The following is a 57,671-nucleotide window of genomic DNA, read 5'->3' as shown; positions in this document are numbered from 1 at the left end:
TTGATCTGCTGATGGAAACGCCTGACGCGCTGCCGCACGATTTCGCGCCGGACGTTGCGACAGCCCGGGCCATCATCGCCGACGCCATCGCCTCTGGCCGCGCCTGGCTGAACCCGGTCGAGACCCAGCAACTGTTGCGCGCCTATGAGATCCCGGTCGTGCCGGCGACCTTCGTGGCCAACCCGGCGGATGTCGTGGCCGCCGCCCGGCCGCTGCTGGCCCAGGGCGACCAGGTGGTGGTGAAGATCGTCTCGCCCGAGGTGCCGCACCGCACCCGGATTGGCGGCGTGCGCCTGGACCTGCGCAGCGAGGCCGCCGTGCAGGCGGCGGTTGACGAGTTGCTGGAGATCACCAGGGGGCGCCAGCTCAGCGGCTTTGTCGTGCAGCCGATGGTCGATGAGCGCGACTCGCGCGCCCTGATCGTTGGCATCACCGATGATCCGCAGTTTGGCCCGGTCATGGTGTTCGGGCGCGGCGGATCAGCCGTGTCGGTCATCAACGACATCTCGTTGGCGCTGCCGCCGCTTGATCTGAAGTTGGCTGAGGTGATGGTCGCCCGCACCCGCGTCTCCCTGCGTCTCAAGGGCTATCGTGACACCGAGCCGGCGGATGAGCACGCCATTCGCCTCACCCTGGTGAAGCTGTCCCAGATCGCCGTGGACCTGCCGGAGGTGCGTGAGCTGGAAATCAATCCGCTGCTCTCCGACAGTCAGGGCGTGGCGGCGCTCAACGCCCGGGTGCGGGTGGCCCCGGCCCCGGCGGGCGAGCGCCACGGCTCCGGGCATCCGCGCCTTTCCGTGCGGCCTTATCCCCGGTCGTGGGAGCGCGCCATCACCGGCCGCGGCGGTCGGACCTACTTCGTGCGCCCGGTGCGGCCTGAAGACGAGCAGATGTTCATCGACTTCATGAGCCAGGCCTCCGAGGACGATCTGCGCCTGCGCTTCTTCGCGCCGGTGCGCGATTTCAACCACGCCTTCGTCGCCCGGCTGGTGCAGGTGGACTACGCCCGCGCCATCGCCTTCGTGGCCATTGAGGCGGCGACGGGGCGGATGGTCGGGGTGGTGCGCCTGCACGCCGATTCCAATCACGAGAAGGGCGAATACGCCATCATGGTCAGTTCCGGGCTCAAGGGCACGGGGCTGGGCATGGAACTGATGCGGCTGATCATCGAATGGGCGCGGGCGGACGGCATCCGCATCGTCGAAGGCCAGGTGCTGCGCGACAACCAGGCGATGCTGGGCGTCTGCCGCAAGCTCGGTTTCTCGATCCGCGCCGACCGGGACGACCCATCCGTCATGATCGCCACGCTGCCGCTGGAGCAGGGGGCGGGCGCCTGAAGGCGCGGCCGCGCCGGAGCACGACCCGCCACGCCGAAGCGGCGGGTTGCTCCATGGTTTGGATTTGATGCGTTTCTGGCCAGGCGGGCCGCCTGGCCGGAAAACGCCGCAGGGGACGGGGCGCGGCGTGACCGGGCTCCGCTCCCGGCGCGCATGACGACGACAAGAGGAGAACCCCATGACCGATCGCACCGCGGCCGGAGCCGGAGATACGCCGCCCCCGGCGTCCGGAAATGCCTCTCCCCTGGGCTGGCGCCTGCCGGCCGAAGCAGATCTGGGGTTGCGACGCATCGCGGCGGGGCAGCTGGGCGCCGCCCTGCTGCCCAATGGCGCGCTCTATGACCTGGTGCACGAGGCGCCGCAGGGCCGCATCATGATTAACCAGATCGCCGGCTCGGGCGTTGCCTGGGGCATGGGCCGGATCGTGCTGCGGGCCGGCGGTGGGGCGCCGGTGGACCTGCTGGGGCCGGGCTTCGACGGGACCTTCGCGGCGGACGGCGACTGCGCCGTCTGGGAGGGGCAGGCTGGCGGCGGCGTCAACAGCGCCGCCCTGGCCTGGCGCGTGACGCTGAAGCTGCATGCCGACGCCCTGTGGACCTGGCGCATCGACCTGCGCAACGCGGCGGATGCGGCGCAGGAGGTCGACGTGATCCTGATCCAGGATCTGGGGCTCGGCGACCGGGGCTTCCTCATGAACAACGAGGCCTATGCGTCGCAATATATCGACCACACGGTGATCGACGACGCGGCGCGCGGCCCGGTGGCTTTCAGCCGCCAGGCGCTGGACCAGGGCGGCCGCCGGCCGTGGGTCGCCCATGGCGGCCTGCAGCGCATCGCCGGTTTCGCCACCGACGCCGCCGATATTTTCGGGCCAGGCTTCCGGGGAGCCGGCGCGCTGGCCGGGGACGACCTGCCGTCGCGCCGGTTGCAGCGGGAGGTCGCCTGCATTGGCCTGCAATCCGGGCGTCTCGGCCTTGCGCCGGGGGCGACGCAAAGCGTGGGGTTCTTCGGGCTGTTCCAGGCGGATCATCCGCAGGCCTCCGGGCCGGATGATCTGGCCGTCGTCAACGCCGCCCTGAGCAAACTGGCGCCTGACGCCGATGCGGCCACTTCCCTGGAGCCGGTACCCGTGCGCCGCTCGGTTCTGCAGGCGGCGCCGGCGCTGACCGGCGGCCGGCTCGACGTCACCGCCATCGACGCCCTCTATCCGCAGCGGCTGTCCGAGGAAGTCATCGACGGCGCCATCGCCTCGTTCTTCGTTGCCGAGGGCGCGCACAATCGCCATGTGGCGCTGCGCGACAAGGAGCTGGCCATGCAGCGCCGGCATGGGGCGCTGATCCGCAGCGGGACCGGCGTGCTGCCGGCGGACGACATTTTCTGCGCCACCTGCTGGATGCACGGGGTGTTCGGCGCCCAGCTGACACTTGGCAATACCTCGTTCCACAAACTGTTTTCCGTCTCGCGCGATCCGTTCAACATCACGCGCGGCAGCGGTCTGCGCATTCTGGTCGACCAGGGCGAAGGCTGGCGGCTGCTGACCACGCCGTCGCTGTTCGAGAATGGCCCCAATGATTGCCGCTGGATCTATGCGATGGAGGCGGCAGGCAAGGAGGGGCGCGCATCTGGCCGCATCGTTGTGCAGGCTTTCGCCAGCGTGCAGGAGCCGGCGCTGCGCTGGCGGGTGAAGATCGACGGTCCTCCCGCCCGCCTGCTCATCGCCGGGCACTGCGTCATGGGCGAACGCGAGCTTGGCCAGAGCGCCGCCGTTGTGGTCGATGCGCCGGCCGGTCGGGCCATGCTGCGGCCGGACCCCGCCTCCCTGTGGGGCCAGCATTACCCGGAAAGCGTCTATGTCTGGCAGGCCGAACAGCCGGAGCTGGTTCGCCGCATCGGCGGCTCCGGACTGTTGTTCGCCGATGGCGAGGCTGTCCCGGCGGCGGGCGCGGCGGCGGAGCCATGGCTGGTCATCGAGACTGAGCCCACCAACAGCTTCGCCTTCGCCATCACTGGCAGCCTCAGCGATGCGGCCGCCGCCCTGAAGCTGGCGGACGAGGCGGCCGGCTGGGACGCTTTGGCCGAGGCCCAGGCGGTGCGGGCTTACTGGAGCCGGCTGACCCGTGGTCTCGGCGTCGCCGGCGGCGGCCGGGCGGAAGGGCTTTCCCTGGCGCTGCCCTGGCTGGTGCAGAACGCCATCATTCACGTCTCCGCTCCCCATGGGCTGGAGCAGTATACCGGCGGCGCCTGGGGCACGCGCGACGTTTGCCAGGGGCCGATTGAAATGCTGCTGGCCCTGGGCCATGACGCGGCGGCGCGGCGGATCATGCTGGCGGTGTTCGCCGAGCAGTACGCCGGCCGGGGCGACTGGTCGCAATGGTTCATGCTGCCGCCCTATTCATTCATCCGCGATCGCTCCAGCCACGGCGACGTCATCATCTGGCCGCTGAAGATGGTCTGCGATTACATCGAGGCCACCGGCGATGTCGCCTGCCTCGACGCGCAGGTCCCGTGGCGCAATTACGACGACGCCACCGCGTCGGAACGCACGGACAGCCTGACGGCGCACATCGACGTGCTGCTGCAAACAGTGGCGCAGCAGTATCTGCCGGGCACGCACCTGATCCGGCTGGGCGAGGGCGACTGGAACGACTCGCTGCAGCCGGCGGACGCCAGCCTGAAGGAGCGCATGGTCAGCGCCTGGACGGTGGCGCTGCTGTTCCAGCAACTGAACCGTTATGCCGCCATTCTGGAGCGCATTGGCCAGGCCGACCGGGCGGCGCCGCTGCGCGCCGATGCGGCGGCGATGCAGGCGGAAGTCAACGCCTTGCTGATCCGCGACGGCGTCATCGCCGGTTACGGACTGTTTCCGGAAGGGGACGACAATGCCTTGCCGGAACTGCTGCTGCACCCTTCGGACAACCGCACCGGCGTGCGCTATTCCATGCTGCCCATGGTGCGGGCCATCGCCGGCGGCCTGTTCACGCCGGAGCAGGCGGCGCGGCATCTCGATATCATCCGCGATCATCTGGCCGATCCGGACGGCGTGCGCCTGATGGACCGGCCGCTGCCGTATCATGGCGGCGTCGAGACCATTTTCCGCCGGGCGGAATCCGCCGCTTACTTCGGCCGCGAGATCGGCCTGATGTACACCCACAGCCATCTGCAATACGCCCAGGCGCTGGCCGCCCGGCTGGAGCAGGCGCGCGACGACCAGAGCCGGGCCGCCCTGCAGGAGGCGCTGCTGGCGGCGCTGGCGCTGGTCAATCCGGTGGATGTGGGCGCGGTTGTCAGCAACGCCAGCCCACGCCAGCGCAACGCCTATTTCAGCAGCAGCGACGCCGCCTTCGACAACAGGGCCGAGGCCGATGCGGAATGGGGTCGGGTGCGGGCGGGAGCCGTCGCCGCCGATGGCGGATGGCGGGTCTACTCCAGCGGGCCTGGCCTGTTCACCAATCTGGTGGTGCGCGATCTGCTGGGGCTGCGCCGGGATTTCGGCGCCTGGCGCGGCCGCGCCGTCGCCCCGCCAGCGCTGGTCGCCACCCTGGAGCGCGATCCCGAAGGGTGGGGGCCGGTGGTGGGGTGACAGGGGAAGAGGCTGCTTTTTTGGGGGGCTTCTGTTGGGGGACGGAGGAAACGCCAGGCTCCCCCGATTGTCCGGCTCTGGCTGATCGTCGCGGGCCTCCACGCAAAACCACCGCCCCGCTGCTTCGCGGACTGCCCCGTCAGCCCAGGCGCCTGGGCTTCACGCCAGCGGCTTGCGGGTGAAGCCGAGCAACGCGAGGCCGTTTTTGATTTCCGGGCAGCTCATGAACAACTCCCACAACAACCCGCTGCGGTAGTTCTCGATCATGCAGATGATCGGCCCCTGGTCGATGGCGATGTGGGTCGACGAAGCCCAGCCCCGGGCGTCGCTGAACGAGGAGACGAAGCCGAGGTCGGTCCAGATGCGGTCGCCCTTCTCCTCGTAGAAACAGCGCAGCGCCGCCAGCGACTCGTCCGGCGTGTAGGGCATGGAGCTGATGGCGGCGGTGGGGGAGATGACGCCCATGTCCTCGGTTGGCGACAGCGCCCGGTAGCCGGCGTCGGTTTCCGTGGCGGTCAGGCCCCAGCAATTGGGGCCGTAGCCGGCGAAGCCGAGCGGATTGCGCATGCAATAAGCCCGGTTGATCTGGGTGTGGCGGACGTTCTGCGTCCAGTAATCGGCGTATTGATCGGAGAGGCCGCGGGGGTCGAGGCCCATGAAGGTGTAATGGGCGAAGAACAGCGGCCCGCCCCAGTCCGGCCCCAGCGGCAGTTCCAGCCCCTCGTAGGTCCGGCGGTTGTCGAACACCCGCGCCTCGGCGTAACCCCGGTGATAGACGCGCGGGGGCGCCGGATAACGCGGGGCCGAGGCGGCGAGGATGTAGGTGATCAGGCACTCGTTCCAGCCGCGGATTTCATGATCCAGCACCCAGCCCTGATTGGGGCTCCAGTGCCAGAACAGCACGGCCTGGTTGTTCTGGGTGAACCAGCTCCATTCGGTCTCGCCCCACAGGATGTCGGCCCACTGGCGGATTTCCGCCTCCACCGCATCGTCGCGGTGGAAGTACTGGCGCACGCACAGCAGGCCCATCATCAGATAGGAGGTCTCGACCGTGTCGGCGCCGTCGTCCTTGCGGCTGAACGGAATGGTGGCGCCGGTGGCGCCGTTGATCCAGTGGGCGAAGGCGCCGTGGTAGGTGGGGGCGTTGATGAGGAAGCGGACGATTTTCAGCACCCGCTCCGCCGCCTCGGCCCGGGTGACGAAACCACGTTCGACGCCCACCAGGATCGCCATCAGGCCGAAGCCGCTGCCGCCCACGGCCGCCGTGTCGGGGCGGCTGTGGTAGAAGTCGGTGCGCTCATAGGCGAGGCCGCTGACCGGATGGGCGAAATCCCAGAAATAGCGGAAGGTGTTGCGCTGCGTTTCGTCGAGCAGGTCGCTGTCGCTCAGACCGCGCCGCACCGGCGCCATTTGGAAAAGCCCATTGGCCATTTACGCGCTCTCCTGCCTTTTCCTGTCGGTTCTGCGAAAAACGTTTTCCAGGGCGCGGCCCCGTGGCGTTCTGATTGTTGCATGCCTTTGATTTCGCGTGGGTAATCCGCGAAAAGGCTCTGGCCTCAACATGGGCAAACGGCCAGGTCAGGCGTGCCCGGCCTTGCCGGGATCGTGGGCGGCGCAGGCTGGCGCGTCACGGTCCCGCCACTCCAGCCGCACAACCCTGGTGAACATGTCCGGGTTCTCGACTTCCGGCCCCGTGTAGATCAGCCCCACGTCCGACAGCTCCTCCCTGAACATGTCGAGGATCGTCTTGCGCGACTCCGGGTCCAGCTGATGCAATGCTTCATCCATGATGATCCAGCGCGGGTGCTGCAGAACCGCGCGGACCAGCGCGACGCGCTGCTGCTCATCGAGGGGCAGTTCGCGATCCCACGTGCCAGTCCTGTCGAGCTGGTTCTGCAGCTTGCCGAGGCCAACCCGATCCAGCGCCGTGATGATGTCGCCGTCGTTCACCTTGCCGCTGCAGGCGTAAAGAATGGATTCGCGCAACGAACCGACCGGCAGGAACGGCGAGCGGGGCAGGAAAACGATCTCCTCCCGCGGCGGCGTGACGATGTCGCCGGCGCCGCGCGTCCAGAGGCCGGCAATCGCCCGGAACATGGTGCTTTTGCCGACGCCGGTCTCGCCGGTGATCAGCAGCCGCTCGCCGGGGTGAACCGTCACGTCCTCGCTCATGCTGGCAATGTGATTGTTGCAGTGCAACTCCACCTGACGCAGCGACAGCTCCTCCGCGGCGCCGGTTTTGCGATGAATGCGCGGGCGGCTGTCCGCCGGCGGGTGGTCCAGTTCGATCAGCGCCTGGCGGAAGGAGACGACGCGGATCAGCGTGGCCTGCCAGTCAGCGATGACGGCGAAATTGTCGACGAACCAGCGCAGCGCCTGCTGCACCTGGTTGAAGGCGCCCACCGCCATCATCAGGGCGCCGAAACTGAGCTTGCCGCTGAAATAGGCCGGCGCGGCGACGATGATCGGCGCGACCAGCGCGAACCAGCCGTAACCCGAGGTGATCCAGGTGAGCCGCGTCAGCGCCGACACCAGATTGCGCATGGCGGCCAGCACGTTGTTGAGCGGCTGCTCCAGCGTGTTGCGTTCGTGCGCCTCGCCGCCCTCCAGGGTCATGGCGTCGACGTGCTGGTTGGTGCGCACCATGGCGACGCGCAGGTCGGCTTCGCGGGCGTAGCGCTCGCTATTGTAGACGATGAGCTTGCGGCCGAAGATCCAGCTCAGCCACGAGGCCGCGCCGGAATAGAACAGCGCCGCCCAGACCATGTATCCCGGGATGAAGAATTCCTGCCCGTCCCAGGTGAACACGACCGAGCGCGACAGCATCCACAACACGCCGACGAAGCTGAGCAGCAGCAGGGTGGACTGGAACAGGCCAATGGCGAGCTGGGCCGACAGCTCGGTGAGGTGGCGCACGTCCTCGGCCATGCGCTGGTCCGGGTTGACGCCGATATCGCCGGCCCTGCTGATGCGGTAGGCCCGCCCGGGCGTCAGCCACTGGTCCAGCAGATCGCGCGTCGCCTGCTTGCGCAGCACCAGCTTCAGCATTTCCTGAAGCCAGGTCTGCGCCACCACGAGGCACAGCAGGATGCCGGCGATGACGGCGAACTGGGTCAGCTGGCTGAGGAACGCGGTGAAATTGCGCGCTGAGAGCGCGTCGTAGAACGGCTCGTTCCAGGCGTTGAGCCGGATCTGCATGTAGGCGACGCCGCTGACCACGACGACGACGCCAAGGATGAGCAGGCCAAGCTGCTTGCGCTCGGGCGACACCAGCGCCGAGCGCAGGAGCAGCATCACATCCGCGATGAGAACGCGCGTGCTGTCTTCAGGCCGTCCCGCTTCCGCTCCAGCGTGCGGGGCTTCCGGGGTGGCGACTTTCTCGCTGGCCTTCGCCATCCATTGCTCCCACGCCGCCAGGGCATGCTCGGTTTGTCAGAAACCGGGGCGCGGTTCCTGACAGGGCGGAAACGCGCCCGGATTTTGACAGCAGGGAGCCGGTTGCCGCGCTTTGGGCGGGGGCGCCGCCCATTATCACCCAAAGCCAATCTGCCCCAAATAACCTGCCTCAAGGCGGCTGATTCGCCCACAGGATACCCTGCGTCCGTTAACCCGCCCATTATGGCGGAAGCCGGACGGCCGCCTTGTTCTGTACAACTGCCGGCGCGCCATCCGGTTGCGTCGCCCCGCCATTGCCTGGCCAACGGGGGGCGGGCATGCTGTCGGCGTCCACTTGTAATGGAGCCCCGTTAGCGGGGGCCGCCCGATACGGGAGCCGCCATGCCGCACCGCCCCGCCAGCCCATTGGCCGGTCTCACGCCGCAGGACATTCTGGCCCGCATGACCCTGGACGAGAAAATCGGCCAGTTGCACATGGTCAGCGCCGATGCGGTGATCACCGGCCCCTCAGGGCCGCCGGATGGTCTGCGTGATCTGGACCAGGCGCGGATCGGTTCGGTGCTGAACGTCTGGGGGGAGGAAGCGGCGGGCCTGCAGCGCATCGCCGTGGAGCAGACCCGGCTTGGCCTGCCGCTGCTGTTCTGCCTCGACGTGGTGCACGGCTTCCGCACGGTGTTTCCCATTCCGCTGGGCGAGGCGGCGAGCTTCAGCGACCATGTCTGGCGCGACACCGCGGAGGCCGCCGCCCGCGAGGCGGCGGAGGCGGGCGTGGCGCTGACCTTCGCGCCCATGGCTGATGTATCGCGCGATCCGCGCTGGGGCCGCATCTGCGAGGGCGGCGGCGAGGACCCGCTGGTCAACGCCCGCATGGCGCGGGCGAAAATCGCCGGTTTTCAGGGCGACGATCTGCGTGATGAAGCGCGTCTCGCCGCCACGATCAAGCATTTCGCCGCCTATGGCGCCGGCGTCGGCGGGCGCGAATATGATTCCGCCGATGTGTCGGACTACGCCATGACGACGGACTATCTGCCGCCGTTCCGCGCCGCCGTCGATGCCGGCGTGGCGGCGCTGATGCCGGCGTTCCTTGACATTGCCGGGGCGCCCATGACCGCCAACCGCGCCTTGCTGGTGGACCTGCTGCGCAAGGCCTGGGGGTTCGGCGGCGTCACCGTCACGGATTATAACGCCGTGGCCGAGCTGATTGCCCATGGCTCGGCGGAAAACGGCCTGGAGGCGGCGACGCTGGCCTTCAACGCCGGCAATGACGTGGACATGGTCTCCGGGCTTTACCATCGCCACCTCGCCGAAGCGGCGGCGCGCGGGCAGGTGGCGCTGGCCGATATCGACGCGGCGGCGCTGCGGGTGCTGCGGCTGAAGCAGGCGCTGGGACTGTTCGACAACCCCTATCGGTTTTGCCCGCCCGCGACGCCGGCGCAGCTTGCCTCGCGGCGCGCCACGGCGCGGCGGGCGGCGCGGGAGGCCCTGACCCTGCTGCGCGATCCGCAGGGCGCGTTGCCATTGCCGCGCCAGTTGGAGCGTATCGCGGTGATTGGCGCGCTGGCCACATCGGCCGCCGACATGCGCGGCGCCTGGGCCGAAACCGGCGATGTCAGCGCCATCGTCAGCATCGCCGACGGCGTGCGGGCGGCCTGGCCCCAGGCTGAGATCCGCGTCTGCGGCGATGATCCGGCGGAGGCCGCCGCCGCAGCCCGGGCCGCTGGCCTGGCCATTTTGTGCCTTGGCGAAACTGCGGCGATGAGCGGTGAGGCGGCGGCGCGGGCCAATCCGGTTCTGCCGGATGGCCAGCAGGCATTGCTCGAGGCGGTGCTGGCCACCGGCGCGCGGGTGATCGTGTTGCTGTCCTGTGGCCGGCCGCTGGTCGCGCCCTGGCTGTTCGCGGCGGATTGCGCCGTTCTGGTGATCTGGGGGCCGGGCAGCGAAGCGGGACACGCCGTTGCCGACGTTCTCAGCGGCGCGGCCAGCCCCTCCGGCCGGTTGCCGGTGACGTGGCCGCGCGCTGTCGGCCAGATCCCCGTGTTCTACGCCCGCCGCGCCACGGGCCGGCCGCATGAGGCGGGCAACCGCTATTCCAACGGCTATGCTGATCTGCCGTTCGCGCCGCAATTCCCCTTCGGCCATGGCCTTGGCTATGCGACATTTGCCTGGAGCGACCTTCAGGTCAGCGCCGCCGATCCCGCCAGCCGGACGTCGCCGCTGGCCATCAGCCTTGAAGTGCGGCGTGAATCCGGGGGCTGGCCGGCGGGCGCGGACCTGGAGGCTATCGAGACGGTGTTCCTGTTCGCCCGGGTGCGGGTTCCGGGCCGGACGCGGCCATTGCTGCTGCTGCGCGATTTCACCCGCGTCGCCTTGCGCTCTGGCGAGGCGCGGCGGGTTTCATTCGGGGTCAGTCTGGACTGGCTGACGCGGGAAGGGCTGGCCCCGGCGCCGGAGGTCGTGACCTTTCTGGAGATCATCGTCGCGGCGTCGGCGGAGCCGGAGGCGGATCCGGCGCGCTGCCTGCGGCGGGTTCTGAGCGGCCAATGATGGAGCCAGGCATGGGCGGGCAGGCGACCGAACTCCTCACTGACTGGCTCGAACATCAGCGGCAAAACGCGGCGGAACGTCTGTTCGGCGCCATTTCAGCCACCCATCTCGCCAAACAGCGTCCCGATTTTGGCCAGGCCATCACGCCGGCGCCCGGCTCAGTGCTGGCGTCGCCGGCCGACGGCAACTGGGATCCGGAGCCGGATTATTTCTTTCACTGGCTGCGGGACGGCGCCGTGGCCATGGAGGCGGTGCGGCTGTTGCAGGCGACGCCGCGTTTCAGCCAGCTGGCCGCATGGGAGCTGGAGCAATATGTGGGCTTCAGCCTGCGCCTTTCCGAGCTGGACGGCGCGGCGCGGCTGGCCGAGGCGCCGCTGGAGCGGGGCGTTGCGCCGGAGTTCCGCCAGTACCTCCGCGAGCCCGATGAATTGCTCGGCATTCGCGGCGACGCCGTGCGCGGCGATGTACGCTTCAATCCGGACGGGACCCTCGACATCACCCGCTGGTCGCGGCCCCAGTACGACGGGGTCGCCCTGCGCGCCCTGGGTCTGTTGCGCGGCGCCGGGCGCAACCAGTCCAGGGAATGGGCGGAACTGATCGCCGACGATCTCGACTGCGTGGCCCGCAACGTCGACCGCCCCTGCGTCGATCTGTGGGAGGAGGAGGAGGGCTTCCACTGCCACACCATGCTGGCGCAATACGCAGCCCTGCGCGCCGGTGCGGCGTGGGGCGAGGCGCGCCCCGGCCCTGGCGGGGAGCAGCGCCGCGCTCGCCTGTGGGAGGCGGCTGCCGGGCAGGTGTGGCCCCGGTTGGGCGCCCTGCGCCGCGATGAGGATGGCGGCTGGATCATCAGCCGCCTGGCGGCGCCTGGCGGCCCGCCGACGTTGGTGGGCAAGCTGCTCGACGCATCGGTGATCCTGGGCGTGATTCACGCGGGCCTGGAGGATGGGCCATTCAGCGTCAGTGATCCGTTCGTTCATGGAACCCTGCTGCGGCTTGAGGCGCATTACGCCGCCGCGTTTCCGCTCAACCGGCGCCTCGGCCCTGCCTGCGCCCCGCATCTCGGCCGCAATCCGGCCGATGTCTATTTTGACGGCGGAGCCTGGCCGCTGATTACCCTGGCGGCGGCGGAGCTGCGCTTCCGGCTGGCCGCCGTCGTCGCGACTGGCCGGACGACGGCGGAACAGATTGTGCCGGCGCTGTGGTTTGGCGACGCGGCGCAGCAGGAACCCTGCGCCGCCGCGCGCTTGCTGTTGCGGGCTGGCGACATGGGGCTGGCGGCGGTGCGGGCGGTGACGCCCGCCGATGGCGCCATGGCCGAGCAGGCCGACCGCGACACGGGCGCGCCGCGCTCGGCCCATGACCTCACCTGGAGTTACGCCGCCTTCCTGACGGCGCTGGATGCGCGCGACCATGCCATGGCCGCGATGGGACCGCGCGGCGAAGTCGATTGAAGCAGCCCGATTGAAGAGACCCGGTTGAAGCGCCTGGGCAAGAGATGATTCACTATTTCACGGCATAATTCTCCCATGCCGGCAGCTGCGGATCTTGCGGTTGCGTGCGCCGGCTGGCTGGCGCGCGGCGGAAAAGTGGAATCTTTGCCTGGCGATGCGCAGGATTGCTGATGCGCCGCTCCAGACGCATCAGGCGCCGGAAGCGACGATGTTGATGTTCTGGCAGAGATTCAGGGGCGAGGGGAAGCGCGAGTCATTTCATCGCGTTGCGCCCGCGGGTTTGCCGATTGATTCATGCGTGCGATCGCCCGGTCGCGGCGCCGGGCCCGCGTTGCTGCCAAAATGATTCCGCTGGATGGGCTAAGGCTCTGTTGTTCCGCCAGTTTGTCTGGGGGCGGCGGTTTTTGTTGTCATCTGACGTTCTGATTCCGCTTTGGCCAGCAAGCTCCTGGAAACAGATTCGATTTGCCGTCTGGATGTCCGCGCGACAGACGGCGGCCGCATGGCGGCATTTCAGGCGGCTTCGATGCTTCGGCCGGGTGATGGGCGGCGAAACGCATGTCCGGCCAGCCGATGTCGGGAAGCCGTTGGGCAGGCGATTCCGGAAGATGCGTTATCCGGTTGAATTGAATGATTTTTGTCAGGATCGGCCCGCTTTCCCCCGTCCACCCTTCGTCATGCCCGGGCTTGAGCCGGGCATCCGCATCCATGCCGCGCGGGCGCCGCCAGGCCGTTGCTGCGGCTGCGCGGCGTTGATGGCGGGAACAGCTCCGGCCATGGCGCGGCGGGAATGCTGGAAGGCGGTGGATGAGGCCCGGCGGCGGGGCGCGCCGGATGCGGGCCTGGGCGGGCATTTTCCGGCAATGCGCTGGCAGCGCCCAGCAAAAAGGGGCCCGCAGGCCCCTGAATGCGCGGATCGGCTCCGCCATATCTGTCACGCTGTTTGACCGGCGGCCGGAGCCCCCGACGCCGGGGCGCCGTCGCCCCAGCCAGCGTCCCGGCGACGCCTCAACGATGCCTCAGCCCTTGGCGCGCTCCACATACGAGCCATCGCTGGTCATGACGACGATCTTCGTGCCGGTTTCGATGTGCGGCGGCACGGTGGTGCGGGCGCCGTTGGAGAGGATGGCCGGCTTGTAGGACGACGAGGCGGTCTGGCCCTTGGTGGTCGGCTCGGTCTCGACCACTTCCAGCACCACGCGCTGCGGCAGGGTGATGGCGACGGCGTTGCCGTCGAACATGGACAGCTGCACGATCATGCTCTCGATCAGGTAGATGGCCTGGTCGCCGATCACGTCGGACGGCACTTCCACCTGGTCGTAGTTTTCCTGGTTCATGAAAATGTAGCGATCGCCTTCCTGGTAGAGGTAGCTGTGATCGCGATCCTCAACGAAGGCGCGCTCCACCTGCTCGGTGGTCTTGTAGCGCTGGCTGGTCTTCACGCCGTCGGAAATGCGGCGCATGTCGATCTGCGTCGTCGGCGTGCCCTTGCCGGGGAAGAAGCTCTCGGCGGAAATGACGGTATAGAGCTGACCCTCAACCTCAAGGACGTTGCCCTTGCGGACGGAACTGGCGATGACCCTCACGTGTGACCTCGTATGACATTGCCGCCATGCAGCCGCGATTGCGGCCATGACGTCTGGAAGCTGGCGGACGCATGGGGCTGGCGATGCATCCTGGACGGCGTCCGGGACGTCGCCGCCCGGGCATGCGCCCTGCGGACCTGGTCGCGAAAACTCCGTGCCGGCGCGGCCCGGGCCTGACGGCGGCCGGGGGTGCAAGCGGGACAGAAGCGCGCCGGTGATGTAAACACCAGGCGAAACCTGCCTCCGGAGCACGGGCAACACAGGGTTATCGATGCGAATGAAAAGCCTGTACATTGTTTTGCGCCGGATGGCGAGACGCCGGAGCCGTGTGCGATGAGCCGCGAAACCGCCTGGCGGCTGCCGGGCCGTCACGCCGCCCGCCGCCCGCGCCTGCTGGCGCGCGGCCAGATCATTGCCGCCATGCGGCGGTATTTCGACGATCAGGGCTTCATCGAGGTCGATCCCAACGCATTGCAGGCATCGCCGGGCAACGAGACGCATCTGCACGGCTTTCAGGTGAGCGACGGGGCCAGCGGCCCGCAGCCGCCGTTGTATCTGCACACCTCGCCCGAATTCGCCATGAAGAAGCTGCTGTCGGCGGGGGAGGAGCAGATTTATGCCTTCGCCCACGTGTTCCGGGCCCGTGAAACCAGCCCGCTGCATCATCCCGAGTTCACCATGGTCGAATGGTATCGCGCGGGCGAGCCGCCGGCGGCGCTGATGAGCGACTGCGCCCGGCTGCTGACCATCGCCGCCGCCACGGCCCGGGCCGCCGGTTGCGGGCCGGAAGACGGCGTCTGGCGGTTTCGTGGTCGCAGCGCCGACCCGAAGCTGCCGCCGGAGCGTCTGACCCTGGTGGAAGCGTTTGGCCGCCACGCCGGGCTTGATCTCGCCGCGCTGCTTCCCGCAGCCGGCGCGGCGGCGGACGTCGCCCTGACCGCCGGCTTTCGCGCCGCCGCAGAAGCCATTGGCGTGCGCACCGCGGCGGACGACAGCTGGTCGGATGTGTTCTCACGCGTGTTGTCAGAACGCGTCGAACCGCATCTGGGGCAGGGGCGGGCGACGCTGCTGTGCGACTATCCGGCCAGCGAGGCGGCGTTGGCCCGGCGCCGGGCCGACGATCCGCGTTTCGCCGAGCGCTTTGAGCTGTATGCCTGTGGCGTTGAACTGGCCAACGGCTTTGGCGAACTCACCGACGCGGATGAGCAGCGCCGTCGCTTTGAGGCGGACATGGACGAGAAGGCGCGCGTCTATGGCGAGCGTTATCCGCTCGATGAGGACTTTCTGGCGGCGCTGCCGCACATGCCGGAGGCCAGCGGCGTCGCCCTGGGGCTCGACCGGCTGGTGATGCTGGCGACGGGCGCCGAACGCGTCGATGACGTGATCTGGACGCCGGTGGCGCAGGACCCATAACCATGCGCAAGAGCCTGACCCGCGTTGATGAACTGGTCGCGGCCGGACTGGCTGGCGAGGGAGCGCGCGCGGAGCTGGAGCAGGTGGCGGCGCGCTACGCGGTGGCGGTGACGCCGGCCATGGCGGACCTCATTCCGCCCCATGCGCCGGATGATCCCATGGCGCTGCAGTTCATTCCCCGCCCCGGTGAACTGACCACTTTGGCTGAAGAGCGGGCCGATCCAATCGGCGACGACGTTCATAGCCCGACGCCCGGCCTGGTGCATCGCTACAGGGATCGGGCGCTGCTCAAGCTGGCCTCGGTCTGCCCGGTCTACTGCCGCTTCTGCTTCCGCCGCGAAATGGTCGGGCAGGGCGGCGAGGCCATGCTGACGCCGCAGGAACTGGACGCCGCATTCGCTTATATCGCCGGCTGCCCGGAGATCTGGGAAGTGGTGATCAGCGGCGGCGATCCCCTGATCCTCAGCCCGCGACGGCTGGCCGGGGTGATGCGGCGGCTGGCGGCCATCGACCATGTGCGCGTCGTGCGCTTCCATTCGCGGGTGCCGCTGGTGGCGCCGGAGCGGATCACGCCCGAACTGGTCCAGACCCTGCGCGGCGCCCGCAAGGCGGCGTGGGTGGTGCTGCACGTCAATCACGCCCGCGAATTCACGCTGGCGGGGCAGGCGGCGCTGGCCCTGCTGGCGGATGGCGGCGTGCCGCTCTTGTCGCAGAGCGTGCTGCTGCGCGGCGTCAACGACAATGCGCCGGCGCTGGAGGCGCTGCTGCGCGCCTGCGTCGAGAACCGGGTCAAGCCGTATTATCTGCATCAGGGCGACCTGGCCCCCGGCACAAGCGGGCTGCGCACAACCATCGCCGAAGGCCAGGCCCTGCTGCGCGATCTGCGGGGCCGTCTCTCCGGCGTCGCCCAGCCAACCTATGTGCTGGATATTCCCGGCGGCTTCGGCAAGTCGCCGATCGGGCCGAACTATATTTGCGATGATCCGCGCCGCGCCGGCGGTTCGCTGGTGAGGGATCCCTCGGGCCAGACCCATCGCTATCCGCCAGACGTCGACGGCGACGGGGAGGGGTGAGCCCCTGAGGCTTCGCGGACAGGACATGGCAGGGCGGCGGGGCAACCTCTGGCGCCGCGCCGCGCCCTCCGGCATATCTGGACAGATCAGGCGCGATAACGCGCTGCTGGAGGAAACATGGCCCGCATTCCCTATTTCAATCGCGCCGACGCCGATGCGGAAGTCGAGAAGATTTACGCCAAATTGCCGGAGCTGAACCTGTTCCGGATGATGGGCCATTCCGGCCGGCTGATGGGGCAATTCGTCAAGTTTGGCAACCAGTTGCTGATCCACTCCGATCTCGATCCGGTGCTGCGCGAGATCGCCATCGTCCGGGTCGGCGTGCTGAGCAAGGCCTCCTATGAGGTTTACCAGCACGAAGCCATCTGCCGCAGCTACGGCATGTCAGAAGAGAAGATCCAGGCCATCCACGAGGGGCCGGACGCGGCGGCCTTCAATGAGCTGGAAAAGCAGGTGATGCGTCTGACCGACGACATCGTGCGCAATGTCCGCGCTTCCGACGCCACCTTCAATCCGGTGCTGGAGAAGCTGGGGCCGAAGCACACCCAGCACCTGGTGTTCTCCATCGGCTTCTACATGATGGTCAGCCGCTTCCTGGAGAATTTCGACGTCGATATCGAGGACGACGGCCGCCCCGCCGGACTGGATCTGCCCGGCATGGAGCAGCGCTGACCAGGGGCTGCGGTCAGTCGCCGCCCCGGCCGTCGCCATCATCCGTCATGGCCGGACCGGATCCGGCCATCCACGGGGCGCGGCTGTTGCGGCGCGTTGTCGGCGCCGGAAGGACAAAAGCGTGGGCGTCCGCGACGCGCGTGGGCATGACGGGGAGATGGGGGGCGTGTGGAGCCTGGCTGGCGTCGTCTTTTCGCACGCCGCGCCTCCGGACGGGCGCGCGATTCCGCGCCTGTCCAGGGTGGGACGTTTTCGGGGCGGCGCCCTGCAGGTCCTTCCCTTCCGGTTTGCGGGTCTTCCCTTCCGGTTTGACTTTCGCCGGCGGGAGGCGTATCTGACCGGCCATGTCATGCACGATCGCACGGGGCCTTCTGCGCTCCGCCATCAGCTTCACGCGCTATTATACGCCGTTCCCATAACGGCGGCTGCATGATCATGTTCAACCGCTGCGACGCCGGCGGTTGATCCATTCCTTTCCAGCTTTCCGGCGCGCAGCCCGCACAAGGGCTTTGTTATGTTCGCGCCAGACCGTCTTGTTCCCCACCAGAAATCTCCTGAGGCCGTAGCCGCCGCCCACCGATGCGCCGGCAGCATGCGGGCGACATGGGGAGATTTTTCGCGGATTGGCCTTATCGGCTTCGGCGCCTTTGGCCGCCTGATCGCGCGTCATGCGCCAGCGGGCGTGCGCCTGCTTGCCTATGACGCGGCGCCGGAGGCGGTCGGCGGCTATTCGCCGGCGTCTCGCCAGTTGTCACCGGCCACCCTGGCGGAAGCCGCATCATGTCCGCTGGTGGTGCTGGCCGCGCCGGTGGCGGAGACGGCGGCGATCTGCCGGCAAATCGCCCCTTGGTTGCGCCCGGGGACCCTCGTTGTCGACGTGGGTTCGGTGAAGGCGCAGCCGGTGGCCGACATGCTGGCCAATCTGCCGGCGCATGTGGAGATCGCCGGCCTGCATCCGCTGTTCGGGCCGCAAAGCGCCGCCGACGGGCTGGCCGGGCTGCGGCTGGTGGTCTGTCCGGCGCGCGGGCGCAGGGTGTTCCGCCTCGCCGCGCTGCTGAAGGCCGGCTTCAGCCTGGAAACCCAATTCGCCAGCCCGGAAGACCATGACCGCGAAATGGCCATGGTGCAGGGCGTCACCCATATGGTGGCGCGGCTGGTGACGGCGATTGATCAACGCCCGACCCGCATGGCCACCCGCAGCTACGCGCTGCTGATGCAGGCGGTCGACATGGTGCGGCACGACAATCCGGCGGTGTTTGACGCCATCGCCCTGCGCAATCCGTTCGTCGCCGGGGTTCAGGAACAGTTCTTCGAAGCCGCCGGCGCGCTGCGCCGCGATCTGGCGGCGCGGCGTTCGGCGTTGACTGACGCGCCGCTGGCTGATCTGGCGGCGCAGCCGGACGGGGCGGTCGCCGCAGCGCCCTGAGAGCATGATGCGAACAGCCAGATGCCGCCTGTTCGCGAAAAATCATGCGATGCCAATGAGTTGAGGCGTCATGCGGTCCAACCTGAGCGCATCATGCTCCAGGGCCGCGATGGAGCGCCGGCTGCCCCGGCGCTCCGGCTTTTGTCATCAGGACAGGACCTTGATGCCCGTCCAGTCGTCATTCTCATAGCGCGACAGCTCGTAATTCTTGAGCGGCGCGTAGTCCTGCGGCGTCGTGCTGAAATTGACGCCAGGCAGGTTGATGGGCGCGGTCATGTCGGTGAGGTTGGTCGCGACCTTCAGCAGGTTCTCGCGGGTAAGATTGTCGCCGCAGCGCTCAAGTATCTGGTGCAGCACATTGGCCATGGAATAACCGGCGAAACCGAGGTTGTCGGTCCTGTCCAGATTGGGCAATTGGGCGTCCAGCAGGCTGAAATAGTCGATCACGGCCGGATCGTTCTTCCAGCGCGGGCTGGAAATGCTGCGCACCGAACGCAGGGCCAGCGCGCCTTCGCTGCCCTTGCCCGCGGGCTTCAGCAGCGAGATGGTGGCGGAGCCGCTGAGCAGGTACTGATCCGGCTTCCACCCGCTCTCCTGCACCTTGCGCAACGACTGCGAGACGAATTTTCCGACGGTGAGATTGAGAAAAACGTTGGCGTTGGTGCTCGCCAGCTTCAGCACCTGGGAGTCGGCGGTGGGGTCGGCGACCTCATAGCTGGTTTCAGCCACGATCATGGTTTTCGCCTTGTCGCCCAGTTCTTCCTTGAAGGCGGTCAGATAGTCTCGCCCCAACTCGTCCACCTGGTGGAGAATGGCGATCCTGGCGTCGGGTTTGGTGGCCAGCAGATGGCGCGCCAGCACCCGCGCCTCGGTTGAATACAGGGCGCTGCCCGGCGTGGTCCAGGGGAACTCTTTCGGGTTGTTGAAGCGGGCGGCGCCGGTGCCGATCATCAATTGCGGAATCTTGCGGCTGTTCATGTAGCGCTGCACGGCCGCCTGGCAGGCGGTGCCGATGGAGCCAAAGGTGGCCAGCACGTGATCGCTCTCGATGAGCCGTCGCGTCGCTTCCACAGTTTTGGGCGGGCTGTAGGCATCATCCAGCGCGATCAGCTGCACCTGCCGGCCCCCCACGCCGCCATTCTTGTTGAGCCGGTCGAAATAGGCGAGCTGGACGCGGCCGGAGACGCCTATGTAGGAGGCCGGGCCACTGAAAGGAATGGTCTGGCCAATCCGGACCTCCCGGTCATCGGCGCCAGTGTCGTAATGGCCCTTTTTGGCGAGGGCCGGGGCGGCCAGGCCGCCGAGACCGGCGGCGGCGGCGACGCCTCCTGCGGCTGCCAGCCCGCCGAGGCGCAGCAGGTCGCGGCGGGACGGCGTGGCGAACGGATCCTTGTTCATCTCTTTCCTCCTGGATGGACGCTCTTTGATCCGGAGAGCCGGATTCGTCGTCTCGACAGGCAGGATAGGCGGGCAAAGCAGCCGCCAGCAATATATTTTGTTATAACAAATGCGAAGGTTGCGCGGAGGCGCGGCGCGCCGGCAAAGAAAAGCCGGGTCATCCTCGCGGATGGCCCGGCTGAAACGCTTGACGCTGGCGATGCGCGGATCAGGCGCTGGCCGCTTCCTTCAGCAGGTTCCGGGCAATGATGAGCTGCTGCACCTGGCTGGTGCCCTCATAGAGGCGGAAGATGCGGACGTCGCGATAGAAGCGCTCCACCGCGTAGTCACGGATGTAGCCGGAGCCGCCGTGAATCTGCACGGCGCGATCGGCGACGCGGCCGACCATCTCCGAGGCGAACAGCTTGCAGCACGAGGCCTCGGTGGCCACCGGCTCACCAGCGTCGCGCTTCCTCGCGGCGTCGCGCACCATGCAAAGGGCGGCGTAGGCTTCCGCCTTGCTGTCGGCCAGCATGGCCTGGATGAGCTGGAATTCGCCGATGGCCTGGCCGAACTGCTTGCGCTCGGAGGCGTATTTGACGCTCTCGGCGATCAGGCGGTCGGCGACGCCACAGCACAGGGCGGCGATGTGCAGGCGGCCCTTCTCGAGGGTTTTCATGGCGGTCTTGAAGCCCTGGCCTTCCTTGCCGCCGATGATGTTGGCGGCCGGAACGCGGCAGTCCTCGAAGATCACGTCATGGATATGGGCGCCCTGCTGGCCCATCTTTTTCTCGGACTTGCCGATCTTGATGCCGGGAAGGTCAGCGGGAACGATGAAGGCCGAGATGCCGCCGGCGCCGGGGCCGCCGGTGCGGGCCATCAGCGTGAACATGCCGGCGCGCGCCGCATTGGTGATGAAGCGCTTGGCGCCGTTGACGACGTAATGGTCGCCATCCTTGCGGGCGACGGTGCGCACCGAGGCGGAGTCCGAACCGGCTTCCGGCTCGGTGAGGGCGAAGGAAGCCACGACTTCGCCGCTGGCGATCTTCGGCAGCCATTCCTTCTTCTGCTCTTCAGTGCCATCGAGCACGATGCCCTGCGAGCCAATGCCGACATTGGTGCCGATGGCCGAGCGGAAGGCCGGCGAGGCGTGGCCGAGCAGGTAAACCACCTCGGCTTCCTCGGCCATCGTGAGGCCAAGGCCGCCGAATTCCTCCGGCGCCGACAGGCCATAAAGGCCGAGGTCGCGCATCTCGGCGAGGATGTCTTCCGGGATTTCGTCGGTTTCCGCGACGCGCTCTTCATTGGGGATGAGGCGCTCGCGAACGAAACGCTCAACAGTATCAAGCAGTTGCCTGAAGGTTTCGGGTTCGAGCGCCATGGTGTCCCCTCTTCGTCGCGCGGCGGGCCTGGTCAGTGGTTTCGCTGAAACTGCGAAAGCCATTTTCGCATCTCGTCCAGATAACGCATTCCAGGTCGTCGGCAAACGGATTTTCTGGTGGTCCAGATTTTCGCAAGCACCCGCGGGCGGACAGCGCCGGCATGGCCCTGACTGGCGGCCCTCCCATACGGTGAGCCAGGACGAAAGCGCGCAGTCCAAATCCGGCAATGGTCAGGAATTTGTTTCGGGCGCAACCGTAATGACATAAGAAATCGAAGATATTTCTTATAAATGTATTTTATGAATACATGAGGTCAGCATGAAGTTTCTGAATATTATGTCTTTGACGCTTGTGGGGTTCTGTGTTGTCGCCGGCGTCGCCCCGGCGCGCGCCTGCGCCCTTTCCGGCATGTCCGGCGATTGCGATGAAGCGTGCAGCACGATCGAGCCTGGCTGGCGGCATACGACCTGCATCATCGGCGCCACGCCGCCTGCTGAAGACGCCCCGGCGCGCTGAACGACGGAATTCGTTTCCCCATCCCCCAAAAAGGCGCGGCCTGAACAGACGCGGGCGCGCCGCCCACCCGCCTGGCGGTGCGGACCCCCAGCGATATTTGCGGAGAGACACATGAAGAAGCTGATGCGCGCGACGACGCTCGTGCTTGCGCTTGGTTTTGCCTCTGTTTCCTGGGCTGGCGCCCAGGCCTGCGTGATCAGCGGCGGCAGCGACGCCCAATGCATTTCACGCTGCTACAAGATCAAGAACTTCTGGGAGCAGACGCTGTGCTCGCTGGGGGCCGCGCCGGCTCCGGCGCCGGTTCCGGAGGTGATGCGCTGACGCCTGGGGCAAAAATCCGCTCACTCTGAAGCGGATATTGCCCGGCGGGGCGACGCCGCCATGCTGGGGCGCCGCTCCGCATTCGCGCCTGCTGACGCGCTGGAGCCGTCCGGGCCGCCCTTACTTTTTCCCGGCGCCGCCCTGGATGCGCTCCCATGGGCCGAAATCGAACAGGCCGTCGGTTTTCGGCGCGCTCTTGAAGTCGCCGAGTTCAACCTGGAAATCGAGCATCTGGCGTGTGGTCGGCACGATGCCGCGCGGGTCGATGACGAAGGACACGGCCGGGGAGGCGAGGGCCTTTTCCAGCACGGCGACGCTCACCAGGCCGGAGCCAAGGGCCTGCTGCACAAAAGGCGCGGCTTCGGCCGGCCGGTCGCGCACCAGTTCCGTGGCGCGGATCGCCAGCTTCATGAACGCATCGACCGCCTCCGGCTGGGCGCGCATGAAGGCGCCGGTGGCGGCGTAGACCACGCCCGGCGCGTTGGGAAACATCTGCGGCGCCGTGGCGATGACCCGCGCCGCCGGAATGCGCTGCTGCACGATGGTCGCCGCCGGCTCCAGCACCTGGCCGCCGTCGATGGCGCCCGCCAGCAGCGCCTGCTGCGTCGCCTCGATGCCCATGGTGACAATCTCGAGGTCGGCAGGGTCGACCCGGTTCTGCTTCAGCCAGTAGCGGAAGGCCGTGGTTGGCACGGCGCCGGGCGGCAGCGCGCCAATGCGGGCCGGCTTGCCGCTGGCCTTGCGGAAAGCGGCGAAGGCCTGGGCTGGACTGTTCTGGGCCTCGCCAAACGCCTTTGCCAGCGGGCCGCCAGCCAGGAACAGCGAGCCGCCGATGCCGCCGGCGGCGATGATGCGCACGTCGATGCCGCGCGCGAAGGCGACGGCGACCGGCGCGACGCCAATCGCCAGCACGTCAAGCGTGCCGGAGGCGAGGGCCGAAATGGCGGCGGGGCCGGAATCGAATTTGGTGGTGGTGATGGCGAGGCCGGCGTCTTTGGCCCAGCCGGCCTTGTCGAGCACGTAAAAGGCGGAAGCGCCGATCACCGGCACATAGCCGACGCGCACCGGAACCGGCGCGGCGGCGCGGGCGCCGCCGAGGGCGAACGGCAGGGCGGCGGCGCCGGCCAGGGCGCCCAGCGCCTGGCGGCGGGAAAGGGCGGCGTCGGAAATTTTACGGCCTTCGGACATGCTGTCTTTCCTTGTCCCTCAGGGGCATACAGCGACCCGTCGCTGTTGCGCCCGTCCAGTTCACAACGCTGCGGAATCCGCCGCCAGGTCGGCGCGCAGCCGGCGAATGATCGCCTGCAGTTCCGGATCGCTGCGACGCCGCGGGCGGGGCGCCGTGACCTCGATCGAGGAGCGGACTTCACCAGGCGCGCCAACAATGGCGATAACCCGGTCAGCCAGATAGACCGCCTCATCCATGTCGTGGGTGACGAACAGGATGGTGCGTTCGGTCGCCTGCCACACCCGCAGCAGTTCATTCTGCAAATTCTCACGGGTGATGGCGTCGAGCGCGGAGAACGGTTCGTCCATCAGCAGGATGTCGGACCCGGCCGCCAGCGCCCGGGCGAGGGCGACGCGCTGGCGCTGGCCGCCGGAAAGCTGGTGGGGCCAGCGTTCCGCCAGATTGTCGAGGCCGACGAATTCCAGCGCCTCATGGGCGCGTTTGCGCCGCTCGGCCCGCGAAATGCCCGGGTGCTCCAGGCCGAAGGCGACATTGTTGACCACCTTGCGCCATGGCAGCAGCCGCGCGTCCTGGAACACCAGCGCCGCCGGAACCGGGCCGGGCCGGGTGTTGAGCGTCACCGCGCCGCTGCTGGCTTTGGCAAGGCCGATCATGACGCGCAGCAGGGTCGATTTGCCGACGCCGGAAGGGCCGACGATGGCGACGAACTCGCCCCGGCGCACCTTGAGGTCAAGGCCGCGCAGCACCTCGGTCTTGCGGCCGTCCTGCTCGAAGGTCAGGCCGAGGCCGCGGATGTCGATTATGGTTTCCATCGCAGCAGCCAGTTCTGGAGACGCATGAAGCCGGTGTCGATCAGGCCGTAGAGCACGGCCATGGTCAGCATGTAGACGACGACGATATCGGTGGCGAGCAGGCTGGAGGCCTGCATCATGCGCTGGCCGAGGCCAAAGACGCCGAAGATTTCCGCCGCGACCACGGCCATCCACGCCTGGCCGAGCGCCGTGCGCAGGCCAACGAAAATGCCGGGAATGGCGGCTGGAAGGATGATTTTGACGAGGCGCGACCACGCGGAGCGGAAGCCGAAGGCGTCGGCCACTTCCAGCAGGTCGCGATCCACCGAGCGCACGGCGCCGAAGGTGGCGAAATAGACGATCCAGAACACGCCCATGGCGATGATGAAGATCGCCGCCGGGGCGTTGACGCCGAACCAGATGATGGCGAACGGCACCCAGGCGAGGCCCGGGATCGGCCGCAGCAGTCGCACAACCCAGGCCACCGACTCCTCGGCGACGCGGAACATGCCGGTGAGCACGCCGAGCGCCACGCCGCAGGCGGAGCCGATGACAAGACCCATCAGATAGTGCCCGATGGAGCTGGCCATGGCCTCCTGCCACATGCCGGAGGCGATCTCGCCGCGCAGCGCCGCCGGAATGGCGCTGGGCGCCGGCAGCAGCATGGGGTTGATGAGGCCAAGGCGCGGCGCGAGCTCCCACAGCCCCAGAAAGGCGACCAGCCCGGCGAGGCCGAGGATGTATGGCCTGGAATTTTTCAACGATATCACTCCGGGTCCGCGTGGCCGGACCTGTGTCCGCGCCGGACCAGCTGGCGGGATATGCCCGGGCTGTGAGCAGACCGGGCCTCCGGGGCGCGGCGGCCTCAAGGCTGGCCGCCACGCCTCCCGATGTTATTTGCCAGCTTTTGCCTTCTCATAGAAGGAGGGGTCGAACAGGCCGTCGAGGGGCGCGGCGTCCGGCACCGTGCCAAGCTCCACCTGATAGGCCTGCATCTTCGCCGTCGGCTCAATGATGATCTTCGGATCAGCCTCCAGCTTCGTGGCCGGGGAGGCCAGCGCCTTCTGCACGACAGCGTCCGGGATCAGGCCCTTGCCGAGCACCTGGCCAATGTGGGGCGAGGCCTTGGCCGGATCGTCCTTGATGAACTTGATCGCCCGCACGCTGGCGTTGACCAGCGACTGCACCGCTTCCGGATGCGCCTTCAGGAAGGCGCCGGAAACAGCGATGACCGTGCCAGGCTGGGTGGGGAACATGTCGCCGCCAAGCGCCACGATCTTGATGGCCGGATTGCGGGCGGCGATGATCGAGTCGGCGGGCTCGCGCACGGTGGCGCCATCGACGGCGCCGGCCAGCAACGCCTGCTGGGTGGCGTCGATGCCCATGGGCACGATCTGGTAATCCGCCTTGTCGACCTTGTTCACCCGGTCAAGCCAGTGACGCAGGGTGGTGTCCGGCACCGAGCCAGGCGGCTGGGTGGCCAGGCGGGCCGGCTTGCCTTCCTTGGCGCGGAATGCCCTGAAGGCTTCCGCCGCCGGCTTGCCGCCCTCAAAATATGGGGCCAGCTGCGGCCCGGCCATCACGGTCATTTCCTCGATGGCGGTGGCGGCCACGACCTTGACGTCGATGCCCTTGGAGCGGGCGACGGCCAGCGGCGCGATGCCGGCGACATAGACGTCGATGGTGCCGGAGGCGAGGGCCTGGATCATGTTCGGGCCGGATTCGAACACGGTGAAGGTCGGCTTGAGGCCGTCGGCCTTCAGCCAGCCTTCCTTGTCGGCGACAACGACCGGCGCGGCGCCGATGATCGGGATGTAGCCAATGCGCACCGGCGTCTCAGCCTGGGCCGAGGCCAGCATCACCGGCGTCAGCGCCGCTGCGATGGCCACGCCGCGCCCGGCCGCAGCTCCGAACCGGAGAAAGCCGGCCAGCCGGCGGCCGAGTGAGGTGAAATGCTGCGAAGCCTGATGCATGGCGACTGTTCCTCCATGGGATACGTCGGGCTAACATATTTTAGCGTCCGTGTAAGGGGAAATATATAAATCACAACATCAAATGTGAATAACGCGCCGCCATAAAAATCCGCCGTGCGGTGGGGCGCTTGCTGGCGCGGCTGGCCGATGGCGCGCGCATGGACTGTCTGGCTGGTCTGAAAGTCGGGCGTGCGTCGGCGATAAAATGTAATAACTATTTTGACGCCGCGCGGGTTTCATGCGCGATGCGGCCGCCGCGTGGAGCGGGGCTCCGGGCGCTGGCCGTGAAAAACAGCACAACGACAGGGAGAAACTTCATGGGACGTCTTGAGGGCAAACGCGCCATTGTCACCGGCGCCGGCAGCGGCATCGGCCGGGCCAGCGCCCGCCTGTTCGCCAGCGAGGGCGCGCGGGTGGTCGCGGTGGATCGCAACCCCGCCGGGGTAAACGAGACGGCGGAGCTGGCCCGCAAGGACGGTTTCGAGATGCTGGCGCTGTCCGCCGACGGCGGCTCGGAGCAGGAGGTGACCGATTTCATCGGCAAGGCCGTCAGCCACCTCGGCGGCCTCGACGTGCTGTTCGCCAACGCCGGCATCAGCGGCGGGCTTGTGCCGCTGTTCGAGCAGACGGTGGAGCACTGGCAGGAGGTGTTGCGGGTCAATCTGATCGGCCCGTTCCTCGCCATCAAGCATGGCGCGCCGCACATGGTGAAGGAGGGCGCCGGCTCGATCATCTGCACCGCCTCGGTGGCTGGCCTGCGCGCCAATGCCGGCGGCAATCCTTACAGCGCCTCGAAGGCCGGCGTGATTTCCCTGGTGCAGACTTCAGCGGCGTCCCTGTATGGCACCGGCGTGCGCGTCAACGCCATTTGCCCCGGCCTGATCGAAACCGGCATGACCAGGCCGATCTTCGATGGCGCGAAGGAGCGCGGCACCGAGGACAAGATCGGCCAGCTCAACCCGCTGCGTCGCCCCGGCCAGCCGCATGAGATCGCGGCGATGGCGCTGTTCCTCGCCAGCGACGACGCCTCTTATGTCAACGGCCAGGCCTTCCCGGTCGATGGCGGCCTGTCCAGCTCGCTGCCCTACGCCGGCAAGATGCGGCTGGGTTAAGGCCCATTCACCCCGTCATCTGGCGCCCGGTTATCTGGGCTGGCGCATTGTCCTCCCGCGAAGCGACGCCAGCTTCGCGGGAATGGAACAGGGCGTCACACGCTGGTCCGGCCATCCAGCAGGGCCTCGATGGCGGCGGCGAAACCGTCCTCATTGTTGCTGCGGGTGACCATGTCGGCGGCGGCCAGGGCCGCTGGCGAGCCGTTGCCCATGGCGATGGCGAAGCCAGCCTTGCGGAACATGGCCACGTCATTGTCCATGTCGCCGATGACGGCGATGGCGGCGGCGGGGATGGCGAAAGCTTCGCTGACGAAGGCGACGGCCGAGCCCTTGTCGACGCCGGGCGGCGTCACGTCCAGATAGTATTTCTGCGACAGGCCGCTGTTGGCGCTGGTTCCAAGCAACGCGCCCATGCGGCGGGCGACGTCGGCGAGGTGATCGTAATCGTCGCTGGCCCCGACGATCTTGCAGCCCTGGGCCGCCCAGGGGGCGAAGTCCGCCACCACCGCGGGATCTGATCTGATGGTCCGCTGCTCATGGGCCACATGCGGACCGTCCGGATCCAGAACCAGCCACTGGCTGTCGGTGAACAGCCAGGCGCTGATCTTCTCTGCCTCCAGCAGCTCCAGCGCGGCGCGCGCCGCCTCCGCCGGAATGCGGGTTTCGCGCAGCGCCTTTCCGGCCCTGTCGACCACCACGGCGCCGTTGAAGCCGGCGATCGGGCCGTCGATCTGCAGCGCTTCGGCCACATGCCTCATGCCCCAGGGCGGCCGGCTGCTGGCGATGGTGAGGCCGATGCCGGCGGCGCGCAGGCGCCGCGCCGCATCGCGGCTGGCCTCCGTCACCTCCTTGTCCCGGTTGACGATGGTGCCGTCCACATCCGACACCACCCACTTCAACTGGCCGGGCGCTGCGCGGCGCTGGCTGTCATTTGTCATGTCATGTCTCCCTGGGCGTTTTGCCTCCCTGGGGCGTCTTGCGGCCAGACGGAAGCGCCGGCCGGTCAAAACGCGCGCAAACGGGAAAACCTGGAGCGTTGCCGATCCATATTGTCCGGAAACGGCGTCAATCAGCGTTCCGTCGGGAACAGGGCGGCGATGATGCCCTCCACAATTGCCGGAGGCGTCGCGTCCACATCCACCCCGGTGATGCGCTCATCGGGCGCCGGCGGCTCCAGCGTCGCCAGCTGGCTGTCGAGCATGGCGGCCGTCATGAAATGGCCCTCGCGCGACTGCATGCGGCGGCGGATCAGCTCCGGCGCGCCGGTTAGCCAGACGATGCGCACGTCGGCGGCGTCGCCGCTGATCGCCTGTCGATAACAATGTTTCAGCGCCGAGCAGGCTATCACCACCTGGAGACGCGCGCGCCGGGCGTCGTCGATGACCTGGCGCACCCGCGCCAGCCATGGCGCGCGGTCGGCGTCGGTGAGCGGCAGGCCGGCGCGCATGCGGGCGACATTGGCTGGCGGGTGCAAATCGTCGGCGTCGACGAAATCCACGCCCAGCCTTTGCGCCAGCGCCTTGCCGATGGTCGTCTTGCCGGCGCCGGAAATGCCCATGACGACGATGGCCGTCACGGGCCGGGTGGAGAAGGGCGCCGCCGCCATCGCGCGGGTCAGGCGGCGGGGCCGGAGCGCGGCAGGGACGGGGGGGCCGCCGCCTCGTCCAGCAGCCAGGTCAGGCTGTCTTGCGCCGTGATGTGGCCGGCCGGCAGGTCCTCGCCGGCGAAAATCCGCGTCAGGATATCCCGCTTGTCGGCGCCGGCGGCGAGAAACGCCGTGGCGCGGCTGTCATTGAGGGCCCGGAAGGTGAGGCTGATGCGCGGCACGAAGGGTTCCTGGCCCGCTTCGGGCACGGCGACCGCCAGCCGGTCGTCCACCGTCAGGGCCGGCTTGCCTGGAAACAGCGACGCCGTATGCCCGTCGAGGCCAACGCCGCAGATCACCGCGTCGAACAATGGCGCGCCCGCGTCGGCGGCATGGGCCGCCCGCAGCAGGGAATCGTAAGCCCGGGCGCAGAGTTCGATATCCGGGCCATAGGGAATGACGTTGACGTCAGTGTCCGGCGCATGGGCGAACATGGCGGCGTCGGCCATGTGGGCGTTGCTGTCCGGGTGGTCGTGCGGCGTGAAGCGGTCGTCGCCAAAATACCAGGCGATGCGGTCCCACGGCAGGCGTTCGACCCAATGCGGCGTCGCCAGCAATTCGTAGAGACGCTTCGGCGTCGAGCCGCCCGACAGGCAGACGCGCAACTGGTGATCCGGTCCGCGCCGGGCCTCCGCCAGGGTCAGCGCATTTTCCAGCCAGCGCGCGGCGGTATGGCTGAGGGCGTCGGCGTTGGCGACGACGGTGGTTTTCACGACAGGCATGCGGGGTCTCCGGTCGGCCCCATCAGGAGCTGAAACAGGTCGCGGCCAGCTTTCGCCGGTCGCGGGAACCTCATAAACCGCGCCGGCTTCGCCATTTTGACAGTTTGGCAAAGCGGCGGGGCCGGATGTGCATCAGGCGAAAAACTACAGCAGCGGGCGCCAGGCGCGTCCGTCCCGCGCGATGAGTTTGTCGGCTTCCTCCGGCCCATCGGTGCCGGCGGGGTAGGTCGCCAGATCCTTGCCGCCGTCCCTGGCGCCATCCTTGCCGCTATCCTTGCCGCCTTCTTTGGCTCCAGCCTTCTGGGCGTTGGCTTTCGCCCAGGCCTTCTGGAACGGCTCCACCGCCGCCCAGCCAGCCTCCACCGCGTCGGCGCGCTGGAACAGCATGCCGTCGCCGGCCATGCAGTCATAGATCAGCGTTTCGTAGCCGGTGGTGGGCGAGGCGTCGAAGAAATCGTCATAGCGGAACGTCATGTCGACGCCGCCGATCTCCAGTTCCGGCCCCGGCACCTTGGCGTTGAAATGCAGCTTGATGGTTTCGTCGGGCTGGATGCCAAGCACGAGGAAGTTCTGGGCGAGGCGGTCGACCGGCGTGTTGCGGAACATGCTGAACGGCGCTTCCTTGAACTTGATCGCCACCTCGGACTTGCGCACGCCCAGCGCCTTGCCCGTGCGCAGGTAGAACGGCACGCCGGCCCAGCGCCAGGTGTCGACCATCAGCTTCATCGCCACATAGGTCTCGGTGGCGCTATCGGGCGGGACATCCGGCGTTTCGCGATAGGCGGTGACCTTCTGGCCGCGCACCACGCCGCCCTCATAGGCGGCGCGCACCGAGTTCTTCAGCGCTTCGGCGGGCGTGTACTGGCTGATCGCCTGCAACACCTCCGACTTGGCGGCGCGCACCGCCGGCGCGTCGAAACGGGCCGGCGCCTCCATCGCCACCAGCGACAGCAGCTGGAACATGTGGTTGGGCACCATGTCGCGCAGCGCCCCGGTGGCGTCGTAGAACTTGCCGCGCCGGCCGACGTCGACGGTTTCCGCCACGGTGATCTGCACATGGTCGATGTGATTGCGGTTCCACAGCGGCTCGAACAGGCCGTTGGCGAAGCGCAGGATCATGATGTTCTGGACCGTCTCCTTGCCGAGATAATGGTCCATGCGGAAAATCTGGTCCTCCTGGAGGGTTTCCAGAAGCGATTCGTTCAGCTTGCGGGCCGAGGTGAGATCCGTGCCGAACGGCTTCTCGACGATCACCCGCCGCCAGGCGTCGCGGGTTTGGGCCACCAGGCCGCTCTGCCCCAGCGCCGTGACGATCGGCGCGAAGCCGGAGGGCGGCGTCGCCAGATAGAAAATGCGGTTGCCGCCGGTGCCAATCTCCGCTTCGACCTTTTCGATATGGGAATTGAGGCGGTCGAAGCTGCCTTCCTGCTCCGGATCGGCCTGGACATAGCTGACGTTCTTCAGCACCCGGGCCACGGTCTTGCGGGTGAGCGGCCGGGTGGAGAACTGCCGCAGCGCCTCTTCCAGCGTCGCGCGGAAATTGTCGTCGGTGTCCTCGCCGCGCGCCACGCCGACGAGGGCGAAGCGCTCCGGCATCAGGTCCGTCGCGGCCAGATTGTAGAGCGCCGGCAGCAGCAGGCGGCGGGTCAGGTCGCCGGATGCGCCAAAAATGACGAAACAGCAGGGATCGGGATGGGCCTGCTCGGCGGGATCAGCGTTCATGCGCTGTCTCCCTGGTCGCGCGACACGGCGGCGTTGTCGGAGGCGCTGGGCTTGCCCGGCGCTTCGACATGGCCGCCGAAGCCCTTGCGCATGGCCGAGAGCATCTTCTCGGCGAAGGTGTGCTCCTGGCGGGAGCGGAAGCGGGTGTAGAGCGCCGCGGTCAGCACTTCGGCCGGGGTCGCCTGTTCAATCGCCGCCTGGATGGTCCAGCGGCCCTCGCCAGAATCGTCCACATAGCCCGAGAAGCCTTCGAGCTTGCCGTCGCTTGCCAGGGCGTCGGCGGTCAGGTCAAGCAGCCAGGAGCTGACGACGCTGCCCCGGCGCCAGACCTCGGCGATGTCGGCGAGATCGAAGCTGAAGCGCTCGTTGTCCGGCCGGACTGGCGCGTCGGCGGATTTCAGGATGTCAAAGCCTTCGGCGTAGGCCTGCATCATGCCGTATTCGATGCCGTTGTGGATCATCTTGACGAAATGTCCGGCGCCGTTGGGGCCGGCGTGCAGATAGCCCTGCTCGACGCGCGGGTCGCGGCCGTCGCGGCCTGGCGTGCGCGGAATGTCGCCGAGGCCAGGAGCGAGGGCGGCGAAGATCGGGTCGAGCCGGTCAACCGCCTCCCTGTCGCCGCCGATCATCATGCAATAGCCGCGCTCCAGGCCCCAGACGCCGCCGCTGGTGCCCACGTCCACGTAGTGCACGCCTTTTTCGCGCAGCGCCCCGGCGCGGCGGATGTCATCGCGCCAGAAGCTGTTGCCGCCGTCGATGACGATGTCGCCAGGCGACAGCAGGTCGCCGAGCTGCATCACCGTGTCTTCCGTGGCGGCGCCGGCCGGCAGCATCACCCAGACGGCGCGCGGCGCCTGCAATTTCTGCACCAGATCGGCGAGGGAGCTGGCGCCGACGGCGCCTTCGCCAGCCAGCGTCGCCACCGCCGCTTCGGCGCGGTCATGGACGACGGCCTGATGGCCGTGTTGCATGAGCCGGCGGACGATATTGCCGCCCATGCGGCCGAGCCCGATCATTCCAAGCTGCATAAGACGTCGCCTTTCTCCGAAGCGTTTCCAGCGAAGTGGACTTCAGTTCGCGTGATGGAGAACGCGTCGATTCAAATTCTGGCTTTCAGGGTATCGGAAACTGCTGCATGCGCAGGCCTGGCGGCATCCCCATCCGGGGAGGCAGGCGCACAGGGCGCCCGCCATTTTTTGAGCGCGGTGCGTTCAGGATAAAACGCATCGCGCCCTATCTTTTCATGCCGCATGATTTTTCGCGGGCAAGCGGTATCCACCAGTCCGCATCATGCTCTGGAGGCATTTCCGATCAGAACGGATCGAAAAAGCCTCCAGCGTTCTTTGTCTTGAGCGAATTCGGATCGATCAGACGCCTCCGTCTGATCGGAAAGCGCTCTAGCGAACCGCTTCAGTGATCTGCCGCAGACCTTCCGCGATGTCGCCGCTGATGTGGACGCGGAGGACGCGGCGGCCGCGCTCCTCCAGCACGGCCAGATCGCCGGCGGCCTGCGCCGCCTCGACCTGCGCGAAGCTGAGCTTGCGCCCCGGCACCGGCAGGTCTCCGGCGTGATCGGCGGTGATTTGCAGGAACACGCCGGTGTTGGGTCCGCCCTTGTAGGCCTGGCCGGTCGAATGCAGGAACCGTGGCCCAAAGCCGAGGCAGGTGGCGACGCGGCGGCGCTCCAGCAGCGCCTTGCGGGCGCCCTGCAAGACCTCGGCGTTCGCCTCGTTGCGGTCCAGATAGGCCAGCAGCGCCACGTAATCGCCAGGGGCGGCCCGGCTGAAATGGGCGTTGAGCGCGCCGGCAAGGCCGCCCGAGCGGGCGCCGCCGGCGATGTCGCCGGCGCCGGCGGCGTCGGCGTAGAGCGTGAACTGCCCGACCTGCGCCGTCGGCTGCTGGACAGGGAGGGCGCCGGTCTGCTCGATGGCGGCGCTCAGCTCGCGGGTCCTGATCTTGCTGGCCTCCACGTCCGGCTGGTCGAACGGGTTGATGCCGATGACCGCGCCAGCGACCGCCGTGGCGATCTCGAAGCGGAAGAACTCCTGGATGATGCGATCCGGAGACGCGACGTCGATGCGCGCCACCGGGTGGCCAGCGCGCTCCAGCGCCGCCACGAACTCATCCTGGGCCAGGTTCGAGGCCTTGCGCAGCCGCAGATAGATGAAAACCCGATCGGCGCCATAGGCCGACAGATCCGCCGTCGGCTCGTTGTCGACCGGAATCAGGCCCTTGCCCTGCTTGCCGGTGGATTCGGCGATGAGTTGCTCCGCCCAGGCGCCGAAGGTGCGGATGGCCGGCGAGGCGATCAGCGTGACCTTGTCACGGCCAGCGCGGCCGGCGGCGCCCAGCATCAGGCCAAGTTGCACGCCCGGGTTGTCGGCGGGCGGGGCGTCCGGCCCACAGGTCCAGGCCATGGTCTGGGCGTTCTGCAGGAACATCCGCAGGTTCATGCCGGTGACGGCGGCGGGCGCAAGGCCGAAACGCGACAGCACCGCATAGCGGCCGCCGATGCTGGGCTCGCCATGGAACGTGCGCCAGAACGAGGCGGCCTTCGCCGCTTCCTCCATGGAGGAGCCAGGATCGGTGATGGCGACGAAACGGCTGCCAACCTCGCCGCGCCCCAGGGCGGCGGCGACCTTCTCGTAGAAATAATCCTTGAGAATGTTTGGCTCGAGCGTGCCCCCCGACTTGCTGGCGACGATGAACAGGGTGCGCTTCAGATTGATGCGGGCTTCAATCGCGGCGATCTGCTCCGGGTCGGTGGAGTCTATGACATGCAGCCGCGCGGCGCGGCCGGGGGCGCCGAAAGTCTGGGCCAGCACCTCCGGCCCGAGGCTGGAGCCGCCCATGCCGATCAGCAGCGCGTCGGCGAATTCCAGCTCGGCCACGTCCCGCTGAAACTTGATGAGTTCATCAATGCGGCCGGTTTCGGTTTCGACCACGCGCAGCCAGCCGAGCCATTTGTCCTCGCCCGAGTTGGTCCACAGGCTGGCGTCGCCAGCCCACAGGCGGCGGATGGCGCCGGAGGCGCGCCAGTCTTCGGTGAGGCCAGAAACGGCGTCGGCCAGATCCTGCGGCAGGGCGAGGCTCTGGGCGTTGACCTTGTCGCCGAGCGCGGCGAGGCGTTTGCGCGCCACCGAGCCCAGCAGCTTGTCGGCGGCGTCGGCGAACAGGCGCACGCCGTCGACCACCAGCTCATGGGCCACCACTTCAATGTCGATCCCCAGGTCGGCGATGGCGCGCATCACCGCGTCCGCCCCGCTGACGTCCGCCTCCAGGGTGTAGGCGACGTGGCCGTGGTCGCGGAAAGCGTCCATGGTGGCCGGCGGCATGGTGTTCACCGTGTCCGGGCCGATCAGTTCGTCGATGTAGAGAACGTCGCTGTAGGCCTTGTTCTTCGTGCCTGTGGAGGCCCAGAGCAGGCGCTGCGGTCGCGCGCCGGCGGCGCGCAAATCATCGAAATCCGGCCCGAACAGGCGCTTGTAGCGCTGGTATGCCTGCTTGCCATTGGCGATGGCGACCTCGCCGCGCAGGGCGCCGATGCGCTCCGCGTCCGCGGGCGCCGCGGCCATTTTCGCCTCAAGCAGCTTGTCCACCGCCACGTCGATGCGGCTGATGAAGAAGCTGGCGACGCTGGCGATCCGGCTGATGTCGCCGCCCTTGCGCAGCCGCTCGCGCAGACCATCGATATAGGCGATGGCCACCTGCTCGTAGGCGGTTTGCGAGAACAGCAGGGTGACGTTGATATTGATGCCTTCGCTGATCAACGTGCGGATCGCCGGCACGCCCGCCGCCGTCGCGGGCACCTTCACCATCAGGTTGGGACGGTCCACTTCGGCCCAGAAACGGCGGGCCTCGGCGATGGTGCCTTCGGTGTCGTTGGCGAGATAGGGCGAGACCTCGAGGCTGACGTAACCGTCCGCGCCGTCGGTCGAATCATAGACCGGGCGCAGCACGTCCGTCGCCCGGCGGATGTCCTGCATCGACAGGTGATCATAAAGCGTGGAAACCGACGCGTCGTCGCCGGCGAGAAAGCTGGCGACCGCGGAATCATACTCATCGGTGTCAGCGATGGCCTTCTCGAAAATGGCGGGGTTGGAGGTCACGCCGCGCAGGGCGTCCTGGTCAACGAGCCGCTTGAGGTCGCCCTTCTCGATGAAGCTGCGGGCGAGAAAGTCCAGCCATGCAGCCTGCCCGAAATCTGACAGCGTTTTGAGTGGGTTCATGCGATCGCTTTCTTTCCGGTCTTTCCAGACGCGTGAGACGCTCCCGCCAGGGAGCAGCTCCGGGAACGCGCTGTCTGGACATCGTTCAAATCATGCGATGTCCAATGCATCCGATTCCTGACGCCAAAACATGACAATGGGAGGGCCGGGCGCACATGTCGAGGGGCCCGGCGCGATCACAATATTAGGGCCGCTCCGGCCTCCCGGCAAACGGACCCGGATCGGCGCCGGCTCCGCCAAAGGGCGGTCTTCGCGGGCGAAACGGCGGGAAGGCTTACAACGATGGTTTAAATTGACCGCCATCCGGCTCTGCGACAGTTTGGATAGAAAGAGGGGCGTTGACAGTTGGCGCGCATGTATTTCGCGCGCGACTGTTTCTCAGGCCTCCGGGAAATCTGGACAACGGGTGATGAAAGCTGGCTCCAGGCCATGACGGTCTTTGGGCCATCAATGCTTTTTGACGTTGCCGGTAGTGCGACGCCAGGAGGGAGTGCTGTCGTGAACAATGAACGGATTTATTCAGGCAAGTCGTGGAAACGGCCTCTTGCCTCGCGCCGTCTGGTGCTGGCGGGAGCGCTGCTGGGCGCGGTGTCCCTCGCCGCCATCGGGGCTGGCGAGGCCAGCGCGCAGGGTGCGATTCCCATCAAGATCGGCGTGCTCAACGACCGTTCAGGCATCTATTCGGACGTGACCGGCGAAGGCTCCGCCGTGGCGGCCCGGATGGCGGTGGAGGATTTCAAGGCGGCCGAGAAGGGGCTCAAGGTCGAGGTTCTCACCGGCGACCACCAGAACAAGCCTGACGTGGGTTCGACCATCGCCCGCCAGTGGATCGACCAGGACGGCGTCGATGTCATCGCCGACGTGCCGACGTCTTCCGTGGCGCTGGCCGTCAATGAGATCGTGCGCGATAAAAACCGGGTGCATCTGAATTCGGGCGCGGGATCGTCTGACCTCACGGGCAAGAACTGTTCGCCCAATACGGTGCACTGGACCTATGACACGGCGGCCCTTTCCAATGGCACCGCGCGGGCGATGATCAAGCGCGGCGGCGACACCTGGTTTTTCGTCACCGCCGATTATGCCTTTGGCCACGCGCTGGAGCGCGACGCCTCGAATGTCATCAAGACTTCGGGCGGCAAGGTGCTGGGCTCGGTGAAGCATCCGCTCAGCAACGCCGATTTCTCCTCGCAATTGCTGCAGGCCCAGGCCTCCAAGGCGAAGGTGGTGGCGCTGGCCAATGCCGGCGGCGACACCATCAACGCCATCAAGCAGGCGGGCGAGTTTGGCCTGACCAAGGGCGGCCAGGCGCTCGCCGGCATGCTGATCTTCTCGTCGGACATTCATTCGCTGGGGACCAAGACCGCGCAGGGCCTGGTGCTGACCGAGGCGTTCTACTGGGATCTCAACGACAAGACCCGTGATTTCTCCAAGCGCTTCGGGGCAAAGTTCGGCGGCAAGATGCCGACCAGCGTCCATGCCGGCGTTTATGGTTCAGTGCTGCATTACCTCAAGGCGGTCGATGCGTTGAAGAGCAAGGATCCGAAGGCCGTGATGGCCAAAATGAAGGAGACGCCGATCGACGATCCGCTGGTCGGCAAGGGTTACATCCGTCCCGACGGCCGGGCCATCCACGACATGTACCTCTTCGAGGTGAAGAAGCCTGAGGAATCGAAGGGCGAATGGGATCTGTACAAGGTGCTGGCGACCATCCCGGGCGAGCAGGCTTTCCGCCCGCTTGATGAGGGCGGCTGCCCGCTGGTGGCGAAGAAGTAATGCGCTTGAGCAGGTCGTCCTGACGCGTCAGGAGGCTGGAATGACGGCGGCGGCATTGGCCGCCGCCGTTGTTGTTTGCCGACCCTGGCGCGGCCTGGAGCCGTCAACAGCTGGAAGATCTTGCGGGCCTGGTCTTTGGACGAAGATGGGGAGCTGACGGGTTTTTTCGGGGCGGGGGCTCATGTATGCCGGTCAGGCGCGGCGGGGGCGTCCTGCGCGCCGCAGCGGGTTGCAATCCAGCTGCTGGACTTGGGGTCCTGGACCTGGGTCCTGGGCTTGTGCCGTGGATCTGGGCCGTGGATCTGGGTCGTGGACTCGGGATTTGGTATATTCTATGCAGGATTTGCAGCGGCGGGCGGCGGCTTTCTCCGGGGAATGCTTCCCTCACAGGGGACGCGCTCCAGGCCGCCCCGGACGCACGAGCCTGTCAGAAAATGCCTGAAATGGGCGAGATGAGGCCCTTGGGAGGAAACAACATGACCAATGCAGCAGCACGCACGGACAATTCGGCCGGAACCAAGGTCGAGCTGACGCCTGACGAACTGGAAGCCATGGTCGGCAAGGAAGTCGGCGTGTCGCGCTGGATCGAGGTTGATCAGAAGCGCATCGACCAGTTCGCTGACGTGACCGAGGACTGGCAGTTCATCCACGTCAATCCGGAGGCCGCCGCGAAGACGCCTTTCGGCTCGACCATTGCCCACGGCTTCCTCACCATGTCGCTGATGGTGCCGATGTCCTATGAAGTGCTGCCGGGCATCAAGGGCCGCACCATGGGCGTCAACTACGGCCTCGACAAGCTGCGCTTCCTTGCGCCGGTCAAGTCGGGCAAGCGTGTGCGCGGTCGCTTCGTCCTCAAGGAATTCACCCGCAAGTCGCCGACGCAGATTCTGCTCAAGCACGAAGTGACGGTGGAGATCGAGGGTGAGGACAAGCCGGCCCTGATCGCCGAATGGCTCGGCATGAGCTTCATCAGCTGAACCAGGAAATCATGTGAATTGGGGCGCATCCATTGGCCGTGGGTCTGGTCATGGCCAGGAAGCGCCCCGCCTCGCGTTTCGGCGCCTCATGCGCGCTGCTCGCGCGCCCCGGCCTGCATCCAGGGCCAGGCTTGCGGGACGTCGCGGCGGGGGCAGGCCGGTCAGGCGGGGCGTTGGTTTTCCGCCATTTCGGCCTCACGCATTCGCCCCGTTTCCCGCCTTCACGGATTATGCATTCCCGGTTTTTGCTTTTTCGGTTCATGGCTCCTTCTGGCGTGTGATGACGTTGGGGCCCGAAGGAACCATGAACCGGGAGGCGCATCGCGGCGTTGCGGCCGCATCAGCATTTCCGGTCAGCAGCGCAACGAAAGCTGATACATCAGGCGCGTCGCCGGTTTTCCGGCCGGCGGCGTGAACCCGGCCGCGGGCGGCGTATGGCAACCGTCACGCCAGATGCGGCGACAGGATCAGGGATCTGAAACAAGATGAGCATCCGTTTTGACAATCGCGTCGCCATCGTGACGGGCGCAGGCAACGGCCTGGGGCGCTCGCACGCGCTGGCGCTGGCCGCCCGCGGCGCGAAGGTGGTGGTGAACGACTTCGGCGGCGCCCGCGACGGCACGGGCGGCAGCACGGCGGCGGCGGAGAGCGTGGTGGCGGAAATCGTCGCTGCTGGCGGCGAGGCGATCGCCAATGGCGCCGACGTTTCCAATATGGCCCAGGTCGAGGCCATGGTCGCGGAGGCGAAGGCGAAGTGGGGTCGCGTCGACATCCTGATCAACAACGCCGGCATCCTGCGCGACAAGACCTTTTCCAAGATGACCCTTGATGACTTCTGGAAGGTCATCGACGTGCATCTGATGGGCACGGTCAACTGCACCAAGGCGGTGTGGGAGATCATGCGCGAGCAGAACTATGGCCGCATTCTGGTCACGGCCTCGGCCTCGGGCATCTATGGCAACTTCGGCCAGGCCAACTATGGCGCCGCCAAGGCCTCGATGCTTGGTCTGATGAACGTGCTGCACCAGGAAGGCGCGTCGAAGAACATCCGCATCAACACCCTGGCGCCGGCCGCCGCCACCCGCATGACGGAAGAGCTGATGGCTCCCCAGATGCTGGCGATGATGACGCCGGAAATGATCTCGCCGGGCGTGCTGTATCTGGTCAGCGAGGATGCGCCCTCGAAGGTCGTTCTTGAGGCGGCGGCTGGCGTCTACGCCCAGACCCGCATCTACCAGACCCGCGGCGCTTACCTGAAGCCGGAAGAGAACACGCCTGAAGGCGTGGCGGCGCACTGGGCCGAGATCACCAGTCCGGAAGGCCAGCGCGAAGTGTCCGGGGCCGGCGAGCAGACGGCGAACTTCGTCACCCTCGCGGCCGCCGCCCAGGGCATCGCGCTGCCCAAGCGCGGCTGAGGCTTTTCCCGCGAAGTGACGGTCGCTTCGCGGGCAGAAGATGGGTTGGAGCAGTTTTCGATCAATCTGGATCGCAAACGGCTACAGCCCTCCCTGGTTGAGCGAATTCTGGTCGGAAAGCGCTCCAATGCAGGGAAAGACTCTGGCATTCGCTTCCGGATGCGTGGATCTTGCCCTGATGCACAGGGACGTGAGGAAGCGGACGCCTGTTGCACAGCGCCCGCTTCACCCAAAAGTGCTATAGCGTGACAGCGGAAAAGATGGGAGACGCGCCGGAAGCATCATCCCGCGCATCATCCCACCCCACTTCAACGAACTGGAGGAAGACGCCATGAGAGAGGCAGTCATCGTTTCAACGGCGCGCACGCCCATCGGCAAGGCCTATCGCGGCGCGTTCAACGACACCCAGTCGCAAGAGCTGGGCGGGCACGCCATCCGGCACGCGGTGTCGCGGGCAAAGGTCGACCCGGCCGAGATCCAGGACGTGGTGATGGGCGCCGCCATGCAGCAGGGCGCTCAGGGGCTCAATGTCGCCCGCCAGTCCGCCATGCGCGCCGGTCTGCCGGTGACGGTCGCCGGCATGTCGCTCGACCGCCAGTGCGCCTCGGGCATGATGGCCATCGCCACCGCCGCCAAGCAGATCATTTCCGACGGCATGGACGTGGTGGTCGGCGGCGGCCTCGACTCGATCTCGCTGGTGCAGAACGACAAGCAGAATCACTATCGCGCCCGCGATCCGTGGCTGGTCGAGCATCTGCCGGCCATCTACATGAGCATGCTGGAAACCGCCGAGACGGTTGGCGAGCGCTACAAGATTTCGCGCGAAGCCCAGGACCGTTACGCCGCCCAGTCGCAGGACCGCACCGCCGCCGCCCAGGCCGCAGGCAAGTTCAAGGACGAGATCGTTCCACTCGCCTCGGTCATGAAGGTGCAGGACAAGGTCTCTGGCGAGGTCAAGGACGTCGCCGTCACCCTGGACAAGGATGAGGGCAACCGCCCTGGCACCAGCTATGAGAACCTTGCGCAGCTGCAGCCGGTGTTCAAGGGCGGCATGGTGATCAAGGAAGGCAAGCACATCACCGCCGGCAATGCCTCGCAGCTGTCCGACGGCGCCTCCGCCGCCGTGCTGATGGAATCGCGCCTCGCCGAGAAGCGCGGCCTGCAGCCGCTCGGCATCTATCGCGGCATGGCCGTCGCTGGTTGCGAGCCGGACGAGATGGGCATTGGCCCGGTGTTCGCCGTGCCGAAGCTGCTGAAGGCCCATGGCCTGAAGGTCGAGGACATTGGCCTGTGGGAGCTGAACGAGGCCTTCGCGGTGCAGGTGCTGTATTGCCGCGACCAGCTCGGCATCCCGGATGAACTGCTCAACGTCAATGGCGGCGCCATTTCGATCGGTCATCCTTACGGCATGTCCGGCGCCCGCATGGTTGGCCACGCGCTGATCGAGGGCAAGCGCCGCGGCGCCAAATACGTCGTCTGCACCATGTGCGTCGGCGGCGGCATGGGCGCGGCCGGCCTGTTCGAGGTCGCCTGACTTTCCACGCGTCCCGCGTCCCCAGGTACGGGGGCGGTGACGCGCGATGGAAGCGAGCAATTCTGGCGCCGGCCTGCAAGGGCCGGCGCCTTTTTTACATCCAGAGTTGTGTGTGGCGCCCATGTCAGGGGCGCGCCTGCTTGCCAGAGATTGCCGACGGTGTGATCGTCGGCGAGGGCAGGCAAGGGAATTCTCCCGCCGCCCTGAACAATGACGCACAAGGAGAGTCGCCATGAGCGGAACGCCGCTGGACATTGATCCGCAGCCGGCCAGCAAAGCCAGTTTCTGGGCGGCGCAGGCGCCTTACGTGATCATGTTGCTGCTGGTGTTCGCGGGCATGGTTCTGACCAGCCTGACGCCAGGCTTCTCGGCCATATACTGGCAGATCACGGCGGTGGCCTTCGCAGGCGTCTGCATTGTCAGCGAATGGGGCGCGCAGGTCTATCGCGGCGACAAGATCGCCATGGCGGTCCGCCAGGGCGCGCACTGGCTGATCATCATCATCGCCATGCGCACCCTGTTTTACCACGACGTGATGTCGGCGATGACGCCGATGGCGCTGGGCCTCGCGGTGTTGGGCCTGCTGGCGATCGGCACGCTGCTGGCCGGCGTGCATCTGGCGTCGTGGCAGATCGGCCTGGTTGGCCTGCTGCTGGCGCTCGCCATTCCTGGCGTCCTCTGGCTGGAGCGAATCTCGCTGCTGCTGACCGCCGCCGCGGTGACCATTGCCTGCATCGCCGGCGTGTATTTCTGGCAAAAGCGGAAGTCGACGCGCGGGGGTTTCGGACAATACTGATGGCGAATTTCTGGCGCGGCGGTCACGGTGATGTGAAAACTGGCCGGACGCCTCGAATTGTATCAGCAAAATCAGTGTAATATGGCTGGACGGTCTGCCTGTGAATATGTCCGTCAGCCGCACACTGATGGCATAATTTCGCCAGGCGAGCTGCTGTATGTTCGGTGTTGCAGGCAATGCAAAGACGCGCCGGGAGATGCAGGCAAAATCTGGTCAGGCCAGATCGGGATCTTGCTTCGCTTTTCCGGGATTTCACGTTTCCTGACATGAGGCGGTTTCTACTTCACAGGAGAGGGGCCGGGCGGCGGGCGCTGCTCCCGCCAGGCGGCTGTGTTCGCGTTGCCACGCATCTGGAGGTCAGAGAATGACAGGATTTCGTACCTTGCTGGTTTCCGCCTGTGCGTCAGTCACGCTGGGCGGCGCCGCAATGGCCATGCCTGCCGCGCCGGCGCCCATGGATGGCCCGGCGCATGTGGAGCTTGCGGCCCAGGGCTGTGGACCTGGCTGGGGCCGTGATGCATGGGGCAACTGCCGTCCCATGGGGCGGCCGCCAGGCTATGGCCCGCGGCCAGGTTATGGTCCGCCGCCCTATGGTTACGGGTTGCCGCCCTACGGCTACCGTCCGCCGCCGCCGGCGTATGGTTATGGCTACCGTCCGCCGCCGCCGCGCTGCTGGTGGCGCACCGACCCATGGGGCCGTTCCGTGCGAGTGTGCCGTTAAGGCGCTTTCCGTCAGGAAGATGCGCTCAGTCCCGGTGTTGGCGCGCCTCCGGCGAACTGCGGTCGCCAGAGCGCGCCATGCGCTTTCCCCGTTTGACCGGGACCATGGCGCGTCAGAATGCGCATGCAAAAGGAAGACGGTGCGCGCGCCGGCCAGAAACGTCTGGCCGGCTTTTTTGATGGCGGGCTCGCGTCAAAATCCGCCAAAACTGGACCAGGGTGGAATGGTCCGGGGTGGAGTGGTCCGGTGGTGCGGATCCCGTGCATGCTCCCGCCGCAACGGCTTCATGACAGGGCTCCGCCGCCGCGGCCCACGTCGCGCGCCAACGCCGCGCGGGCGAAGGCGGATGACGGCGGCTGCGTTTCCGGCCTATCCTCGCGCCGGCCGGGAGGACGCGTGAGTCATCCCGAAAATGGGGGGGTGCGGTGATGCAGGCGATTGTTCCGGGTGTAATCCATCCCATCATCCAGGCGCCCATGGCCGGGACGGCGACGCCCGCGCTGGCCGCCGCCGTTTGCAACGCCGGCGGTCTTGGATCGCTTGGCATCGGCGGCAGCAGCATCGCCGACGCCGCCCGGATGATCGCGGCGACCCGGGAACTGACCGGGCGGCCGTTCAACGTCAACGTGTTCTGTCACCAGCCGGCGCGTCGCGACGCGGCGCGGGAGGCGGCGTGGCTGGCCTGGCTGGCGCCGCTGTTCGCGGAGTTCGGGGCCGAACCGCCGGCGACGCTGGCGGAGGTCTATCCCACATTCACCGGCAATGACGCGGCCACGGCCATGCTGCTGGAGCTGCGCCCCGCTGTGGTGAGCCTGCATTTTGGCCTGCCGGCAGCGGGGCAGCTGGCGGCGCTGCGCGCGGCCGGGATCAGCATTTTCGCCACCGCGACCAGCGTGGCCGAAGCGCAGGCCCTTACAGCCGCTGGCGTCAACGCCATCGTCGCCCAGGGCTATGAGGCTGGTGGGCATCGCGGCATATTCGACCCGGATGGCGATGACGAACGCCTGACGACTTTCGCGTTGATCGGCAAGTTGTTGGACGCTGGTTCTCCGCCGGTGATCGCAGCTGGCGGGCTGATGGACGGGCGCGATATCCGCCGGGCGCTGGAGGCGGGCGCAGCGGCGGCGCAATTGGGCACGGCTTTCGTTGGCTGCCCGGAATCGGCGGCGGGCGCCGGATACCGCAAGGCGCTGGCCAACGCGGGGCGCGACGCCACCACCATGACCAGCGCCATTTCGGGCCGGCCGGCGCGGGGGCTGATCAACCGCCTGGTCCGCCATGGCGCTGCGGCGGGCGCGCCGCCCCCCGCCGACTACTCGCTGACCTATGACGTGACCAAAAAGCTGTTCGCTTTGGCGGCGGCTCGCCAGGCCGATGGCTTCGGCGCCTGGTGGGCGGGCGCGGCTGCTCACCGCGCGCGCGCCTTGCCGGCGGCGGAGCTGATGCAGATGCTGCTGGCTGAAATGGAGGCGTAGGGAGCGTTCGTCTACGCTGCCCGTCGCCACGCCGGAAACGGGTCTGGCAGGGCGCGCCATTGCGGATTGTCGAGCCCGCCGCTTGTGGCCGGCGCGAGCGCGGCGGCAAGCGCCGCGCGCATGGCCGCTTCATCCATGCCGACGCCGATGAACACCAGCTCCTGACGCCGGTCGCCATAGAGCGGGTGCCAGCGCTGCTGCACGGCGGCGCGCCATTGCGGGTCGCCTGGCCAGCGCGCCGGTGGGGTCGCGGCCCACCAGACGCCCATGCCGGAGGTTCGGCAGACAGCGCCGGCGATCGACAGTTCGCCGCACCAGTCGGGGCGCGTCGCCAGCCAGAAATGCCCCTTGGCGCGCACGAGGCCGGGCCAGTCGCGACGCAGGAAATCATCAAGGAGCGCTGGCGCGAACGGCTCCGGGGCGCGGAAGACGAAATGGCCGACGCCATATTCCTCGGTTTCCGGCGTGTGGTCGGCGAAACCGTAGAGCTCCTTTGCCCACATGGGATGGCCGTGGGCCTTCTCCAGATCGAACAGGCCAACGTCGAGCAACTCGTCTGGCGCCACGACGCCATGCGACGTCTCGATGATGCGGGCGTCCGGGTTGAGCGCGCGCACGGCGGCGCGCGCCTGGCGCACCTGCGCCTGTCCCGCATCGCCGGCCTTGTTGATGATCACGATGTCGGCGAATTCGATCTGGTCGACGATCAGGTCAGCCAGGGTGCGGTCGTCGCCGCTGCCGGCGGTTTCACCACGATCGGCCAGCAGGTCGCGGCCGCCAAGATCGCGCAACAGGTTGAGGGCGTCGACCACCGTCACCATGGCGTCGATCCGGGCGATGTCGGCGAGGCTGCGTCCGTTCTCATCACGAAAATCGAAGGTGGCGGCGATGGGGAGGGGCTCGGCGATTCCCGTGCCCTCGATCAGCAGGCAGTCGTAACGTCCATCGGCGGCGAGGCGGGCCACCTCCTGGAGCAGGTCGTCGCGCAGGGTGCAGCAGATGCAGCCGTTGGTCAGTTCGACGAGCGCCTCGTCCGTGCGGGAGAGATTGGCCCCGCCATTTCGGACCAGGTCGGCGTCGATGTTCACCTCGGACATGTCGTTGACGATGACGGCGACGCGCCGGCCGGCGCGGTTGTTGAGAATGTGGTTGAGCAGGGTGGTTTTGCCGGCTCCGAGAAAGCCGGAAAGCACGGTGGCCGGCAGCCGTTTGTCGATCATCGCTGTCATCCAATATGTGTAATGTTATAATATTGCATAACCAGAACGACTTTGACCGTCAACAGTGGGGAAAGGCATGGGAGACCGGCGGCAGGCGGCAGGCGGCAGGCGGCTAGTCGGGCAAATGGCCCTGGCATTTGCAGGTTTGATGGCTTGCCAGTCCGCAGGGCCCCCTCACGTACAGCCGCATCACGCCGCTCGCGTTGCCGGCGTCCATGGCTTTCGTCATGGATAAAGTTCAGGTTGTGGCCGCGCCGTTGTTGCCGATGGCCGGATCAGGTCCGGCCACCAGGGCGGGTTGGGGATGCCGCGCCAGGCGAAAGGCGCGCGTTGGATTTGCGCGCGCTGCCCCGATCCTTGGGTCAGGCCAGGCCGCCATCGCCCTGGTCGATCAGGTCAATGACGCCCTTGACGGGAATGTGCAGAAAGTCGGGGCGGTGCTCCAGCTCGTGATTGATTTCGTGCAGCGCCTTGGCCAGCAGGCAGAGGCGCAGCAGGCGCTCGCGCGCCGCCGCATCGGGAATCCACAGCGGCGCGCTGCGAATGGCGGCGTCGTAGCTTTCGCGGAGGCTGGCGGCTGACAGGTCGCGCCAGCTCCGCGCCGCCGCCACCAGCTCCGCGTCCACATGGGCGATGCGCCGGGTGACGTTGTGCAACACCGTCTCTGTGACATAGGACACCGAACGCAGCATGCTGGCGAGGTCGCGCATGGGCGTGGTCTTGCGGCGGCGCTCGGCCACGGGCCTGTCGGCGCGGCCCTCGAAATCGACGATGAAGACGTCGGCCCGCTCGATCAGGAACTGCCCCAGGTGCAGATCGCCGTGGATGCGCATGCAGACGCCCTGCGGCTCCGCGCCGGCAAGCGCGGTGAGCAACTCCAGGCATGCGCCTTCCCGTTCCAGCAGGCCGCTGACCAGCAGCGTGTGGTCCGCGCCGCCGGCGCGCGCCGGCCCAGGTTGCGCAAGGAGCTGGCGCAGACCCGCGAAAGCCTTTTCCGCCTGTTCGTGAGCGTCGCGGGCGATGGCGTCCACATCGGCGCCGGTCATGGGCGCCGGGGCGAAATCCGGATCGCTGGTCTGGCGCGCCAGGGCCGCGTGCATCTCGCCGACGCGCTGGCCGATGGTGTGGGCGTAGTGGCCGAAGGATTCGAAGGCCTGCTCGGGCGAGGGGCGATCCTCCACCGGCAATTGCGCCAGATGCTCGATCTCGCGCTGCATCACGCTGGTGGCCACGTCCCAGGCGTCGCCCTGGTTGCGCACATATTCCTGTAGCAGGGCCAGGGTGGTCGTCACGCCGTCGGCGGCCACGTGGCGGACGCTGCCGAGATAGCGGGGCGTGTGGGTGAAGCCGGCGACCCCGGTGAGGTAGCGGCACATTTCCTCCTCCGGGTGAACGCCCTGCTGCAGCCGCCGGTAGAGCTTCAGCACCATGCGCGCGCCAAGCGCCAGCGAGGTGTTGCTTTGGTCCAGCCGCATGCGCGACAGGTCGTGCGGGTCCAGTTCCGGCGCATCCTCCAGTCCCGCGCCGCCGTGGAATTCGATGGCGCCTCCGTGCATGCCGGGACTGCGGGCATTGTCGCGCATGGCCCTGACCATGCCGATGACGAAGGCGGGGGCAGCTTCAGCGCCATACAGCAAACCCATCCGGGCGCCGCGCCGCAACCGCGCGATGGCGTAGGGCAGCAGCGCTTCGTTTTCGCCGTTCTCATCGACGGCGAGGGGGATGAAATATTGCCGCTGCTCGCCGCTGCGCAGGGTCACGTCGACCAGCGACAGCATCAGGTTGCCGTCGGCGGCCCCGGGCAGAACGGCGGCGTCGCGCACGGCGGTCGCGTCGATGCGCAGGCGCGAGCCGGTGAACCAGCGGCGCGCGCCCAGATAACGCGGCAGGGATTCGCGGGTTAGAGCCTCACCTTCACGGCCCTCGAACAGCCCCTGCGGCGCGCCGGTCAGCACCAGGGTGAACAGTTCGGGGGGCGGGCGGGGCCCAAAGCGGTCGTCGACCACCGCCGCCGCTTCCATGCGGAACCAGTAGAAGCCGTAGGCGGGCAAAGTGATCTGGTAGGGCAGGTCGCTGACTGGCGGGAATTCGGCCCCGCCGCCCATTTCCACCAGACGCCAGCCAGCCAGTTCCGGCAGCTCGATTTCGGCGGCCTGGGGAGCGCGCGACAAATTGGCCACGCACAGGATGGTCTCGCCCTCGAAGGCGCGCAGATAGGCCAGAATTTTGCGGTTGTCGGGATAGATGAAGCGCATGGAGCCGCGACCGAAGGCGCGGGTGTTGCGCCGCGCCGCCACGATCCGCTTCATCCAGTTGAGCAGGCTGGAGGGATTGCGACGCTGGCTCTCCACGTTCACAGCGTCGAAGCCATAGACCGGGTCCTGAATCGCCGGCAGCACCAGCCGGGCGGGATCAGCCCGGCTGAAGCCGCCATTGCGGTCTGGCGACCATTGCATGGGCGTGCGCACGCCGTCGCGGTCGCCGAGGTAGATATTGTCGCCCATGCCGATCTCGTCGCCGTAATACATCACCGGCGTGCCGGGCATGGAGAGCAGCAGGCTGGTCAGCAGCTCGATCTTGCGCCGGTCATTTTCCAGCAGCGGCGCGAGGCGGCGGCGGATGCCGAGATTGAGGCGGGCGCGGGCATCGGCGGCGTAAATGGTCCACAGATAGTCGCGCTCCTGCTGCGTCACCATTTCAAGCGTCAGCTCGTCATGGTTGCGCAGGAAGATCGCCCACTGGCAGTTCTCGGGAATATCCGGCGTCTGGCGCAGGATGTCGGTGATCGGGCGGCGCTCCTCGCTGGCCACCGCCATGTACATGCGCGGCATCAGCGGGAAGTGGAAGGCCATCTGGCATTCGTCGCCCTCGCCGAAATATCTGGCGATGCCCTCGGGCCAGAGGTTGGCTTCCGCCAGCAGCATGCGGTCCGGGTAGCGCATGTCGATGAAATTGCGGATCTGGCGGATCACCTCATGGGTGCCAGGCAGGTTGTCGCAACTGGTGCCCTCCGCCTCGACCAGATAGGAGATGGCGTCGAGCCGCAGGCCATCGACGCCCATCTCGAACCAGTATTCCATGATCTCGATCACCGCCTCGAGCACGCGCGGGTTCTCGAAATTCAGGTCTGGCTGATGCGAATAGAAGCGATGCCAGTAATAGGCGCCGGCCGTCGCATCCCAGGTCCAGTTGGATTTCTCCACGTCGCAGAAGATGATGCGCGCGTCTTTGTAGCGGTCTTCCGTATCCGACCAGACGTAGAAATCCCGCCAGGGCGAGCCGGGCTTCGCGGTGCGGGCGCGCTGGAACCAGGGGTGCTGGTCCGAGGTATGGTTGATGACCAGCTCGGTGATGACCCTGAGGCCGCGGGCGTGCGCTTCGCGGATGAAGCGGCGGAAATCGCGCATCTGGCCAAAGGCGGGATTGATGCCGCGATAATCGGCGATGTCGTAGCCGTCGTCGCGCTGGGGCGAGGGGTAAAACGGCATGACCCAGATCGCCGTGGCGCCCAGTTCGCGAATGTAGTCGAGCCGCGCGGTCAGACCGACGAAATCGCCCACCCCGTCATTGTCTGAATCGAAGAATGACTTGACGTGCACCTGGTAAATGATGGCGTCACGGTACCAGTGGATGTCATCGCGATCGATCATGTCGTCCTCACTGCTGGCCCCGGCAGTGGCCAGGGGCAAGGCAGGCCAGGGGCAAGCCAGGCCCGACAGGGCAGGCCAGGGCGCGGCTCACTGGCCATCCGGGCCCGCTGTCCGCCGCCCCGCGCCGGATGCGGCCCGGGGGCGCGTGTCTCCGGCCGATGGGGCCCGCTCCGCATCCCTCCGCAGGGGCGTCTTCCCACAGGGGCGTCCGCCCGCAATGGGCTTCCGCAAGGGCATCTGGCATGAATGTATCCAGCCCAAATATGGCGAAACATTCAAGTCAGCTTTCGGGATCAGAAAATAATTGGCGATGACAATCCCGCCGGTTTCGCAGGCGGATGCGGCGCATGTTTGAGCGAATTCGCCCCATACGGCGCCGGGTGTGAAACAAAATTGTTGTCACAATGCTGGGGTATGGTCATGATTGCGCCGGATAGAACATGGTTCGCGCCAGATGTTGTTTTTCTGCTGCGGCCCGTCTCTGGGCGGATGCTGTCGCACCGCGGTGCGCCAATTTTTGCGTGTGTCCATTCGCCCGTTTCCGGACGTCAACCTTTCATTCGGCGTGCGATTGCTGCGCCATCGTCGCCAGAAACCGGGATGGCAAGCCGCCAGGGGCAATTTTAAGGAAGGCAAGTTTCCAGAAAGGGAAGTTTCCAGAAAGGGAAGTCTCCAGGAAGGGAGGTTTCCAGGCATGGGGGGACAGGAAGGGAAGACGCAAGACTCTCCCGCCCTGTCGCGCCCGGCGTCCGCAGGTCTGCTTTGATCCGCGACGCGCGACGCCCTGGCGCCGATTTCTCGACGCGGTTTCCCAGACACGGTTTCCCTGACGCGGTTTCCCTGGCGCGGATTGATATAACAGGAGGATTGGGCGCGGCGCGCCAGGGCGACAATGTTGCTCCGGCGCTGCGCCAGAAAGAGCTCATGAAGAATTTTGCCCTCGACGGCGCTTCCCATGCGCTGTTTTTCGATATCGACGGCACCCTGCTCGATATTGCCGCGCGACCGGACGAGGTTAGCGTCCCGGCTTCGCTGAAAACAGGTCTGCAACAGCTTACCCGCAGGTTCGGCGGCGCGCTCGCCCTGGTCAGCGGCCGCAGCGTGCGCGATATCGACCGCCTGTTTGGCGATCTGAGGCCGCGCGCTTCCGGCTGTCATGGCGGTGAGTTGCGTCTGCTGCCGGGCGGAGAGGTGTTCATGGCCGCCAGCGGGCGGCTGCCGGCGACGATCATGGAGAACCTCAAGCGCGTGGCCGCGGCGCATCGCGGCCTGCTGCTTGAGGACAAGGGCGTGTGCGTGGCCGTGCACTATCGCGCCGCGCCAACCCTGGGCGCCGCATTGCGCCGTGAACTGGAGGCGATCATCGCCCGCAGCGGTGAAACCGGGTTGACGGTGCTGCCAGGCCGGCTGGTTTACGAAATCAAGCGCAACCATGTCGACAAGGGCACGGCGGTGGAGGCGTTCATGCGCCTGCCGGCTTTCGCCGGGCGCCAGCCCGTGTTTATTGGCGATGACATCACCGATATCGCCGCTTTCGCGCGGGTGAAAAACCTGAAGGGCGGCATGGCCTGGTCGGTGGGGCGCGAACTGGCGCCGGCGACGCGCATTTTTGATGACGCCTCTGACGTGCGGGCATGGATCGACGCTGAGGTGCGGGCGGAAATGCAGCGGGGGCCCGCTGTCGCCACGCGGTTTGGGGCAGACGCACCCAACGCCAGGCTTGCGTAGCTGTGCGGCAATTGGGCGATTTGCTGAAATTTTCCCGGCGGGGTTGCGGAACAGCCGCCGGGGCCAAACGTTAAGCTAAAGATGCCAGGCGCGTCCCGAGAGGGAACCCGGCTGTCTGCCTTCCGGTCTTGCGGGCAATTACCGCCGCGGACGCATGGCGATCTGGACGCGACCTGTTGTTGTCGCGGTTCTTGTGCAGCCTGCGGGAAGATGCTGGCGCGGCGACGCCTCCGCCAGCGCGTTGTGTTCACGAAAAACAGGAGCAGGAGGAAACGCCTTGTCGCGCCTCATCGTCGTATCCAACAGGGTTGCGGCCCCCACCGGCGGAAAGCCCCAGGCTGGCGGCCTTGCGGTGGCCGTTCACGCGGCGCTGAAAAATCGCCCCGGGCTTTGGTACGGCTGGAGTGGACGCGTCGCGGAGGATCCTGACCAGCGGCCCCAGATGATGGCGCGCGGCGGCGTCTCTTACGCCGTCACCGATCTCTCAACGGCGGATTATCAGGAATATTACAGCGGGTTTGCCAACCGGGTGCTGTGGCCGATCCTGCACTACCGGGTCGATCTGGCCGAATTCTCGCGGCTTGATCTCTCCGGCTACATGCGGGTGAACGCATGGTTCGCCCGGCAGGTGTCAGAGATTCTGGAGCCGGACGATGTCGTCTGGGTGCATGATTACCACATGATGCCGCTGGCGCGGTTCCTGCGCGAACGGGGCCACCGCAATCGCATGGGCTTCTTCCTGCACATTCCGCTGCCGCCGCCGGAAATCCTGCACGCCCTGCCGCGCCACGCCGACGTGGTGGGGGCGCTGACCGATTTTGACCTGGTTGGCTTCCAGACCCCCAATGATCGCGACAATTTCGCCCGCTACCTCCAGGAAGCCGGCGGCGTCGGCCGCATGGGCAACTCGCAGTTTGACATCAACGGCCGGCGCGTGCAGCTGGGCGCCTTTCCGGTGGGCATCGACACCGGGACGATGATGAAGGCGGCGCGGCGCGCCTCGTCCTCGCGCTTCGTGCGCGAACTGAAGGGCAGCCTTGGCAATGCGGCGATGCTGGTCGGCGTCGATCGCCTCGACTATTCCAAGGGCATAGCCGGACGGCTGGACGCCTACGAGCGCTTCCTGGCGGAGAATCCGGAGTGGCGCGGCAAGGTCAGCTATGTGCAGATCACCCCCAAGAGCCGTTCGGATATCCCCGAGTACATGGATATGGACCGGCAGGTGAGCGAGAAGGTCGGCCACATCAACGGCGCCTGGGGCGACGTGTCATGGACGCCCATCCGCTACATCAACCAGAGCTATTCCCGCACGGCGCTGGCCACCATTTACCGCTGCGCCCGCGTTGGCCTGGTGACGCCGCTGCGCGACGGCATGAATCTGGTGGCCAAGGAATATGTGGCCTCCCAGGACCCCAATGATCCGGGCGTGCTGGTCCTGTCGCGGTTCGCTGGCGCGGTGCGCGATTTGCGCGAGGGGGCGCTGGTGGTCAATCCGCACGAAATCGAAGGCATGGCTGCGGCCATCCGCCAGGCGCTGGAGATGCCGCTGGAAGAGCGCAGGGCGCGCTACATCCGGATGATGCGCGTGTTGAGAAGCCAGGACATCAACGCGTGGGCGGCCGATTTCCTTGAAGCGCTGGAACAGCCGGCGGCGCGGCGCAGCCTGACGAACAATCTGCGGGCGATGTTCATGTGACGCGGGAGGCCGGTGGGCCCGTCCCATCCGGAGGCGTCAGCCTGCCAGTAGTTTCTGCCGGTCAGCAGTTTCTGCCTGCCAGCAGTTCTGGCCGGTCGCGCGCCTGGGCCTGTCAGGACCTGAAAACGAAAAGGCGGCGGGAATGCCCGCCGCCTTTATCATGTGCGCCCGTGCAGGCCGCTTCAGGAGCGGTTGCCGCGTGGGCCGTTCATGAAGCCGATGCCGGCGAGATCGCCGCCGTGGCCTTCCTGATGGCGACCGCCTTCGCGGCGCGCGCCAGGCTGGCCGCGTCCCTCTGGGCGGGCGCCCCGGCGCGGCGCGCCATTGCGGCCGGCGTTGTCGCGGCCATGACCCGCGGCGGCGCGGGGCGCCGCCTGCTGCTCACGGCCTTCGCCGGCCGGCGCGGAGCGGCGACCGCCGTTGCCTTGTCCACCGTGGCTCTGGCCGCCATTGCCTTGTCCGGCGCCGCGACCACGGTTTTCCTGGCGCTGGCCGCGCTGGTTGTCGCCGCGACCGGCGCCCTGGGGGCGACGCTGCTGCTGCTGGCGCGGCGGACGCGGCGCCTCAGGAGCGATCTCGGCGTCTTCGGTGGCGCGGGGCTCAACCGGGATCGACTGGCGGGTCAGACGCTCGATCTGGCGCAGCAGGCCGCGCTCCTCGCGGTCAACCAGCGAGATCGCCGAGCCGCTGGCGCCGGCGCGGGCCGTGCGGCCGATGCGGTGCACATAGGTTTCCGGCACGTTGGGCAGTTCGAAATTGACGACGTGGGTCACGCCGTCCACGTCAATGCCGCGCGCGGCGATATCGGTGGCAACGAGGATGCGGGTCGAGCCGTCCTTGAAGCCATCGAGGGCGCGCTGGCGCTGACCCTGGCTCTTGTTGCCATGGATCGCCGCCGCCGTCAGGCCGGCGCTCTCCAGATGGCGCACCACCCGGTCGGCGCCGTGCTTGGTGCGGGTGAACACCAGGGTGCGGCCGTCGCAGGTGTTGGCCAGCAGATGGGCGAGCTCGACGCGCTTCTGCGCCGCATCGACGAACACCACCTTCTGCGTCACCCGCTCGGCGGTGCTGGACACCGGAGCCACGGCGACGCGCTCAGGGTTGTCGAGCATGTCGGCGGCCAGGGCCGCGATCTCCTTCGGCATGGTGGCCGAGAAGAACAGGGTCTGGCGCTGCTTCGGCAGGGCCTTCACCAGTTTGCGGATGGAGTGGATGAAGCCCATGTCCAGCATCTGGTCGGCTTCGTCCAGCACGAACACCTTGACGCCGTCGAGGCGCAGGGAGCCGGTCGCCATATGGTCGAGCAGGCGGCCGGGGGTGGCCACCAGCACGTCAACGCCGCGCTGCAGCATCTGGGCCTGGGGGCCGTGCGAGACGCCGCCGAACACGGTGGCGACCGAAATGCGCATGTGGCGCGAATAGGCGCGCACGGAATCGGCGATCTGGCCAGCCAGCTCGCGGGTCGGCGACAGGATCAGCACGCGGCACTGGCGCGGCGGCGTCCGGCCCTTTTCGTCGGCGAGATTGTGCAGGATCGGGAGGGTGAAGGCAGCCGTCTTGCCGGTGCCGGTCTGGGCGATGCCCATGAGGTCGCGACCGGCCATGACGTGGGGGATTGCCTGCGCCTGAATCGGCGTGGGATTGGCATAGCCCTCGTCAGACAGCGCCGAGAGGATCGGCGCCGCAAGGCCGAGTTCCTTGAAAGATGTCAATGTAAAGCTTCCGGGGCCCTTGGTCGCGCGGGATGCCGCGGGACACAAAGAGCCGTTGCGGAGCGCCCTGCGTGTGGGGCGTCCAGAAATTGGGCGTCGGCGGGGCGAAGCGGGACCGAGCGAAATCCGGTCAAACCAGACCGGCGTTTTGCCCTGTCTCTTCAGATGACGCATTTGTGGAAAATGCTTCAGAAGCTTCACGCACGCGGCACGCACGCCGCAGGCCGCATCAGGCGGCTACGACGCGGCATGTGCGACTTTTGGGCTGAAATGTCAAGGGACAGGGCCGCTGGCTCCCCTCCGGGATGGCTTGTGGAGCCGTTTTCCGTTTTGTGCGAACCCCGACCGGCCAGACGATATAGCCCACATCCGGAGGCGTCCTGGAGCGCTTTCCGATCAGACGGAATCGTCTGATCGGTTGGAATTCGCTCAAAAGACGGAATGCAGGAGCCTTTTCCGATCCATTTTGACTGGAACCATTTTGACTGGAAAAGGCTCTAGCGGGCGAGGCAGGACACCGGAGCGAGCCGGGCCCGCCAGCGGGCGACGATGGCGCCGGCGCCTTCTGGCGCGCCGCCTGCCGGCGCTGCGGCCTGCGGCGTGACGCCAGCGTCGGCGAGCAGGCGCCGGACGCTGTCGACATTGGCCAGCGCATGCCCGGCGGCCAGCGTCACGCCGGCAACAACCGGCGCGGGCGCCAGGCTGGAGACGACGCCGGCGATGGCGCCGGTCCGGTCCAGCGCCAGGGCGCCGGCGCCGCCAGGCTGGAGCGCGGCGTTGACCCCGCCGGCCTGTCCGGCCTCAGGAAGCTGGCCCGGGATCACGGCAAGCTGCGGCTTGCCAGCCGGGTCCGCCGTCCAGGCGGCGAGCACCAGACTGCCGCTGGCCTGCCCATCGCCAGCCGGCGCAAGCGTGACCGGACCGGCGTTGGCCGGATTGACGCCAGCGGCGGAAACCAGGCTGAGGCCGCTCTGGCGGTCGCTGGCGGTGACTGTGGCGGGCGCTTCGCCAAGGCGGATGTCCTTGCAGCCGCGCAAGGCGGCGGTGGCGGTGAGGGCGCGGCCGGGTGCGATCAGCAGGGCTGTGCCGACGAGTGGGGACGCCACCGCCGCGCCGCCGGCCTGTTGGGCTGCATGGACGCCAGGACCTGTCTGGGCTCCTGGACCTGCTTGAACCCCTGGACCTGTTTGGCCGCCTGACGAAACGGTTCCTGACGGGATCGCCCCAGGCTTGCCCGCAAACGGGACGAAGCTGTTGGCGATGGCGATGGTCACCCGGTCCATCGCCGCTGCGTCAGTCACCGGATAAACGAAGGTGAAGCCGCGCAGCCCGTCCGGTCCGGCGGCGACGCGGGTGAAGAAGCGGCGGGAGCCCTCATCGCCGGTGACCACGGTGAAATCCGGCCGCAGCAATTTGTAGGTGACCTTGCGGCCAGGCGCGGCGCCAGTGGCGCGGGCGAACCAGGCGGCCAGGTCGCCATCCTCCGTCCCGCCAGCAAACAGGGTTAGCGCGGCCGGGGTCCGTGACGACGACAGCCGGGTGCGGCCAGGGGCGCTTTCCTTGCGGTCAAACAGGCGCGCGGGTGCGCCGATGCGCGCGCCCGTGGCGGCGTCATCGATCAGCGTGAAGCCGACGGCGCCTTTCTGTCTGTTGGCGGCGGCGCGCAGCACGGCGAGACCTGGCCCGGCGATGACCGCGCCGGGTTGCAACAGTTCGCGCTTCTCAAAGGCAGCCATGGCGTCGGCGGTGCGCTGGCCGAAGGCGCCGTCGGTCACGCCATTGTACAGGCCAAGCCAGACGAGCGAATCCTGCACCGCCTTGCGATCGGCCTCAGGCAATGCCTCCCACCGTTCCCGCTGGTGCTGCAACTGCTGGGCGCGTTCGGCGGCCGCGACAGGGCGCTGGATCTCCTTGCCCTGGACCTGGGCCTGGACCTTGACCTGGGCCTGAAGCGGTTGGGCGTCCAGCGCCAGGCACAGGCAGGCCAGATTGAGGCTGGCAAGGCTAATGCAAGGAAGGCTAATGCGAGGAAGGCTGGCGCAACCAGGGCTGATGCTGCCGAAGCGGGCGCCTGCCGGGCGCGCCGCCTCGCGGCGCTTGCGGATGAGCGCTCCTGTCTGGCGCATGCCGTTTTCCTTTCCAGCCGTGGCCTGACCCGGTCGTGAATCTGGTCCGCCTGGAATCAACCAGCCGATGCGCAAGAGGTCAATCGCACGCCGGCGCCAGGGGGCTCACGAGGCGGTTACGCATGGTTCCTGGCGGAAGCGCCCATGCCAGAGCGCCCGGTGTCTCGCGTCGCGGATCGCGAGCAAGCTGGACACGGGAAACCGGGCCTGTCGCCTGTGCGCGCTCTTGTGGCGATCGCCGGCGCGCGGGGGCATTCACCGCGCCAGTCCGGCGCGGATGTTCGCGGGCTGATTCAGGGATGTCTTCTATCTTGTTGATATTGCATATTTTTACTTAAATTTACAGCGAGCTCGCTTGAAAGCGCCCGCGGCCCGGGCGCAGAATGCCCTCGCAAAATCCCGAACAAGATTTTGTCCGGGATTTTTGGGCATGACGGGTCAGTCAGGGAGAAGCGGCATGGGCATCAGGCGATCCAGCGGAGCAGGCGCCGCCTTGACGTCGCCGGATGCAAGGCCATCTCGTCGGCAATCTCCTTGCGACCCCCAATACAAAGTCCAGTCGCGGCGCCGGTCCGGCTTCGCGGCGGCGTTGTTGGCCGGCCTGGCCATGCTTGTTCCGTTCTCCGCGCCGCAACCGGCGCGGGCCCAGGCTGGAGCGGCGACATCCATCCGCCCGGCTGCCCGCCCGGCTGAAGCTTTCGTGCGGGAGGATCTGGCCAGCAATGCCGTGCAGCTGGAAACGCGGCTGCGGGCTGAGCCGGGGGCTGGCCAGCGCCCGGGCGCGCAGGCCCGCCAGGCGGCGGACCAGGCGCTGGCGCGTGGGCAGTGGGGGGTGGCGATGGCCGCCGCCCGCGACGCCATTGTCGCTGACGGCAAGGATGCGGCCGCGTGGCTGGTCTGGGCCCGCGCCGCCCGTCAGGCCGCGCCGGGCGACCGGACCAATAGCTGGCGGCTGCGCAATGACGCCATCACCGCGGCTTACGCCGGCTACCAGTTCGCGGCTGACCGGCAGCAGAAGGCCGGGGCGCTGGCGGAGCTTGGCGCCGCGCTCGCCGCCGCCAGCTCCTGGCGTCCGGCCCTCAACGCTTACGCGGCGTCGCTGGCGCTGGTCGAAGCGCCGGAGGTGCGCGCGGTCTGGGCCGAACTGCGCAAGAAGCACGGCTTCCGCATCACCAATTACAAGGTGGATTCCGACGCCGCCTCGCCGCGCGTCTGCTTCACCTTCTCCGAGCCGCTGGCGCGCGGCCGGGTCGATTTCGCGCCCTTCGTGGCGCTGGCTGGCGCCGCCAACGCGGCGGTGACGACCGAGGGGCAGCAGCTTTGCGTCGATGGCCTCAAGCATGGCCAGACCTATGGCGTGGTGCTGCGTCAGGGGCTGCCATCCGCCG

General features: G+C 67.4%; 41 protein-coding genes (2 of these 41 running past the window's edge). 21 read left to right on the top strand and 20 right to left on the bottom strand.

Annotated features, from left to right (window positions below):
- On the top strand, positions 1–1,337 hold the final stretch of the coding sequence (locus tag ACERNI_RS06445; protein WP_448832456.1) for a bifunctional acetate--CoA ligase family protein/GNAT family N-acetyltransferase. The gene continues 1,387 nt to the left of window position 1, outside the view; 1,337 of the gene's 2,724 nt are visible here — the last part of the coding sequence; the start codon falls outside the window, past its left edge; its stop codon occupies positions 1,335–1,337.
- 178 nt (positions 1,338–1,515) lie between these two features.
- A complete protein-coding gene (locus ACERNI_RS06440; protein WP_448832455.1) occupies positions 1,516–4,917 on the top strand; it encodes a GH36-type glycosyl hydrolase domain-containing protein in 3,402 nt (1,133 codons plus the stop codon).
- Between the two features lie 159 nt (positions 4,918–5,076).
- Here the strand turns inward: ACERNI_RS06440 and ACERNI_RS06435 are convergent, their stop codons facing one another.
- A complete protein-coding gene (locus tag ACERNI_RS06435) occupies positions 5,077–6,348 on the bottom strand; it encodes a glucoamylase family protein (protein WP_448832454.1) in 1,272 nt (423 codons plus the stop codon).
- A gap of 147 nt (positions 6,349–6,495) precedes the next feature.
- Complete coding sequence (locus ACERNI_RS06430; RefSeq protein WP_448832453.1) at positions 6,496–8,313, bottom strand: ABC transporter ATP-binding protein/permease; 1,818 nt, start codon at positions 8,311–8,313, stop codon at positions 6,496–6,498.
- 381 nt (positions 8,314–8,694) lie between these two features.
- Between ACERNI_RS06430 and ACERNI_RS06425 the strand changes: the two genes are divergently transcribed.
- Together ACERNI_RS06425 and ACERNI_RS06420 are read left to right on the top strand one after the other, a co-directional pair.
- Positions 8,695–10,857 (top strand): glycoside hydrolase family 3 N-terminal domain-containing protein, encoded by a 2,163-nt coding sequence (locus tag ACERNI_RS06425; RefSeq protein WP_448832452.1) that lies wholly within the window; start codon positions 8,695–8,697, stop codon positions 10,855–10,857.
- Positions 10,854–12,311: a glycoside hydrolase family 15 protein gene (locus tag ACERNI_RS06420; protein ID WP_448832451.1), complete on the top strand. Its 1,458-nt coding sequence runs from the start codon at positions 10,854–10,856 to the stop codon at positions 12,309–12,311. The genes ACERNI_RS06425 and ACERNI_RS06420 overlap by 4 nt, the downstream gene beginning before the upstream one ends.
- A 410-nt stretch (positions 12,312–12,721) precedes the next feature.
- Here the strand turns inward: ACERNI_RS06420 and ACERNI_RS06415 are convergent, their stop codons facing one another.
- Together ACERNI_RS06415 and efp are read right to left on the bottom strand one after the other, a co-directional pair.
- Positions 12,722–13,021, bottom strand: coding sequence for a hypothetical protein (locus tag ACERNI_RS06415; RefSeq protein WP_448832450.1), 300 nt, complete (start codon positions 13,019–13,021; stop codon positions 12,722–12,724).
- Positions 13,022–13,330: 309 nt separating this feature from the next.
- Positions 13,331–13,897 carry an elongation factor P gene (gene efp / locus ACERNI_RS06410; RefSeq protein ID WP_448832449.1) on the bottom strand — a complete coding sequence of 189 codons (567 nt, stop codon included), beginning with the start codon at positions 13,895–13,897 and terminating at the stop codon, positions 13,331–13,333.
- 333 nt (positions 13,898–14,230) lie between these two features.
- On the opposite strand from efp, the gene epmA reads away from it, so the two are divergent.
- The 4 genes from epmA to ACERNI_RS06390 all read left to right on the top strand — a co-directional run bounded on the left by epmA (position 14,231) and on the right by ACERNI_RS06390 (position 18,481).
- Positions 14,231–15,310, top strand: a complete 1,080-nt coding sequence (gene epmA, locus ACERNI_RS06405; RefSeq protein ID WP_448832448.1) for an EF-P lysine aminoacylase EpmA — start codon at positions 14,231–14,233, stop codon at positions 15,308–15,310.
- 2 nt (positions 15,311–15,312) lie between these two features.
- The gene (locus tag ACERNI_RS06400; protein ID WP_448832447.1) at positions 15,313–16,383 is read left to right on the top strand and encodes a lysine-2,3-aminomutase-like protein; all 1,071 of its coding nucleotides are present in this window, start codon (positions 15,313–15,315) and stop codon (positions 16,381–16,383) included.
- A gap of 117 nt (positions 16,384–16,500) precedes the next feature.
- Complete coding sequence (locus ACERNI_RS06395) at positions 16,501–17,055, top strand: carboxymuconolactone decarboxylase family protein (protein WP_448832446.1); 555 nt, start codon at positions 16,501–16,503, stop codon at positions 17,053–17,055.
- 592 nt (positions 17,056–17,647) lie between these two features.
- Positions 17,648–18,481 carry a prephenate dehydrogenase/arogenate dehydrogenase family protein gene (locus ACERNI_RS06390; RefSeq protein WP_448832445.1) on the top strand — a complete coding sequence of 278 codons (834 nt, stop codon included), beginning with the start codon at positions 17,648–17,650 and terminating at the stop codon, positions 18,479–18,481.
- Between the two features lie 147 nt (positions 18,482–18,628).
- Here ACERNI_RS06390 and ACERNI_RS06385 read toward each other — a convergent pair whose 3' ends face one another.
- Both ACERNI_RS06385 and ACERNI_RS06380 read right to left on the bottom strand, forming a co-directional pair.
- Positions 18,629–19,879: an ABC transporter substrate-binding protein gene (locus ACERNI_RS06385; RefSeq protein WP_448832444.1), complete on the bottom strand. Its 1,251-nt coding sequence runs from the start codon at positions 19,877–19,879 to the stop codon at positions 18,629–18,631.
- A gap of 208 nt (positions 19,880–20,087) precedes the next feature.
- Positions 20,088–21,239 (bottom strand): acyl-CoA dehydrogenase family protein, encoded by a 1,152-nt coding sequence (locus ACERNI_RS06380; RefSeq protein ID WP_448832443.1) that lies wholly within the window; start codon positions 21,237–21,239, stop codon positions 20,088–20,090.
- Positions 21,240–21,558: 319 nt separating this feature from the next.
- On the opposite strand from ACERNI_RS06380, the gene ACERNI_RS06375 reads away from it, so the two are divergent.
- Positions 21,559–21,756: a hypothetical protein gene (locus ACERNI_RS06375; protein WP_448832442.1), complete on the top strand. Its 198-nt coding sequence runs from the start codon at positions 21,559–21,561 to the stop codon at positions 21,754–21,756.
- Between the two features lie 111 nt (positions 21,757–21,867).
- Positions 21,868–22,077: a hypothetical protein gene (locus ACERNI_RS06370; protein WP_448832441.1), complete on the top strand. Its 210-nt coding sequence runs from the start codon at positions 21,868–21,870 to the stop codon at positions 22,075–22,077.
- A 120-nt stretch (positions 22,078–22,197) separates the two neighbouring features.
- Here the strand turns inward: ACERNI_RS06370 and ACERNI_RS06365 are convergent, their stop codons facing one another.
- From ACERNI_RS06365 to ACERNI_RS06350, 4 genes are all read right to left on the bottom strand, one after another.
- Positions 22,198–23,265, bottom strand: a complete 1,068-nt coding sequence (locus tag ACERNI_RS06365; protein WP_448832440.1) for an ABC transporter substrate-binding protein — start codon at positions 23,263–23,265, stop codon at positions 22,198–22,200.
- Positions 23,266–23,325: 60 nt separating this feature from the next.
- On the bottom strand, positions 23,326–24,078 hold the full coding sequence (locus ACERNI_RS06360; RefSeq protein ID WP_448832439.1) for an ABC transporter ATP-binding protein: 753 nt from the start codon (positions 24,076–24,078) through the stop codon (positions 23,326–23,328).
- The gene (locus ACERNI_RS06355; protein WP_448832438.1) at positions 24,066–24,818 is read right to left on the bottom strand and encodes an ABC transporter permease; all 753 of its coding nucleotides are present in this window, start codon (positions 24,816–24,818) and stop codon (positions 24,066–24,068) included. Before ACERNI_RS06355 ends, ACERNI_RS06360 begins: the two co-directional genes overlap by 13 nt.
- Before the next feature lie 132 nt (positions 24,819–24,950).
- Positions 24,951–26,030 (bottom strand): ABC transporter substrate-binding protein, encoded by a 1,080-nt coding sequence (locus tag ACERNI_RS06350; RefSeq protein ID WP_448832437.1) that lies wholly within the window; start codon positions 26,028–26,030, stop codon positions 24,951–24,953.
- Between the two features lie 317 nt (positions 26,031–26,347).
- On the opposite strand from ACERNI_RS06350, the gene ACERNI_RS06345 reads away from it, so the two are divergent.
- A complete protein-coding gene (locus tag ACERNI_RS06345) occupies positions 26,348–27,142 on the top strand; it encodes an SDR family NAD(P)-dependent oxidoreductase (protein ID WP_448832436.1) in 795 nt (264 codons plus the stop codon).
- A gap of 95 nt (positions 27,143–27,237) precedes the next feature.
- On the opposite strand, the gene ACERNI_RS06340 is transcribed toward ACERNI_RS06345, so the two are convergent.
- From ACERNI_RS06340 to ACERNI_RS06315, 6 genes are all read right to left on the bottom strand, one after another.
- Positions 27,238–28,080: an HAD family hydrolase gene (locus ACERNI_RS06340; RefSeq protein WP_448832435.1), complete on the bottom strand. Its 843-nt coding sequence runs from the start codon at positions 28,078–28,080 to the stop codon at positions 27,238–27,240.
- 131 nt (positions 28,081–28,211) lie between these two features.
- On the bottom strand, positions 28,212–28,748 hold the full coding sequence (locus tag ACERNI_RS06335; protein ID WP_448832434.1) for a gluconokinase: 537 nt from the start codon (positions 28,746–28,748) through the stop codon (positions 28,212–28,214).
- An 8-nt stretch (positions 28,749–28,756) separates the two neighbouring features.
- Positions 28,757–29,509 carry a 6-phosphogluconolactonase gene (pgl, locus tag ACERNI_RS06330; protein ID WP_448832433.1) on the bottom strand — a complete coding sequence of 251 codons (753 nt, stop codon included), beginning with the start codon at positions 29,507–29,509 and terminating at the stop codon, positions 28,757–28,759.
- A gap of 144 nt (positions 29,510–29,653) precedes the next feature.
- Positions 29,654–31,231, bottom strand: coding sequence for a glucose-6-phosphate dehydrogenase (zwf, locus tag ACERNI_RS06325; protein ID WP_448832432.1), 1,578 nt, complete (start codon positions 31,229–31,231; stop codon positions 29,654–29,656).
- Complete coding sequence (gene gnd / locus ACERNI_RS06320) at positions 31,228–32,259, bottom strand: phosphogluconate dehydrogenase (NAD(+)-dependent, decarboxylating) (RefSeq protein WP_448832431.1); 1,032 nt, start codon at positions 32,257–32,259, stop codon at positions 31,228–31,230. Before gnd ends, zwf begins: the two co-directional genes overlap by 4 nt.
- A gap of 369 nt (positions 32,260–32,628) precedes the next feature.
- Complete coding sequence (locus ACERNI_RS06315) at positions 32,629–35,460, bottom strand: bifunctional transaldolase/phosoglucose isomerase (RefSeq protein WP_448832430.1); 2,832 nt, start codon at positions 35,458–35,460, stop codon at positions 32,629–32,631.
- Positions 35,461–36,018: 558 nt separating this feature from the next.
- Here ACERNI_RS06315 and ACERNI_RS06310 point away from each other — a divergent pair.
- The 7 genes from ACERNI_RS06310 (at position 36,019) to ACERNI_RS06280 (ending at position 44,151) form a co-directional block, all read left to right on the top strand.
- Positions 36,019–37,233, top strand: coding sequence for an ABC transporter substrate-binding protein (locus ACERNI_RS06310; RefSeq protein WP_448832828.1), 1,215 nt, complete (start codon positions 36,019–36,021; stop codon positions 37,231–37,233).
- A gap of 551 nt (positions 37,234–37,784) precedes the next feature.
- Positions 37,785–38,210 carry a MaoC family dehydratase gene (locus ACERNI_RS06305; protein WP_448832827.1) on the top strand — a complete coding sequence of 142 codons (426 nt, stop codon included), beginning with the start codon at positions 37,785–37,787 and terminating at the stop codon, positions 38,208–38,210.
- 485 nt (positions 38,211–38,695) lie between these two features.
- Entirely contained in the window at positions 38,696–39,625 is a 930-nt protein-coding gene (locus ACERNI_RS06300) for an SDR family NAD(P)-dependent oxidoreductase (RefSeq protein WP_448832429.1), read from the top strand.
- Between the two features lie 331 nt (positions 39,626–39,956).
- On the top strand, positions 39,957–41,159 hold the full coding sequence (locus ACERNI_RS06295) for an acetyl-CoA C-acyltransferase (RefSeq protein ID WP_448832428.1): 1,203 nt from the start codon (positions 39,957–39,959) through the stop codon (positions 41,157–41,159).
- A gap of 232 nt (positions 41,160–41,391) precedes the next feature.
- Complete coding sequence (locus ACERNI_RS06290) at positions 41,392–41,955, top strand: hypothetical protein (protein WP_448832427.1); 564 nt, start codon at positions 41,392–41,394, stop codon at positions 41,953–41,955.
- 364 nt (positions 41,956–42,319) lie between these two features.
- A complete protein-coding gene (locus tag ACERNI_RS06285; RefSeq protein ID WP_448832426.1) occupies positions 42,320–42,676 on the top strand; it encodes a GCG_CRPN prefix-to-repeats domain-containing protein in 357 nt (118 codons plus the stop codon).
- Between the two features lie 428 nt (positions 42,677–43,104).
- On the top strand, positions 43,105–44,151 hold the full coding sequence (locus ACERNI_RS06280) for an NAD(P)H-dependent flavin oxidoreductase (protein ID WP_448832425.1): 1,047 nt from the start codon (positions 43,105–43,107) through the stop codon (positions 44,149–44,151).
- A gap of 11 nt (positions 44,152–44,162) precedes the next feature.
- Here ACERNI_RS06280 and ACERNI_RS06275 read toward each other — a convergent pair whose 3' ends face one another.
- Together ACERNI_RS06275 and treS are read right to left on the bottom strand one after the other, a co-directional pair.
- Positions 44,163–45,371 carry a GTP-binding protein gene (locus tag ACERNI_RS06275; RefSeq protein WP_448832424.1) on the bottom strand — a complete coding sequence of 403 codons (1,209 nt, stop codon included), beginning with the start codon at positions 45,369–45,371 and terminating at the stop codon, positions 44,163–44,165.
- 362 nt (positions 45,372–45,733) lie between these two features.
- Entirely contained in the window at positions 45,734–49,021 is a 3,288-nt protein-coding gene (treS, locus tag ACERNI_RS06270; RefSeq protein WP_448832423.1) for a maltose alpha-D-glucosyltransferase, read from the bottom strand.
- 924 nt (positions 49,022–49,945) lie between these two features.
- On the opposite strand from treS, the gene otsB reads away from it, so the two are divergent.
- The gene (otsB, locus tag ACERNI_RS06265; protein ID WP_448832422.1) at positions 49,946–50,749 is read left to right on the top strand and encodes a trehalose-phosphatase; all 804 of its coding nucleotides are present in this window, start codon (positions 49,946–49,948) and stop codon (positions 50,747–50,749) included.
- 277 nt (positions 50,750–51,026) lie between these two features.
- The gene (otsA, locus tag ACERNI_RS06260; RefSeq protein WP_448832421.1) at positions 51,027–52,445 is read left to right on the top strand and encodes an alpha,alpha-trehalose-phosphate synthase (UDP-forming); all 1,419 of its coding nucleotides are present in this window, start codon (positions 51,027–51,029) and stop codon (positions 52,443–52,445) included.
- 182 nt (positions 52,446–52,627) lie between these two features.
- Here the strand turns inward: otsA and ACERNI_RS06255 are convergent, their stop codons facing one another.
- Positions 52,628–54,157 (bottom strand): DEAD/DEAH box helicase, encoded by a 1,530-nt coding sequence (locus tag ACERNI_RS06255; RefSeq protein WP_448832420.1) that lies wholly within the window; start codon positions 54,155–54,157, stop codon positions 52,628–52,630.
- Between the two features lie 497 nt (positions 54,158–54,654).
- Positions 54,655–56,283 carry a peptidoglycan-binding protein gene (locus ACERNI_RS06250; RefSeq protein WP_448832419.1) on the bottom strand — a complete coding sequence of 543 codons (1,629 nt, stop codon included), beginning with the start codon at positions 56,281–56,283 and terminating at the stop codon, positions 54,655–54,657.
- A 607-nt stretch (positions 56,284–56,890) separates the two neighbouring features.
- Here ACERNI_RS06250 and ACERNI_RS06245 point away from each other — a divergent pair.
- A protein-coding gene (locus tag ACERNI_RS06245) for an alpha-2-macroglobulin family protein (protein WP_448832418.1) crosses the window boundary here: on the top strand, positions 56,891–57,671 show its start. The gene runs 4,451 nt beyond the window's last position; only the first 781 of its 5,232 coding nucleotides appear in the window; its start codon is at positions 56,891–56,893; its stop codon lies off the right edge, out of view.

It is taken from the genome of Camelimonas sp. ID_303_24 (genome assembly GCF_053543495.1).
Note: the sequence above shows the minus strand (reverse complement) of the source record. Positions and strands in the feature narration are given on the sequence as shown.

Excerpts from the sequence above, each read along its gene's own strand:
- ACERNI_RS06440 (WP_448832455.1), top strand. The coding sequence starts at position 1,516 with ATGACCGATCGCACCGCGGCCGGAGCCGGAGATACGCCGCCCCCGGCG.
- ACERNI_RS06435 (WP_448832454.1), bottom strand. The coding sequence starts at position 6,348 with ATGGCCAATGGGCTTTTCCAAATGGCGCCGGTGCGGCGCGGTCTGAGC.
- ACERNI_RS06430 (WP_448832453.1), bottom strand. The coding sequence starts at position 8,313 with ATGGCGAAGGCCAGCGAGAAAGTCGCCACCCCGGAAGCCCCGCACGCT.
- ACERNI_RS06425 (WP_448832452.1), top strand. The coding sequence starts at position 8,695 with ATGCCGCACCGCCCCGCCAGCCCATTGGCCGGTCTCACGCCGCAGGAC.
- ACERNI_RS06420 (WP_448832451.1), top strand. The coding sequence starts at position 10,854 with ATGATGGAGCCAGGCATGGGCGGGCAGGCGACCGAACTCCTCACTGAC.
- ACERNI_RS06415 (WP_448832450.1), bottom strand. The coding sequence starts at position 13,021 with ATGGATGCGGATGCCCGGCTCAAGCCCGGGCATGACGAAGGGTGGACG.
- epmA (WP_448832448.1), top strand. The coding sequence starts at position 14,231 with ATGAGCCGCGAAACCGCCTGGCGGCTGCCGGGCCGTCACGCCGCCCGC.
- ACERNI_RS06400 (WP_448832447.1), top strand. The coding sequence starts at position 15,313 with ATGCGCAAGAGCCTGACCCGCGTTGATGAACTGGTCGCGGCCGGACTG.
- ACERNI_RS06395 (WP_448832446.1), top strand. The coding sequence starts at position 16,501 with ATGGCCCGCATTCCCTATTTCAATCGCGCCGACGCCGATGCGGAAGTC.
- ACERNI_RS06390 (WP_448832445.1), top strand. The coding sequence starts at position 17,648 with ATGCGGGCGACATGGGGAGATTTTTCGCGGATTGGCCTTATCGGCTTC.
- ACERNI_RS06385 (WP_448832444.1), bottom strand. The coding sequence starts at position 19,879 with ATGAACAAGGATCCGTTCGCCACGCCGTCCCGCCGCGACCTGCTGCGC.
- ACERNI_RS06380 (WP_448832443.1), bottom strand. The coding sequence starts at position 21,239 with ATGGCGCTCGAACCCGAAACCTTCAGGCAACTGCTTGATACTGTTGAG.
- ACERNI_RS06375 (WP_448832442.1), top strand. The coding sequence starts at position 21,559 with ATGAAGTTTCTGAATATTATGTCTTTGACGCTTGTGGGGTTCTGTGTT.
- ACERNI_RS06370 (WP_448832441.1), top strand. The coding sequence starts at position 21,868 with ATGAAGAAGCTGATGCGCGCGACGACGCTCGTGCTTGCGCTTGGTTTT.
- ACERNI_RS06365 (WP_448832440.1), bottom strand. The coding sequence starts at position 23,265 with ATGTCCGAAGGCCGTAAAATTTCCGACGCCGCCCTTTCCCGCCGCCAG.
- ACERNI_RS06360 (WP_448832439.1), bottom strand. The coding sequence starts at position 24,078 with ATGGAAACCATAATCGACATCCGCGGCCTCGGCCTGACCTTCGAGCAG.
- ACERNI_RS06350 (WP_448832437.1), bottom strand. The coding sequence starts at position 26,030 with ATGCATCAGGCTTCGCAGCATTTCACCTCACTCGGCCGCCGGCTGGCC.
- ACERNI_RS06345 (WP_448832436.1), top strand. The coding sequence starts at position 26,348 with ATGGGACGTCTTGAGGGCAAACGCGCCATTGTCACCGGCGCCGGCAGC.
- ACERNI_RS06340 (WP_448832435.1), bottom strand. The coding sequence starts at position 28,080 with ATGACAAATGACAGCCAGCGCCGCGCAGCGCCCGGCCAGTTGAAGTGG.
- ACERNI_RS06335 (WP_448832434.1), bottom strand. The coding sequence starts at position 28,748 with ATGGCGGCGGCGCCCTTCTCCACCCGGCCCGTGACGGCCATCGTCGTC.
- pgl (WP_448832433.1), bottom strand. The coding sequence starts at position 29,509 with ATGCCTGTCGTGAAAACCACCGTCGTCGCCAACGCCGACGCCCTCAGC.
- zwf (WP_448832432.1), bottom strand. The coding sequence starts at position 31,231 with ATGAACGCTGATCCCGCCGAGCAGGCCCATCCCGATCCCTGCTGTTTC.
- gnd (WP_448832431.1), bottom strand. The coding sequence starts at position 32,259 with ATGCAGCTTGGAATGATCGGGCTCGGCCGCATGGGCGGCAATATCGTC.
- ACERNI_RS06315 (WP_448832430.1), bottom strand. The coding sequence starts at position 35,460 with ATGAACCCACTCAAAACGCTGTCAGATTTCGGGCAGGCTGCATGGCTG.
- ACERNI_RS06305 (WP_448832827.1), top strand. The coding sequence starts at position 37,785 with ATGGTCGGCAAGGAAGTCGGCGTGTCGCGCTGGATCGAGGTTGATCAG.
- ACERNI_RS06300 (WP_448832429.1), top strand. The coding sequence starts at position 38,696 with ATGAGCATCCGTTTTGACAATCGCGTCGCCATCGTGACGGGCGCAGGC.
- ACERNI_RS06295 (WP_448832428.1), top strand. The coding sequence starts at position 39,957 with ATGAGAGAGGCAGTCATCGTTTCAACGGCGCGCACGCCCATCGGCAAG.
- ACERNI_RS06290 (WP_448832427.1), top strand. The coding sequence starts at position 41,392 with ATGAGCGGAACGCCGCTGGACATTGATCCGCAGCCGGCCAGCAAAGCC.
- ACERNI_RS06285 (WP_448832426.1), top strand. The coding sequence starts at position 42,320 with ATGACAGGATTTCGTACCTTGCTGGTTTCCGCCTGTGCGTCAGTCACG.
- ACERNI_RS06280 (WP_448832425.1), top strand. The coding sequence starts at position 43,105 with ATGCAGGCGATTGTTCCGGGTGTAATCCATCCCATCATCCAGGCGCCC.
- ACERNI_RS06275 (WP_448832424.1), bottom strand. The coding sequence starts at position 45,371 with ATGATCGACAAACGGCTGCCGGCCACCGTGCTTTCCGGCTTTCTCGGA.
- treS (WP_448832423.1), bottom strand. The coding sequence starts at position 49,021 with ATGATCGATCGCGATGACATCCACTGGTACCGTGACGCCATCATTTAC.
- otsB (WP_448832422.1), top strand. The coding sequence starts at position 49,946 with ATGAAGAATTTTGCCCTCGACGGCGCTTCCCATGCGCTGTTTTTCGAT.
- ACERNI_RS06250 (WP_448832419.1), bottom strand. The coding sequence starts at position 56,283 with ATGCGCCAGACAGGAGCGCTCATCCGCAAGCGCCGCGAGGCGGCGCGC.